Below are 56,605 nucleotides of genomic sequence, written 5' to 3'. Positions count from 1 at the left end.
CGCTGCTCTTCCCGTACGCGGGCGCCAAGGTGACCGTCTCGGAGCCGGGTGCTCCGGTCGCCCTCGCGCCGAAGGCCGCGCGGGAACTGGCCGCCGCGGTGGGCGCCGCCCTGGACAACGTCCACCGGCACGCGGGCCCGGACGCCGGGGCCTGGATCCTGGTCGAGGACGAGCCGGACGCCGTGATCGTGACGGTGCGGGACGACGGCCCCGGCATCCCCGACGGGCGGCTCGCGGAGGCGGAGGGCGAGGGGCGGCTCGGTGTCGCCCTGTCGATCCGGGGGCGGCTCCGGGACATCGGGGGCACGGCCGAGCTGATCTCGGTGCCGGGCCAGGGCACGGAAGTGGAACTGCGGGTGCCGCGGGTCGCGGCGGCCGCACAGAACGTACGCAGCACACGGGGGAAGGCAGGCAAGGAACGATGAGCGAGCAACAGCACCAGCAGCACCAGCAGGACGGGGCGGGCGGCGGGAAGCCGGTCAGGGTCATGGTCGTCGACGACCATCCGATGTGGCGGGACGCGGTCGCCCGCGACCTCGCCGAGGCCGGGTTCGACGTGGTCGCCACGGCGGGCGACGGCGAGCAGGCCGTGCGCCGCGCACAGGCCGTCGCGCCCGACGTCCTCGTGCTCGACCTGAACCTGCCCCTGAAGCCGGGCGTCCAGGTCTGCAAGGAACTCGTCGCCGCCAACCCGGCCCTGCGCGTCCTCGTGCTCTCCGCGAGCGGCGAGCACGCCGACGTCCTGGAGGCCGTCAAGTCCGGCGCCACCGGCTATCTCCTGAAGTCGGCGTCCACCGCCGAGCTGACCGACGCGGTGCGCCGGACGGCCGTCGGCGACACGGTCTTCACGCCGGGCCTCGCGGGCCTCGTCCTCGGCGAGTACCGCCGCCTGGCGTCCGACCCGGCGCCCGGCGCCCCGGACGATCCGAAGGCACCGCAGCTGACCGACCGCGAGACCGAGGTGCTGCGGCTCGTCGCCAAGGGACTGAGCTACAAGCAGATCGCCGAGCGCCTGGTCATCTCGCACCGCACCGTGCAGAACCACGTGCAGAACACCCTGGGCAAGCTCCAGCTGCACAACCGCGTGGAGCTCGTCCGCTACGCGATAGAGCGGGGTCTCGACGACGCGTGAACGGTCGGGCCATGTTCGGGCAACCCCTCATAAGAGTGAACCCGAGTGATCAACTGCCCTGTTCCGGACAGGAATTGACCATCCGGACCGTCCCTGAGTGACCTGGATCACCATTAGCGTGACTCGCATCAGGTCACTGACGGAAGGGACTTTTCCATGCGGGTCGGAGTACTGACCGGAGGCGGCGACTGCCCCGGGCTCAATGCCGTCATCCGGGGCGTCGTCCGCAAGGGCGTGCAGGAGTACGGCTATGACTTCGTCGGCTTCCGGGACGGCTGGCGCGGTCCACTGGAGGGCGACACCGTCCCCCTCGACATCCCGGCCGTGCGGGGCATCCTGCCCCGCGGCGGCACCATCCTCGGTTCCTCGCGCACCAACCCGCTCAAGGCGGAGAACGGCGTCCGCCGGATCAAGGAGAACCTCACCAAGTACGAGGTCGAGTCCCTCATCGCGATCGGCGGCGAGGACACCCTCGGCGTCGCCGCCCGGCTCACCGACGAGTACGGCATCAATGTCGTCGGCGTACCGAAGACCATCGACAACGACCTGTCCGCCACGGACTACACCTTCGGCTTCGACACCGCGGTGGGCATCGCCACCGAGGCGATCGACCGGCTGCACACGACCGCCGAGTCGCACATGCGGGTCCTCGTGGTCGAGGTCATGGGGCGGCACGCGGGCTGGATCGCGCTGCACTCCGGGCTGGCCGGGGGCGCGAACGTCATCCTCATCCCCGAGCAGCGCTTCGACGTCGACCAGGTGTGCTCCTGGGTGACCTCGCGGTTCAAGGCGTCGTACGCGCCGATCGTGGTCGTGGCCGAGGGCGCCATGCCCAAGGACGGCGAGATGGTCCTCAAGGACGGGACGCAGGACTCCTTCGGGCACGTGCGGCTGTCCGGCGTGGGCGAGTGGCTGGCCAAGGAGATCGAGGGGCGGACGGGCAAGGAAGCGCGGACGACCGTCCTCGGACATGTCCAGCGCGGCGGTACGCCCAGCGCCTTCGACCGCTGGCTGGCCACCCGCTTCGGGCTGCACGCGATCGATGCCGTGCGGGACGGCGACTTCGGGAAGATGGTCGCGCTGCAGGGCACGGACATCGTGCGGGTACCGATCGCCGACGCGACGGCGAAGCTGAAGACGGTGGACCCGAAGCTGTACGCCGAGGTCGGGGTCTTCTTCGGCTGACCTCCGGTGGGCGGGTGCCCCGTGCCGCCGCGTCGCGGCGGATCGCTGCCACCCGTCCACCACCCGTCTCCCGCAGTGCCGTCCCACCCGAAGAAACCTAGACTCGCCGCATGGAGATCCTCGCCTTCGGCGTGCAGGCCGACGAGAAGCCGCTCATCGAGAAGGCCTTCGAGGGGCACCACGACATCCGCTGCCTGGACGTCTTCCTCACCGAGGACACCGCCCCCATCGCCGCGGGCTACGAGATCATCTCCACCAGCGTCAACGCCGATCTCGGCAACCGCGTCCTGCAGACCCTCGCCGCCGGCGGCACGCAGATGATCGCCCAGCGCTCGACCGGGTTCAACAACATCGATCTCCAGGTCGCCGAGCGCCTCGGCTTCACCATCTCCCGCGTCTCGTACTACTCGCCGTACTCCGTCGCCGAGTTCGCCTGGACCCTGGCGATGGCCGTCAACCGCCGCATCGTGCGCGCCAGCAACCGCACCCGCGACTTCGACTTCCGCCTCGACGGCCTGATGGGCCGGGACCTGCGCGGCCGCACGGTCGGCGTGCTCGGCACCGGGAAGATCGGCGAGGCGTTCACCCGGATCGCGCACGGCTTCGGGATGAATCTGCTCGGCTGGGACGTCGCGGAGAACCCCGCGTGCGTCGAGCTCGGCATGAAGTACGTCGCGAAGGAGGAGCTCTTCGCCGACGCCGACCTGATCAGCCTGCACGTCCCGCTGCTCCCCGCCACGGAGCACATCATCGGCGCCGACTCGCTGCGGATGATGAAGGACGACGCGATCCTGGTGAACTCCAGCCGTGGCGGCCTGATCGACACCGACGCCCTGGTCCAGGAGCTGCGGCTGGGGCGTTTCGCGGGCGTCGGGCTCGACGTGTACGAGGCGGAGGCCGGACTCTTCTTCCTCGACAGGTCGCTCGAGGTCGTCGAGGACGACACGCTGGCCCGTCTGGTGACGTTCCCGAACGTCGTGGTCACCTCGCATCAGGCGTACTACACCGTGGACGCGGTCGGCCAGATCATCGACACCACGGTGCGGAACGTCCTGGACTACAAGGAGGGCCGCCGCAGCGAGAACGTGCTGGTCCCGGCGGCCCCCAAGCCCTAGCCCGGCCTACACCAGCACCCCGGACAGCAGCTCCCGCACGATCGCCGTCCCCCGCAGCGAGAGCACCGACTCCGGGTGGAACTGCACCCCCGCGAACCCGGGCCCCCGCAGCGCGTGCACCTCTCCGGTGGCCGCGTCCCTGCTGACCTCGATGCCGTGCGCGGCCAGCTCGAGGGACGTCTCCTCGTCGCAGTGGGCCACGAAGCTGTTGTAGAAGCCGACCGTTTCCGGCCGCCCGAACAGGTCGATCCGCGTCTGGGCGCCCTGGTAAGGGACCTCCTTGCGGACGATCTCCAGGCCGAGCTCGGCGGCCAGGAGCTCATGGCCGAGGCAGACGCCGAGCACGCCGTGGCGGTGATCGCGGAGCGCCTCCGCGGCCAGGGAGCGCAGGAACGTCATCTTCGGATCGGCGGGGTCCGAGGGATTGCCGGGGCCGGGGCCCAGGACCAGCGGGCCCTCGTGGGCGAGCGCCGCTTCCCGCAGGCCCGGTTCGTCGTAGCGGCGGACGGTCACCGTGAGGCCCGAGGAGCGCAGCAGGTGCGCCAGCATCGCCGTGAACGTGTCCTCGCCGTCGATCACCAGAGCATGCCCGGTCAGTTCCGACGTCGTCTCCTGCATCCGCAGCCAGAACGGCGCGAGCCCGGCCCGCCTGCTGTCGAGGGCCGCCCGCACCCGCGGGTCGTCGGCAAGAGCGGGGCGTACGCGCTCGTCGCGGGGCCGCCCGGGGCGCACCCCGAGGGCGGCGAGCACGCCGGCCGCCTTCGCGTGCGTCTCGGCCACCTCACCCGCCGGGTCCGAGCCCCGCACCAGCGTCGCGCCGACCGGGACCCGCAGCTTTCCGTCCGCGGAGATGTCGGCGGTGCGGATCAGGATGGGGGAGTCGAGGGTCTGCGCGCCGCCGGAGTCACGGCCGACAAGGGCGAGGGCGCCCGCGTAGTAGCCGCGCCCGCCCGCCTCGTGGCGCTCGATGACGCGGCAGGCGTTCTGCACCGGCGAGCCCGTGACGGTCGCCGCGAACATCGTCTCCTTGAGGACCTCGCGCGCGTCGAGCGACGACTTGCCCCGCAACTCGTACTCGGTGTGCGCGAGATGGGCCATCTCCTTGAGCCGCGGGCCGACGACGACACCGCCCATGTCGCCGACGGTGCACATCATCTTGAGCTCCTCGTCGACGACCATCGACAGCTCCTCGGTCTCCTTGCCGTCGGCGAGGAAGCCGAGGAGATCGTCCGCCGTGGGGCCCTCGGCGGGGTAGCGGTAGGTCCCGCTGATCGGGTTCATGACGACCGTCCCGCCGGACATCCGCACATGCACCTCGGGGCTCGCCCCGACCAGGGTGCGGTCCCCGGTGTGCACGACGTACGTCCAGTAGGCGCCGCGCTCGCCCACGAGCAGCCTGCGGAAGAGGGCCAGGGCGTCCGCCCTGGAGAAGCCGGGGATCTCCCCCTCGTACGTGCGCCGGATGACGAAGTTCGCGCCCTCGCCCCGCCCGATCTCCTCGCGGAGCACCCGCCCGACGATGTCTGCGTACGCGGCGTCGTCGACGTCGAAGGCCCCGCCCTCGACGCGCACGTCATGCGTGGGCAGCGCCGACAGGGCTTCGGCCAGCGGGAGTGCGTACGTCTCGTCCGGGGTCAGGACCGCGAGCGGCGTGCCGTCGTCGCGTACGTCGAACCCGCGCTCCCTGATCTGCCGGAAGGGAATCAGGGCGAGACCCTCGTCGGGGATGTCGGCGAGCCGGTCGTACGTGCCGACGGAGCCGACGATCACCTCGACCGTGTCGTGGTCGTGGCCGGGCGTGCGGCGGCGGAGCACGGCGAACGGACGGTCGTCGTCGAGGAGATCGAGCAGGTGCGTCTTGGAGGTCCGGGAATGCTCGGATTGCATGGGATCGGTTCCTTCTCACTCGGAGAGGAACGGCCCGGCCCGGAGATCATGGTCCGGAAAACACTGAAGGCCGCCCCTCGGGCGGCCTTCGCGAGTCTCGATACGCGCAGAGTCAGTGGGCCGCCGGATGAGCGGGCCACCACCAGTTACGAGTCGTCTGCGCGTGCATGTCCCGCACCCTAGCGCATCAGGCCGTGTCTGGTCCGTCTCACTTCGTGAGCGGGGGGGATGGACAGCTGACGCCACCCCGTAATGTGGTGCGGGTGACCGTGAACGCTAAGACCACCCCTACGGGTGGCAACACCTGGCGAGACCTTCCCGCGGCGCAGCAGCCTGAGTACCCCGATGCCGAGGCTCTGCGCGATGTGATCGCGGACCTCGAGTCGTATCCGCCGCTCGTCTTCGCGGGCGAGTGCGACCAGCTGCGCGCCCGACTGGCCTCCGTCGCCAAGGGAGAGGCGTTCCTGCTTCAGGGCGGCGACTGCGCCGAGGCCTTCGACGCCGTGTCGGCCGACCACATCCGCAACAAGCTGAAGACGCTGCTCCAGATGGGCGCCGTCCTGACGTACGCGGCCTCCGTGCCCGTCGTGAAGGTCGGCCGCATCGCCGGGCAGTACTCGAAGCCCCGCTCCAAGGGCACCGAGACCCGCGACGGCGTGACCCTGCCGACGTACCGCGGCGACTCGGTCAACGGCTTCGACTTCGACGAGAAGTCCCGCATCCCGGATCCCGAGCGCCTGAAGCGGATGTACAACGCCTCCGCGTCGACGCTCAACCTGGTGCGCGCCTTCACCACCGGCGGCTACGCCGACCTGCACCAGGTGCACGCCTGGAACCAGGACTTCGTGAAGTCGTCCCCCTCGGGCCAGCGCTACGAGCAGCTCGCCCGCGAGATCGACAACGCCCTCAACTTCATGAAGGCCTGCGGGACGGACCCGGAGGAGTTCAAGACCGTCGAGTTCTACGCCTCGCACGAGGCGCTGCTCCTCGACTACGAGTCGGCCCTCACCCGCGTGGACTCGCGCACCGGTCGGCTCTACGACACCTCGGGCCACATGGTCTGGATCGGTGAGCGCACCCGTCAACTGGACGGCGCGCACATCGAGTTCGCCTCCAAGGTGCGCAACCCGATCGGCATCAAGCTCGGCCCGACGACGACCGCGGAGGAGGCGCTGCAGTACATCGAGCGCCTCGACCCGGACCGTGAGCCCGGCCGGCTGACCTTCATCGTCCGCATGGGCGCCGACAAGGTGCGGGACAAGCTCCCCGAGCTGGTCGAGAAGGTCACCGCCTCCGGCGCGACCGTCGCCTGGGTCACCGACCCGATGCACGGCAACACCTTCGAGGCGGCCTCCGGCCACAAGACCCGCCGCTTCGACGACGTGCTCGACGAGGTCAAGGGCTTCTTCGAGGTCCACAAGGGCCTGGGCACGCACCCGGGCGGCATCCACGTCGAGCTCACCGGTGACGACGTCACCGAGTGCGTGGGCGGCGGCGACGAGATCTTCGTCGACGACCTGCACCAGCGCTACGAGACGGCCTGCGACCCGCGCCTGAACCGCAGCCAGTCCCTTGACCTGGCGTTCCTGGTGGCGGAGATGTACCGCGACCAGTAGGTATTCCCGCGAGACGCGACGGTGGGGCACGGATCCATGTGATCCGTGCCCCACCGTCGTATCGGGGCTTTTGTGGACCGGAGGTCCTGGGTAAGGTTAGGTTAGCCTCACCGATCAATCGGGACGGCGCCGCCGATGAATCCTGCCCGGGAGGTGAACCGCGTGTACGTCTGCAACTGCTTCGGCGTTACCGAGGCGCAGGTCAAGCAGCACGCGGCGGACGGTGCCTGCACACCCCGCCAGATAGCGTCCGCCAGCAAGGCGGGCACCGACTGCGGTTCGTGTGTGCGGAGCATCCAGGCGCTCCTGGGCCGGGGCACGTGCCCCCGCAGGGAGCTCGCCGACCAGGGGCAGCCCGTCCTCGCCGGCCTGGACGTAGGCTTGGAAACCACCCTGAACGAGGCCGCCTAGCCCACGGTCAGCTCTCCGGCTGCTCGATGAGCTGCGAGATGTAGAGCGGCTCGCCCAGCTTCTCGACCAGTTCGAGCTGAGTGTCGAGATAGTCGATGTGGTGCTCCTCGTCCTCGAGGATCGACTCGAAGATGTTCGCGGACGTGATGTCTCCCTTGCCGCGCATCACCTCGATCCCGCGCTTGAGGCGGTCGATCGCCTCCGCCTCGATCTGCCGGTCGGCCTGGAACATCTCCGTGACGGTCTGACCCACGCGTACGTGGAAGAGCCGCTGGTAATTGGGCAGGCCGTCGAGGAAGAGAATCCGGTCGGTGAGGATCTCCGCGTGCTTCATCTCGTCGATCGACTCGGACCGGGTGTATTTGGCGAGCTTGGGCCAGCCGAAGTTCTCCTGCATCTTGGCGTGGAGAAAGTACTGGTTGATCGCCGTGAGCTCGGCGGTCAGCTGCTCGTTGAGAAATTCGATGACCTCGGGGTCGCCCTGCATCGCAGAGGCTCCTTCCACGTGGTAACTGGGCAGGTTGCGCGCATCCTTGCATCGGTGTGAGAGGCCGTCCAGTAAGTGCACGCTTAGTAGGAGTTGCCCCAATCGGCGTCCGACCGGCCTCTGTCGGCAGCCTCCTGGTCACGTCCACCTACCCGGGTCTGTCAGGATGGAGACATGGGTCAGCCGGCGGATCGCGCATCTCGGGAAGCAGCGGAGCCGGAGCTCCCACCGGGGCAGCGACTGCAGCGGGGCTGGCCGGTCACGCACTACGGCCCGGTGCCGAAGTTTCGTCCGGAGCGCTGGGAGTTCAGGGTCTTCGGGGCCACCGCCGACGGGGACAAGCACTGCTGGACGCACGAGGAGTTCTCGGCTCTTCCGTACTCCACCGTGGTCGGCGATCTGCACTGCGTCACGAAGTTCAGCATGCTCGGCGCCGAATGGGGCGGTGTGTCCGCGCGGGCACTGCTCGAGATCGCCCCGCCCGCGCCCGAGGCCACCCATGTGATGGTCTGGGCCGAGTACGGCTTCAGCTCGAATCTGCGGATGGCCGACTTCATGGACGAGCGTACGATTTTCGCCACCCACAAAGGGGGCGAGCTGCTGACCGCGGAGCACGGCTTTCCGCTGCGGCTCGTGGTCCCTCATCTGTACGCCTGGAAGGGCCCCAAGTGGGTCCGCGGCGTCGAGTACATGAGCGCCGACCGCCGCGGCTTCTGGGAGGAGCGCGGCTATCACAACGTCGGCGACCCCTGGACCGAGCAGCGCTACTCGTACCAGGAAGAGCCCGGGGACGGCCCCGAGCTCTAGTCCTGGCTCCTGGCTCAGTGGTGGCACTGGTGCACCACGGCGTGGCCCTTGCCGGGCAACGGTTCCTGCCGCCCGGCCGGAACCCTATACCCCTAGGGGGTATTCCTCCAGAGATCTCTGGGGTCGCTAGCAGCTCCTGAGCTGCTTCAGCCGCGCCACGTCCGCCGCGTGCCCTTCCTTGCCGCCGGGCGTCTCGATGATCAGCGGCACGTTCTCGGTCGCGGCATGGGTCATCAGCTCGCGGAACGGCTCCTCGCCGATGTGGCCGGTGCCGATGTTCTCGTGGCGGTCCTTGTGGGCGCCCACCACGTCCTTGGAGTCGTTGGCGTGCACCAGCTTCAGGCGGCCCTCGCCGACGGTGTCGACCAGCAGGTCCAGCGTCTGCTTCATGCCGCCGGGCCCGGCCAGATCGTGGCCCGCCGCGAAGATGTGGCAGGTGTCCAGGCAGACGCCCAGCTTCGGGTGGGCGTCGAGCGCGTCGAAGTACGGGCCGAAGTCCCAGGTGCGGGAGCAGAGCGAGAAACCCTGGCCCGCCGTCGACTCCAGGAGGAGGAACGGGTCGTCGTCGTGCGTCAGCTCGTCGAGCAGCGGCAGCATCCGGTCGCGCACCTGCTTCAGCGCGACGGCGCGGGCCCGGCCGCCGGTCGCGGAGCCGGTGTGCACGACGACGCCGAGCGCGCCGATGTCGCGAGCGCGGCGCAGTGAGTGGCGCAGGGACTCCACGGACTTCTCCACGGTCGCCTCGGTGTGCGAGCCGAAGTTGATGAGGTAGGGCGCGTGGACGTACGCGGGGATCCCCTCGGCGGCGCAGGCCGCGCGGAACTGATCGTCCTGCTTCGGATCGCCGGGCGGGGTGGCCCAGCCGCGCGGGTTGGCCACGAAGACCTGGACGGCCTCGGCGCCCAGCTCACGGGCGTACGAAAGCCCGACTTTGGCGAGACCGCCGGCCACGGGGACATGGCCGCCGACGGGATTGCGGGACGAGGGGCCGCGGGACGGGGTGCTGGGGGACTTGTCGCTGCTCACGCGCTCAAGGGTGGCACGAGCGCGCGAGCGTCCCGTCAGCGGATCGGAGAACCAGCCGGACGGCCGGACCGGCGGCTCAGCGGATCTCGATGGTGATCGTGGAGCCCTTGGGAGCCTTGTCGCCGCCGTCCACGGACTGGCCCTTCACCGTGTCCCCGAAGATGCCCAGCAGGCCGCGGTCCTCGTCGACGTCGAAGCCGGCGTCCTCCAGCTCCTGCGTCGCGTCGTCGACGCTCATGCCCTCGACGTCCGGGACCTCGATCATCTCGGGGCCGATGGACACCGTCAGCGTGACCGTGTCGCCCGCGGCGAGCTGCTTCTGGCCCTCCCGGGGGGACTGCTCGACGACCGTGCCCTTGTCCTCGTCGGAGTGGGCCCGCGCCTTCTCGATCCTGACCTTGAGGCCCTCGTCCTCCAGCTCGGACTTCGCATCCGACTGGGAGTCGCCCGTCACGTCGGGGACGTCGATCGCGGCGCCCTTGCTGACGACGATCGCGACGGCGGAGCCGGCCTTGCGCTTGGTGCCCGCCTTCGGGTCCGTGCTGAGTACGGCACCCTTGCGGATGTCGTCGCTGAAGGCTTTGGTCGTCATCCCGGGAGCGAACCCGGCGTCCTTGAGCTTGTCCTTCGCGTCGGCCAGGCGGCTGCCCCCGACGTCCGGGACCTTCACGATCTCGGGGCCCCTGGAGATGGTCAGCGTCACCCGGTCGTTGTCGCGGATCCGCGCGCCCGCCTTCGGGTCGGTGGCCATGACCGTGCCGCGCTTGTCCGTGTCGCTGTACGCGTGCTTGACGTCGTTCACTTCGAGCCCGGCTTCGTCGAGGCGCTTCTTGGCCTCCGACTCGGTCTTCGCCAGGAGCGGCGGGACCTTCGTGAACTGGCCGGAGTTGATGTACCAGACACCGGCGCCGAGGCCCAGCGCGAGGAGCACGGCGGCGATCACCGTCATCATGCGGCGGCGCGGGTTGGGGCGCCCGCGGCCGGGGGCGGCCGGCGGGGCGGGCGGCGGCGTCGCCAGGATGCTCGTGCGGTTGAGCTGGTCCTGCCGGTTCTGCCGGTCCTCGTCCGCGGCCGTGGCGCCGTCCGTGGGGAGCGGCAGCTGTACGGGCCGCCCCGCGCGTGGGATCACGTTCGTACGGTCGTCGGAGTTGTCGTGGCCGTCGCTTCCGCTCGCCGTGAGCGCCTGCGGCGGCACCGCGTCCAGCTGCTCCACGGAGAGCGCGGCCCGCGCCGCCCTGGCCTGCCCGAGGAGCGCCACCGCGTCGTACGGGCGGACGTCGGGTGTGCGGGCGGTGGCGGAGGCGACCAGCTCGTCGAGCTCGACGGGGAGCCCCGGAACGACCGCCGACGGGGGCGGTACGTCTTCGTGGAGGTGCTGGTAGAGCACCTGGGCGGGGGACTCACCGGAGTGCGGCTTGGCGCCGGTCAGCATTTCGTAGAGCACGACCCCGCACGCGTACACGTCCACACGCGTGTCGGACGTGCCGTGTTCTATCTGCTCGGGAGCGAGATAGGAGACGGTGCCGAGGACCGTGCCGGTCGTGTTCGTGACGGTGTCCACCGCGCGCACGAGCCCGAAGTCGGCGACCTTGACCCGGCCATCATCCCCTATGAGGACGTTCTCCGGCTTCATGTCGCGGTGCACGAAGCCCGCGCGGTGCGCGGCGCCGAGCGCGGCGAGGACCGGCTCCAGGATGTCGAGGGCCGCGCGCGGCTGCAGGGCGCCGCGATCGCGGAGCACGTCACGCAGGGTGCATCCCGCGACGTACTCCATCGCGAGATAGACGTACGCACCGTCGGCGCCCTGGTCGTACACCCCCACCACGTTCGGGTGCGAGAGCCGGGCGATCGACTTCGCCTCGCGGATGAAGCGCTCGACGAATGAGACGTCGGCGGCCAGCGTCGGGTGCATCACCTTGAGCGCGAGCACGCGGTCGAGGCGGGTGTCCACGGCCCGGTAGACCGTGGCCATCCCGCCGACCGCGATCCGCCCGTCCACGCGGTAGCGGCCGTCGAGCACCTGCCCGACGAGCGGGTCCTGAAGGGTCGTGTCCACGCAGGGAGTCTACGAGCCACCGCTGACACCGTTGCCCGCCCGGTCGGACTCGGGCCCCGACTGCAGCCGAGCTGTAACAGGGGCGGGACGCTCAGAACGCGGGCCGCTCCGGGTCGAGCCGGGCCATTCCCTCCACGGGCGAGGACGCCTCGGCGAAGTGGCGCCGGGGAATGCGCCCCGCACGGTACGCGAGCCGTCCGGCCTCGACGCCGTGCCGCATGCCCTCGGCCATCAGGACCGGTTCCTGCGCCCGGGTAACAGCGGAGGCGAGCATCACACCCGCGCACCCCAGTTCCATCGCGAGCGCCGCGTCGGACGCCGTGCCCGCCCCCGCGTCCAGGATCACCGGCACGCCCGCGCGCTCGACGATCAGCTGGAAGTTGTGCGGGTTGCGGATGCCGAGCCCCGAGCCGATGGGGGAGCCCAGCGGCATGATCGCCGCGCAGCCCACGTCCTCCAGCTTCCGGGCAAGCACCGGGTCGTCGTTCGTGTACGGGAGGACCGTGAAGCCGTCGTCGACGAGGGTCTCGGCGGCGTCGATGAGCTCGATCGGGTCGGGAAGCAGCGTGCGCTCGTCCGCGATGACCTCCAGCTTGACCAGGTCGGTGCCGAGCGCCTCCCGCGCGAGCCGGGCGGTCAGGACGGCCTCGCCCGCGGTGAAGCAGCCCGCCGTGTTCGGCAGCACACGGATGCCGAGGCGGTCCAGGACGGAGAGCACGGAGCCCTGCACGCCGGGATCGAGGCGGCGCATCGCGACCGTCGTCAGCTCCGTCCCGGAGGCGACGAGGGAGCGTTCCAGGACGTCGAGGCTCGGCGCACCGCCCGTACCCATGATCAGTCGGGAGGAAAGGGTGAGCCCGCCGATGGCGAAGGGATCGTCTGCCATGTCGGTTCAGCCTCCTTGTACGGCTGTGAGGACCTCGACGCGGTCGCCGTCATTGAGCGGGGTGTCAGACCAGCGCGTGCGCGGGACGACGGTTTCGTTGAGGGCGGCGGCGACGCCGGACGGGGCCGTGGTCAGGGTGGCGACGAGGGCGTCGAGCGTGGTGCCCGCGGCAACGTCGCGTGCTTCTCCGTTGACGGAGACGGCTGTCACTGCTGGGAGGGTCATGCGGGCTGCTCCATGAAGCGCTGCGTGCGGGGGGTGCCGGCGAAGCGCAGAGGGGTGAACCCCCGCGCCTCGTCGGGCAGTTCGCCGGTGGTCAGGGCGTGCGCCATGACGTCACCGGTGACGGGCGTCAGAAGGACGCCGTTGCGGTAGTGCCCGGTGGCCAGCTGGAGGCCGGGGAGCGCGGTCGGGCCGAGCAGCGGCGCGTTGTCGGGGGAGCCGGGGCGCAGGCCCGCGCGGGTCTCCGTCAGCGGCAGTTCCGTGATGCCGGGTACGAGCTCGTGGGCGTCCCGCAGCAGCTCGTACACGCCGCCCGCCGTGACCGTCGTGTCCCAGCCGAGTTCCTCGCTGGTCGCGCCGACGACGAGCTCGCCGTTCTCGCGCGGCACCAGGTAGACGTGGCTGCCACGCACCACGGCGCGCACGGTGCGGCTCAGGAACGGCGCGTACCGCTGCGGCACCGTGAGCCGCAGCACCTGCCCCTTCACGGGGCGTACTGGCGGCAGGACACCCTCGGGGACGCCGGAGAGGCGTCCGCTGAGGCTGCCCGCGGCGAGCACGGTCTGACCGGCCTCCAGGGCGGTGCCGTCGGCGAGGACGACTCCGGTGGCCCGGTCCCGTACGACCGAGAGACGGTCCACCCACGCGTGGTGGAAGGCCACGCCCGCCCGCTCGCAGGCCACCAGGAGCGCCGCGGCGAGCCTGCGCGGGTCGATCTGGTGGTCGCCGTCGACGCGCAGTCCGCCCCGGACCCCCGGTGCGAGCATCGGTTCGAGGCGGCGGCACTCGCGCCCGCTCAGCCACTCCGAGGCGAGCCCCGACTGCTGCTGAAGGGCGTGCAGCTCCCGCAGATGGGCACGGTCGTCGGAGTCGAGCGCCACGGCGAGCGTGCCGCACGCGCGGTAGCCGAGATCGCGGCCGCTCGCCTCGGTCAGCTCGGCCGCGAACTCGGGATAGCGCTGCGCGGAGGCCAGATTCAGGCCGAGCAGCGTCTGCTCCCCGTAGTGCAGCTCGGTGACGGCGGCCAGCATGCCCGCGGCGACCTGCGCCGCGCCGCCGCCGGGCTCGGGGTCCACGACCGCGGCGGACAGGCCGCGCTGGGCCGCCCGCCAGGCCGTGACCAGGCCGATGATGCCGCCCCCGACGACAAGGACGTCGGTCGTCTCTCGGGGTGGTGTACGTGGATGCATGGGCGTCCAGCCCCTCCCTTCGCCGGCATGACCCGGATCAGGTTCGTACGGTCGGAGGCCGTCCAGCCTCCCTCTCAGCCCGGTGCGTCCGGGCTCCCGCGAGTGCTCTGCACGGCAACCTTAGCCTTTGGTGTCCCGGGGTAGGTAGGGCAGCTGTGCGGTCAGGAGCAGTGACGGTGTGTCAGAGATCTCCTCGCGGGGCCCTGAGACGCGCGTCGCCCGCCGCCCTAGAGTGATCGGGTGAGTGAGCAGCGGAGGCAGGAAGAGCGCCGGGTCGTCATCGTCGGTGCGGGGATGGCCGGGGTGCAGACCGCCGTGGCCCTGCGCGAGCAGGGGTTCGCCGGGGCGGTCACCCTGATCGGCGCGGAGCCCCATCAGCCGTACGACAGGCCGCCGTTGTCCAAGGCCGTGCTGCTCGGCAAGGCGGAGGGCTCCGCCTTCGACATCGACTTCGAGGCGCTCGGCATCGAGCTGAGCCTGGGCCACGAGGTCACGGGCGTCCGCCCCGCGGACCACGCACTGGACACCGCGTCGGGCCCGGTGCCCTACGACGCCCTCGTCATCGCCACCGGCGCCCGGCCCATCCTGCTGCCCGGCGTCTCCGGGGTCCCCGGCGTCCATCTGCTGCGCACCCTCGACGACGCCGAGCGGCTGCGGCCCGTGCTCGCCGAACAGCACCGCATCGTGGTCGTCGGCGCCGGCTGGATCGGCGCCGAGTTCGCGACCGCCGCACGCGAGGCGGGCTGCTCGGTCACTGTCGTCGAGGCCGCCGCGCGACCGCTGGCCGGGGCGCTGCCCGCGGAGGTCGCGGCGCCGATGACGTCCTGGTACGCCGACTCCGGAGCCGAGCTGCGCACCCACGCGCGCGTGGACCGCGTCGAGCCCGGCAGCGTCCTCCTGGACGACGGCACCCGGCTGCCCGCGGACGCGGTCGTCGTCGGTATCGGCGCACGCCCCGCCACGGACTGGCTCGCGGACTCCGGCATCACCCTGGGCGCCCACCGTGAGGTCCTCGCCGACGACCACCTGCGGACGTCGGAACCCGATGTGTACGCGGTCGGCGACTGCTCCTCCTTCCCTTCGGGAAGGTATGGCGAGCGCCTGCTCGTCCACCACTGGGACAACGCCCTCCAGGGCCCGCGCACGGTCGCGGCGAACATCATCGGCGAGACCCCTTCGGCGTACGACCCGGTCCCGTACTTCTGGTCCGAGCAGTTCGGCCGCTTCGTCCAGTACGCCGGTCATCACGCGTCCGCCGACGAGCTGGTGTGGCGCGGCGACCCCTCGGGGGCGGCCTGGAGCGTGTGCTGGCTCCGGCGGGGCGCCCTGGTCGCCCTCCTCGCGGTGGGCCGCCCCAGGGACCTGGCACAGGGCCGCAAGCTGATCGAGGCGGGCGCCCGCCTGTCCGCCGAGCTGGCGTCGGACCCCGCCGTACCGCTCAAGAAGGCAGTGCTGCCCTAAGCGCTGCCGGGACCGCTGCCGGGACCGCTGCCGGGACCGAGGGGGACCCGCTGCCCGGCCGCTGTCGGTGCCCGGAGCTAGGCTTGTCCCCGTGACCGAGATTGACGCAAAGACTGATGCTCTCGTCCCCGAGTGGCTCCACCTCCCCGACATCGCAGAAATGCTCGACGTCGAGGTGACGCGTGTGCGCCAGCTGGTCAAGGAGGGCCAGCTGATCGCCGTGCGCCGTGGTGAGAACCGCGCGCTCGCCGTGCCGGCGGCCTTCATCGACGGCGACAAGATCGTCAAGGGCCTCACCGGCACCCTGACGCTCCTGCGGGACGACGGCTTCTCCGACGAAGAGATGCTGGAGTGGCTCTTCACCCCCGACCCGACCCTGCCCGGCACCCCCGCGCAGGCACTCAGTGAGAATCGCGGCACGGAGGTGAAGCGCCGCGCCCAGGCGCTCGCCGTCTGACCGGGACGCGTCCGACCGAGGCGCGTCCGACCGAAACGGAAAACCGTTGCGTACGGGCCGTGTGTCCCCCGGGGACCCGCGGCCCGTAGGCCACCGACGACCCGGGGGGACCTCTTCATGGCCACCAAGCCTGCCCGCGAGCAGCTCGCCGACGCCCGCCTCTACCTGTGTGTGGACGCCCGCAAGCGCCAGGGAGACCTCCCCGAGTTCCTCGACGCCGTCCTGGGCGGCGGCGTCGACATCGTGCAGCTGCGGGACAAGGGCATGGAGGCGGCCGAGGAGCTCGACCACCTCCAGGTCTTCGCCGACGCCGCCCGCAGGCACGGCAAGCTCCTCGCGGTGAACGACCGCGCGGACGTCGCGCACGCCATCGGCGCCGACGTGCTGCACCTGGGCCAGGGCGACCTGCCCGTGCCCGCCGCCCGCGCGATCCTCGGCCAGGACGTGCTCGTGGGCCGCTCCACGCACGCCGACACCGAGGCAGCCGCCGCGGCCACGCAGGACGGCGTGGACTACTTCTGCACCGGCCCCTGCTGGCCCACCCCCACCAAGCCCGGCCGGTACGCCCCCGGACTCGACCTCGTCCGGTACACGGCCTCGCTCGGCACGGACCGCCCCTGGTTCGCCATCGGCGGCATCGACGCGGGCAACCTCGACGAGGTGCTCGAAGCGGGCGCCCGCCGCGTCGTCGTCGTACGGGCGATCACCGAGGCGGACGACCCGGCCGCCGCCGCGGCCGACTTCGCGAAGCGGCTGCGTACGGCCTGATCGGCGATCTTCGGCCATCATTCCGGTCGGTTGTCCGCAGGTTGGACGGGAATTGGCCGGTAGCGGTACCCCGTAGCTAACCTGCCCGTATGGCCCTAGGCACTGCTTCCACCAGATCTGATCGCGCACGCACCGTGCGTGACATGCTCGCGACCGGCAAGACGACGTACTCGTTCGAGTTCTCGGCGCCGAAAACCGCCAAGGGCGAGCGGAACCTGTGGAACGCCCTGCGCCGGGTCGAGGCGGTCGCTCCCAGCTTCGTCTCCGTGACGTACGGAGCGGGCGGTTCGACGCGGGCGGGCACGGTCAAGGAGACGCAGCAGATCGTCGCCGACTCGACGCTCACCCCGGTCGCCCACCTCACCGCGGTCGACCACTCCGTGGCCGAACTGCGCAACATCATCGGGCAGTACGCGGACGCCGGCATCAGGAACATGCTCGCGGTCCGCGGTGACCCGCCCGGCGACCCGCTGGCCGACTGGGTCAAGCACCCCGAGGGCCTCACGTACGCCGCCGAACTGGTCCGGCTCATCAAGGAGTCGGGCGACTTCTGTGTGGGTGTCGCGGCCTTCCCCGCGATGCACCCGCGCTCGGCGGACTGGGACACCGACGTCCGGAACTTCGTCGACAAGTGCCGGGCCGGAGCCGACTACGCGATCACACAGATGTTCTTCTATCCGGAGGAGTATCTGCGGCTTCGCGACCGGGTCGAGGCAGCGGGCTGTTCGACGCCGATCATCCCGGAGATCATGCCGGTGACGAACGTGCGCATGCTGGAGCGGCTGCCCCAGCTCAGCAACGCTTCCTTCCCTCCGGCGCTCAAAGAGCGCATCCTCACAGCCAAAGACGATCCGGCGGCTGTACGCTCCATTGGCATCGAGTTCGCGACGGAGTTCTGCGCGCGACTCCTTGACGAGGGTGTGCCGGGGCTGCACTTCATCACGCTGAACAACTCCACGGCGACGCTGGAGATCTACGAAAATCTGGGCCTGCATCACCCGCAGGCCTGACCGGCCGTACCCCTGGGGGCGGCGGCCGCGGGGAGAGGGGCGTACATGGGCTGGACGGTCCTCTACATCGCGTTCGGATGCGTCGCGCTGTGGCTGCTCGGCGAGGTGCTGCTGCAGTACAAGGCGCGGCTGCGCTGGCGGCTGCTCGCCTTCGGCGGCTTCCTCGGCGTGGTCATCGGCGTGCTGCTGCCGTCGGTGATCGTCATCGGGGCCGGCGCGATCGCCTTCGCCACGGGCCAGACGTACGTGACGCTGTCCTTCCGCCGCGGCTTCTCGACCGGCTGGGCGCTCGGCGGCCAGCCCGGCCTGAGCAAGCGCCGCAAGACGACGGGGCGGGGCGCCGAGGCCGCCCAGGAGCCGACGCTCCAGGTCTCCGACCTGGAGTACGAGGCGGCGGGCCCGGCAGGACCGCCGCCCGAGGCCGCTCCCGGCACCGGGGTCTACGCGCCGGAGCCGCTGCCCGACGACACCGGGCAGTACGGCGTCTACAGCGACACCGCGTACGCACAGCAGCAGTCGGCCGCCGCGGACAGCGGCTACGGCTACGCCACCGCGGGCTATGACCCCCAGCAGCCCTACGCGTACGGCGAGACGGGGGAGCAGCAGTACGCCGCGTACTCCGACCCGTACATCGGGACGCAGTCGTACGGCGGCCAGCAGAGCTACGACGCGTACGGCGACCAGCAGCAGTACGCGTCCTATCCCGCCGCCGATCCCTACGGCAGCGACGCCGGGACGTACAACGACACGCCGCCCGGCGGGGTCTGGGTGCCCCAGCAGCGCAATGTCGAGGACCCCTACGGCCAGTACGGCGGCGAACTCCCGCCGGAGCAGCCCTACCCCTACCAGGGCGAGCAGCCCCAGGGGAACGGCTACGACGCGGGGTACAACGAGCAGTACCGGTACTGATCCGGAGGCCCGCGGCGATGGCACCGCGGGCCGCTGTCGCTCACTGCGAGCCCCGGAAGTCCGGTCCCTCCACGATCAGCCCGGCGACCAGCGTGCCGGACATGCCCGCGTGCGGAAGACCGCCGCCGGGGTGTGACCAGCCGCCGGCCGCGAAGAGCCCGGGCAGGCGCGTGCTGTTGGCCGGGTGGAGCAGCCGGCCCTCTCCCGCCGCGAGGGACGGGGGCGGGACCGCGCCGCCGTCGGCGCCGGTGGCCTCCGCGACGTCGGCGGGAGTGCGGACCTCGTGCCACAGCAGGCGGTCCCGGAGCCCGGGCAGCACCGCCTCGGCACGGTCCAGGAGCCGCTCCACATCCGCCTCGGTGACCTCCGTGTGCGCGGGCACCGTGGCCGTCAGCGTGACCGCCTCGTGCCCGGCGTCGGGCGTCAGCGCCGCGTCGGCCGGGCGCAGCACCGTGAGGGTGGGGGCGGCGGGCAGCCCGGGGCGGTCCCCGAAGAGCCGGTCGAGCTCGTCCTGGCGGTCGGGGGTGTGCAGCACCGTGCGGTGGGGTGTGCCGTCCGGCCGGGGGCCGCGGAGCGCGAGCAGGACCGTGAGGCGGCTGGGGAGTCCCGTCCTGGGCTGCACCTCACCCTCCGCCCGTATGTTCACACCGGATCCGCCGGACATGCCGGATACACCGGACAGCAAGCCGTCCAGTGCGCCGGGCGCGACACCGGCGACCACGAAGTCCGCCTCCTGTGCCGTCCCGTCCGCGAGCTCGACGCCCGCCGCGCGGCCGTCCTTCTCGACGATCCGGGTGACGGGGGAGTCGAACGTGAACTCGACCCGCCGGGCGAGGCACCGCTCGTACACGGCCCGGGCGAGCGCGCGCATCCCGCCGCGCACGGACCAGGCGCCGAAGGTGTGCTCCAGATAGGGCAGGACGGCCGCGCTCGCCGGGGTCGTCCGGGGGTCCAGGCCCCACGCGAGGGCGTACTGCTCGAGGAGGGCCAGGAGGCGTGCGTCGCCGCCCAGTTCGAGCTCACCGGCCTCGGTGAGGGTGGTCGCACGGCGCTCGCGCCGCAGGAGGCGCTTGTGGGGCACCGAGGGATAGGGCTCGCGCTCGGCGAGGATCTGCCAGTTCGGCCAGAGGGGCTCTTCCAGGAGGGGGCGCCGGGTGCGGTCCCACGCCTCACGCGCGCGGTTCATGTACGCCGACCAGTGGGCGCCAGCGCCGCTGCCGAGCGCCGCGTCCAGGGCGTCGCCCACGCCCGCGCGCGAGGCGTTCGGCAGGTCGGCCGTCGTGCCGTCCGCGAAGACGTGCCGGACGGCGGGCTCCACCTGGGACAGCTCGACGCACTTCTCCAGCGGCTCCTTGCCCGTCTTGACGAACAGGTCGCGGTAGACGGCGGGCAGGTGCAGGAGGCCGGGGCCCGTGTCGAAGACGAAGCCGTCACGCTCGACGCTGCCGAGCGCGCCGCCGTACGTACCCGACCGCTCGTGGACCACCACCCGGTGGCCCGCGACGGCCAGCCGGGCGGCCGCCGCCATCGCGCCCATCCCGGCGCCGATCACCACAATCCGTGCCATGCCAGGGACTTTATCGGCCACCACTGACAGGGCCGCCGGGAGCCCTCAGTCCGGCGGCCGCCCCGCGTGCGCCGCGAGCTGCTTCTCCTCGCGCCGCTGGGCCCTGCGCCGCCGGAACCGCCGAATCCGCGAGATCAGGAAGTACAGCAGGATCAGGCCGAGCAACAGCAGCACGGCCGCGATGATGGCCGCCGCCTCCGGATAGAACATCGCGAAGCTGATGATCCCGCCGACCCCGAGGTCCTCCGCCGTGCTCACCACCATGTTGCTGAACGGCTCCGGCGAGGTGTTGATCGCCATCCGCGTCCCGGCCTTCACGAAGTGACTGGCCAGCGCCGTCGAACCGCCCACCGCGCCCGCCGCCAGATCGGGCAGCGAACCGCTCTGCCCGGCGAGCAGCGCACCCACCACCGCCCCGGACACCGGCCGGATCACGGTGTGCACCGTGTCCCACACCGAGTCGACGTAAGGGATCTTGTCGGCGACGGCCTCACAGACGAAGAGCACCCCGGCGACGATCAGCACATCAGGACGTTGCAGCGACTCGGGCACCTCGTCGGTGATCCCGGTCGCGCCGAAGACACCGAGCAGCAGGACCACCGCATACGCGTTGATCCCGCTGGCCCAGCCGCTGGTGAACACCAGGGGGAGTACGGACACGGACGCGATCGTAACCAGTTGGGAACTCCTCGGCCTGGGGATGAGCACCCAGGCCTGAGTATCCGTACCTAGTGGTGGAGATGAGTATCAGCGCGGATGGGTCCCGACCTGCGAAGACGGAAGAGTGAGGGGCACGGAGAAGGGCGCAGCGCCCGTACCGCCGACACGGGGCGGCGGAACGGCGCGGCGCACTTGGCCGCTCCTCCCACCCGTCGAAGGTGGGAGTGAGGCGCGGGGAGACGGGCGGTGCCTCGGGGGATGACCACCCCGAGGGGCCGAACGGGGGACCACGGGGGAACGCAAGAAGCGCCGGCCCGGTGCCACCTGGAGATCAGGTGGCACCGGGCCGGCGCCTTTGTGATGCACCGTTGGGGGACGACTCAGCGCCCGCCGCTCACCCGGCCCTGGAGCAGTCGCGACAGCGCCGAGTGCACGTCGTCGAGGGAGCGCTCCGGCTGGAAGGCCTGCCAGTCGAGGGCCGCCACCAGGACCATCCCGACGAGCGCGGCGGCTGTCAGAGGGATGTCGATCTCCTCGCTGAGCTCGCCGTTCTCGACGCCCGCGCGCAGGACGTCCTCGACGACGGCGACCGCCTGCTGCCTGACCACCATCAGGGTGGACTGCCAGGCGCGGTTGGTGCGCCACAGCTCGGCGACGTACAGCTGGGTGAAGGCCGGATAGCGGTCGATGAAGACCAGGCCCGCCCGGATCATCGCGTCCAGCGCGTCGACCTGGCTGCCGCCGCTCCCCGCCGTCTTCTCGGACGCCTCCTTCAAGGAGGCGGTGAGCAGGCCGACGCCGTGCCGCAGCAGCTCTTCGAAGAGGACCGACTTGCTCGCGAAGTTGTAGTAGACCGTGCCCTTCGCGACCCCGGCCCGCTCGGCGATCTCGTCGACCGTCGTGGCCGAGAAGCCCTGCTCCGCGATGAGGGTGACGGCCGCTTCGTAGAGCTTCTGCCGGGTGGCCTCACGCCGGGTGCTGGTTGCGCTGCTGTCCATGGGCCCGATTCTCACAGGTCTCGGCGCCCGTACAGGCGCGGTCGGGGGTCTCACAGGCTCAGTTCCGGGTGCAGACGGTCCAGGGTCCACACCTGCTTGCGGCGCGCGGAGAGCGCGGTGAGTGCCAGGGCGCCCGCCGTGAAGGCCGTGAGCACCACGCACGCCTGCCAGACGGGGCCGAGCCCGCCGCCCGTGATGAGCCTACGGAGGGCGTCGACGACGTAACTCATCGGCAAGAAGGGGTGGATCGCGCCGAAGAAGGACGGACTCGTCTGTACGGGGTACGTGCCGCCGGCCGAGGTCAGCTGGAGCATCAGGGCCGCGAGGACGAGGATCCGCCCGGCCGCTCCGAAGCGTGCGTTCAGCCACTGGACGATCGCCGCGAAGCAGCACGTCACCAGGCAGAGGAAGCCCACCGTCCCGGCGGCCCGCGCCATCTGCAGGCCCAGGCCCCAGTGCAGGACCGACATCAGGGCCGCCGTCTGGAGCACGCCGAGCGCTGCGACCGGCAGCCAGCCCGCGAACGCGATGCGCCAGGCGGAGGCGCCCGCGGCGAGCGCGCGCCGGTTGAGCGGCTGGATCAGCATGTACGCCACCATCGCGCCGACCCACAGGGACAGCGGGATGAAGTACGGGGCGAAACCGGTGCCGTAGTTGGGCGCCTTGTGCATCGACTGGGAGGCGAGCTGCACCGGGTCGGCCATGACGTCGGTGCGCTGGTCGCGGTCCTTCTTGCCGTAGTCGGGGATCTTCTTGACGCCGTCGTGCAGCCCGCCGGACAGCTTCCCGGAGCCGTCGGCCAGCTTGAACATGCCGCCCTTGAGGTCGGTCGCGCCCGTCTCGAGCTTGCCGATGCCCGTGTCGAGGTCGTCGGCGCCGGTCTTGGCGGTGCCGAGGCCCGTGTGCAGCTTCTTGGCGCCCTTGGCGACCTTCCCCGCGCCCGCGTTGAGGTCGTTGATCTGGGTGACGGCCGTGTTCAGGTCCTCGTTGAGGTGCGGTGCGCGTTCGGCGAGCGCCCTCGACTTCGTCTCCAGCGTGGTGAGGTTCTTCTTGAGCTTCTTGACGTCGCTGTTCTGGTCCTTGACGACGGTGTTCATGTCGTCCGCGATCGTCGACACGTTCTCGGCGGCCGTCTTGGCCTCCTTGAGCTTCGGGCAGAACGGGTCGGGCACCGGGAGGTCCACGCAGCGCTCCGTGTAGAGGCCGCCGATGGTCTCGGAGCCCTTCTTGGCGCCGTCGGCCGCCACGGGTGCGAGCTTGACCCAGGTGTCCAGGTTGTGGCGCAGCGCCTTGGAGGAGTCGGCGACGAGCGTGGCCGTGTCCCCGATGGTCTTGCCGTTGTCCTTCAGGAAGGGCCGCACCTGGTCCGCGGTGCCGTTGACCTTGTCGGCCAGCTTCTGGGTGCCGTCCGAGACCTTCTTCGAACCGTCCTGGAGGTCACCGGCGCCCTTGTCGAGCTTCTTGATGCCCCCGGCCAGGTCGCTGCTGCCCTTCTTGGCGTCCTGGAGACCGGTCGCGAGCTTCTTGGTGCCCTTCTTGGCCTCACCGATGCCGCTGTCGAGCTTGTCGGCCCCCTTGGCGGCCTTCTCGGTCGCCCCGTGGATGTCGGAGAACGAGATGAAGATCTTGTCGAGGAAGGAGCGCGAGGCCTTGGTGGAGGCCGCGGTGCGTACCTCGGAGAAGACCGTCCGGGAGATCTGCCCGACGATGTAGTTGTTGGCGTCGTTCGTGCGGACCTGCAGGGCGCTGGTCTCCGGGGAGTCGCCCGAACTCGACGCGACGCGCTTGCTGAAGTCGGACGGCATCGTCAGGGACAGGTAGTACGTCCCGTCCTCGACGCCCTTGTGCGCCTCGGCGGAACTCACCTCGTGCCAGTCGAAGGTCTTGCTGTCCTGGAGACCGTCGACGATGCCGTCGCCCACCGCGAGCTTCTTGCCCGCGGCCGTGGCCCCCTTGTCGTCATTGACGAGCGCCACGGGTATGCGGTCGAGACGGCCGTACGGGTCCCAGAACGAGCAGAGGTACAGCGCGCCGTACAGCAGGGGCAGCAGCAGGAGCGCGGCGAGTGCCGCGCGCGGCAGCTTCCCCCTGCCGAAGCGCCTGAGCTCAAGCGCGGCGAGCTTCGGCGAGCGCATCGGCCGTCTCCTTGTCGTCGTCGTTGCCGGTGTCGTTGCCGTCGTCACTGATGTTGCCGTCGCCGGAGTCGCGCTTGTCCGTGTACACGGCGATCGCGTCGAGCGACTCATCGGGTGCTTCGTCGCACACGGCGACGACAGTGGTGCCGCTCTCCGCGATGGACTTCAAGAGGGCCCAGGCCTCGCGCCGTTCGGCGTCCGACAGCTTGAGGTCGACGTCGTCGACGCCAAGGAGCCGGGGCCGCCCGATCAGGGCCAGGGCGATGGAGAGCCGCAGCACCTCGAGGCGCTCCAGATCGCGTACGGAGGTCCGCCGCCCCTTGGGCAGCGCCTCCATGTCGAGCCCCGCGGCGGCCAGCGCCGTGTCGATCCGCAGCCGTGCCTCGTTCGCCCGCTCGGCGCGCGGCCTCAGCAGAGTGCGCAGCGAGCCGCCGAACCGCCGCTCCAGAAGTGCCCGTTCGTGCAGATGCTCGGCGACGGTCAGCGCCGGATCGAGATCCGTCACGCCGGGCACGGGCCCGAGCGCGCTGATCCTGCGGACCGCCGCGAGCTGCTTGGGCAGCCGGAAGCGCCCCACCGAGGCCTCGCCCTCCGTGGGGCGCATCCGCCCGGTGAGCGCGAGCAGCAGACAGGTCCGTCCCGACCCCGAAGCCCCCTGGATCGCGATCAGCGACCCGGGTCCGGCCTCGACCCCGACCTCGCGGAACGCCCAGCCCCGCGGTCCCTTGAGCCCGAAACCCCGTGCTGTGACGGCGGCTCCCCGCGTGCCGTCGTTCGGCCCGTCCACAGTTCCCCCTCGCGTCTTCTTTTGAACTGACTGGTCAGTGCAAAAACTAACGCGAACCGGCGATCGGGGCAAAGCCGCAGGTCAGGGCCGATTGTCAGTGGCGTACTACACGATGTGCACATACGGCCACATAGCCGTTACGCGACGACAGGAGGTTCGTCATGGCCAGCACTTCCGCAGCAGCCGCACGTCGGCACCGCCCCGTCGGCCCCGCCCCCTCGACCACCGGCCCCGCAAGCGACGTCCACCCCGTCCTGCGCCGGGCCACGGCTCCGCCCGCCGCTCTCGAACTGCTCGCCCAGGCCCGCGCCGGCATCGACGAGGCCGCGCACCTGGAGACTCCGAACGAGCGCTATGCCACGGCCCACCTCGCCGCCCTGCGCACCGCCGCCGCGGTCCTCGCCGCCCGCGGCCGTCCCGAGGCGACCCCGCGACGCAGGCAGCGGATCCGGAGCGCCTGGGAAGTGCTCCCCGAGATAGCCCCCGAACTGACCGAGTGGAGCGCCCTGTTCGCCTCCGGCGCGGCGCGCAGGGCCCGCGCGGAGGCGGGCATACAGGGCGCGGCCACCGTCCGGGACGCGGACGACCTGCTGCGTGACGTGGGGATGTTCTTACGCCTCGTCGAGCGGATGCTGGTGCTGCAGCCCGTGCTGCCCCAGCCCAGGCAGGAGCCGCCGGACGCGAGCCGAGACGGGTGACGGGGCACCCGTCAGAAGGCAATAGGGTGGGAGCGCCCGCACCCTCCTGACTGCCGCAACAGCAGGCGGAGGGAACCCCCTAGCTCCGCCGCGGACGTGCGGTGGACGCGCCGAGGAGTCAACTGCCGTGTCGGACCCGATGCGCCCCCGCGCTTCTCTCCGTACCGCCGTGGTCTGGGAGGTCCTCAAGGACGCTCTCGACCGCCGGGTCAAGGCCACGGGCCGGGAGTCCCACTCCCTCGACGTGCTCGACACCGGAGGCGGCAGCGGAAACTTCGCCGTGCCCGTCGCCCGCCTCGGCCATCGCGTCACCGTCGTCGACCCCAGCCCGAACGCCCTCTTCGCGCTCGAGCGCCGGGCCGCCGAGGCGGGCGTCGCCGACCGGGTGCGCGGCGTCCAGGGCGACGTACACGGCCTCTTCGACGTCGTGGAGCGCGCCGGGTTCGACGCGGTCCTGTGCCACGGCGTCCTGGAGTACGTGGACGACCCCGCCGAGGGCGTGCGCAACGCGGTCGGCGCGCTGCGCCCCTCCGGCACCCTCAGCCTGCTCGCCGCGGGCCTCGGCGGAGCCGTGCTCGCCAGGGCGCTCGCCGGGCACTTCACCGAGGCCAGGCAGGCACTCGCGGACCCGGCCGGACGCTGGGGCGACGGCGACCCCGTGCCCCGGCGCTTCACCGCCGACCAGCTCACCGAGCTGGTCGAGGGCGCGGGCGTCAGGGTCGACGCCGTGCACGGCGTGCGGGTCTTCGCCGACCTGGTTCCGGGGGTCCTGGTGGACACCGAACCCGGCGCGATGGAGGCCCTCCTGAAGCTGGAGGCGGCCGCCGCCGAGCTCGCCGCCTTCCACTCCGTGGCCACCCAGCTGCATGTGCTCGGTGAGACCCGGGATGCCGACGAGGGCTGATCTCCGGCACGGCCGCCCCGCTGATCAGCGACGCAGCCGCACATGGAGTACGGCACACACCCCCCGAACGGGCTATGGGCGCCGTATGATCGAGGCAGACCGTCCGGCATGCCGGACCGGCCGCTGGGGAATGCACGCTTCAGCGAGCCGGAGCGGCAGGGTGGTCCGGTTTGGCGAAGTTGGCGCAGAGGGGCGGGTTTCACGGGGGCGATTCCCTGCCTATCCTGAAGGGGACCCCCGGTCGCCCCGGCGACTGCACGATGAGGAGGACTCCGTGCCGCTCTCGGAGCACGAGCAGCGCATGCTCGAGCAAATGGAGCGAGCGCTGTACGCCGAAGATCCCAAGTTCGCGACAGCGCTCGAGGGAAGCGGGCTGCGTACGTACACCCGGCGACGGGTCTACCAAGCGGTCGCGGGCTTCCTTGTGGGCATTGCCCTTCTCATGGCCGGAATGGTCGCCCAGCAGATTTGGGTGAGCGTGGTGGGATTCCTCGTCATGCTGGGATGTGCGGTGCTCGCCGTCACCGGATGGCGCAAAGCGCCCAAGCCAGGTGAACAGCCGGCCGCCGGCACGCCCACGGCACCGGGCGGCGCCCCGGCCCGTCGGCAGACCAGGCAGCGTCGGTCGATGATGGACCGGATCGAGCAGCGGTGGCAGCGCCGCCGCGACGAACAGGGCCAATAAGTTTTCTCAGCATGCTGTGCGTAGTGCGTAAGGGGTGACCGCCCAGGCGGTCACCCCTTACGCATGCTCAGCCCTCGTGCTGTGCTCAGCCCTCCTGCTGCGACGGCTGCGAAGGCTGTGACGGCCTCCGCAGTGCCGCCCACCGCCTGGCGATCCGCTCGGACCATCCGGCCTTGACCGCCGTCCAGCGGTCCGAGACCGCCCACACCACCCGTGCGGCCGAACGCGGGGCGAGTGTCGCCCGCAGCCGGGCCGGGCGGCTCGCCGTGGCCCCCAGACCGTCGGACACGCGGCGCACGTCGTCGGCCAGGCCCGCCGTCGGCTGCGGCCGTGGGGCGTAGAGCACCTGTTCGACCGCGGCGGCCAGGCGATGGACGGACTCCGCGGGTGCCGCGGTGAGCTGTCCGACGCGCACGATCCGGGCCGCGGCCTTGCGCGGCGTCTGCGACTCGTCCGGCGCGATCCCGTGGTCCCAGGCCGTATCGGTCACCTCCAGCCAGGCGGCGAGAGTCCGCGAGGCCGCGTCCGCCTCCGTGCGCCCCGTCGAGCCAAGCCGCACCGCACGGATCCGCTTGCGCCACAGCATCGGCAGCAGGGGCAGGCCGAGGACCACCAGCGCTCCCAGGGCCACGGCCACGATCATGCCGATCGGCGGTCCGTCGCCGCCCGAGCCGCCCGCGATCGCCGGGGCCGTGCTCGCGCAGCCGCCCTGCTTCTGCTGGTCGGTCGGGCAGCTCGCGGAGGCCGAGGGCTCGTCGGAGGGCGCCGCCGACGCGCTGGCCTCGGGCGCCGCCGGGTCGCTCGCGCCGTCGGACGGGGTGTCCGGGCGGGTGTAGTCCGGCACCGTGCCGCGGTTCGGGGTCGGCTCGAAGCGGGTCCAGCCCACGCCCTCGAAGTACAGCTCGGGCCAGGCGTGCGCGTCCCGCAGCCCGACCGACATCGAACCGTCCCCCTGCGCGGCACCGGGAGTGAAGCCGACCGCGACGCGCGCCGGGATGCCCAGCGTCCGCGCCATCGAGGCCATCGCGAAGGAGAAGTGGACGCAGAAGCCCTCCTTCTGCTCCAGGAAGCGGGCGATCGCCGCCGGGCCGCTGCCCGCGCGCACCTGCGTGTTGTACGTGAAGCCGCCCTCCGAGGCGAACCAGTCCTGGAGCTTGACCGCCTTCTCGTAGTCGTTCGCCGTGCCCTTGGTGATGCGGCGGGCCTCGGAGGCCACCACGGACGGCAAGGCGTCGGGCACCTTGGTGAACTCTTGCGCGATCTGCTTGGGCGGCTCGGCGGCGTTGGCCAGCTGCTCGGCCGTGGGCTCCACGATGAGGCTCTTGACCTCGTACTGCGCGCCGCTCGTCGTCTGACCGCGGTCACCCACCAGGGCGCGCCCCACCGGCTCGTACCGCCAGCGGCCGCTGATCTTCACCTCGCTGGCCGGGTAGGGCATCGGCAGCCAGTTCTGCGCGTACTTGTCGGCGGCCGAGATGTTCGTCTGGATCTCGCTCCTGCGGACGTCCGGGTAGAGCCCCGGCGGGTCCTCCAGGCGCGGCGGCACGTCCTCGATGCTGCGGACGGTGGTCTTCCACGTCGTGCCGTCGAACTGGTCGAGGGAGACGATCCGCAGATAGAGGTTGTCGGTCTGCTTGGCGTTCGTCTTGTACGAGATGACCTCGCGGTCGTCCGGTTCGTTCAGGCTGTCCTGGAGCGCGACCAGCGGATTCACCGCGGAGATCGTGCCGCCACCGCCGGAACCCGAGCCTCCGGCGCCACCGGAACCGTCCAGGAGCCCGCCGTCAAGGGCGGGCAGCGCGAGCGGCACCACCAGGGCGATGCCCAGGGCCACCGCGCCGATGCGCCGTCCCGTGCGGACCGGCGCGATCGCGCCGCTGTCGGTCTCCAGGCCGCCGGAGATCCGCCCCGGCGCGCGTGCCGCGCCCCCGAAGACGCGCCCCCACTGGGAGAGCCGGTCGCGGCCCTCCGCGAGGAGCAGCAGCAGATATCCGGCCGCCGCGAGCAGGAACCACAGCCATCCGGCCCCGTTCCCGGAGAGCCCGGCGGCGACCGAGTACAGCGCGAGCAGCGGCAGACCCGCGGGCGCCGCCGTACGGAACGTCACCGCGAGGGCGTCCACCGCGAGGCCGATCACCAGGACGCCGCCGACCAGCATCAGCCGGATGCCGTCACTGAGCGGCGCCGGAATCGCGTACTGCCCGACGTCGTTGCCGCCCGCCTGGAGGAGCAGCCCGAACTCCCGGAACACGTCCGGGCCCGGAAGCACCCCGCCGATCGCCTGCTCACGGGCGAACACCAGCGTCAGGAGCAGCAGCGTCACCAGGGCCTGCACCGCGACCGTGACCGGCCGGGCCAGCGGCACCCGCCGGGTGAGCGCGCCCACGCCGCTCTGCAGCGCGAGCAGGATCGCCGCCTGGACGAACCACGTCGCCGGATCGACGAGCGGCAGCAGCGCCCCGGATGCCATCAGCGTCGCCGCCGTGGCACAGAGCGCGAGTCGCGCGCGCCCACTCATGAACGTCCCCCTGTTGTCGTGCGTGTGGTCCTGCCGGACGGGCAGCCGCTCGCCCGCGGTCCCCGGTCCCGGTTCATCCCCAGCCGCCGGTGGTCGTCCCCGCGGTGGGGGCCGGGCCCGTGCTGGCCCGCAGATGGTCCGCCTGGCGCCACAGGTCCACCAGGGCGACCCCGGGAGGCACCGCCACGGCCGTCCAGCCCGCCTGGCGCAGCATCCGGACCCGCTCGTCCCCGGCGCCCGCGGGAGCGCCGCCCGCGCCCTGCGCCCAGGCCGTGCTGTCCAGGACGAAGGCGACCGCCGCGCCGCTGCGCTGCCGCATCTTGGCGGCCACCGTCGCCTGCTCCTCGTCGAGGTCGCCGAGGAAGGCGATCAGCAGGCCTTCGTTGCCCCCGCGCAGCACGTCGTACGCGAGGGAGAGCCCCGCGCCGTCCGAGTGGTCGATCACCGCGAGGGTGTCCATCATCAGCCCCGCCGCGTCCGCCGACTCCTGGCTCGCGCCCGCGAAGCCGTCCGAGCCCTCGCCGGGCACGGAGTTCCCGGTGTCGGTCAGCAGCCTTACCGAGAAGCCCCGTTCGAGCATGTGCACCAGGGCGGACGCCGTGCCCGACACCGCCCACTCGAAGGCCGATTCGGGCCCCGCGCCCCGGAAGGCGTGCGCCCGGGTGTCCAGGAGCACCGTGCAGCGGGCCCGCTGCGGCTGCTCCTCGCGGCGCACCATCAGCTCGCCGTAGCGGGCCGTGGAGCGCCAGTGGACGCGGCGCAGGTCGTCGCCGTGGCGGTAGCCCCTGGGGATCACGTCGTCCTCGCCCGCGAGGGCCAGCGAACGGTTGCGCCCGTCGCCGTACCCCTTGGCCTCACCGGTGAGGCGCACCGGCGGCAGCGCCTCCACCCGCGGGATGACCGTCAGGGTGTCGTACGTCGAGAAGGAGCGGGTCAGTTCGCACATCCCGAACGGGTCCGTCAGGCGCAGTTGCAGCGGGCCCAGCGGATAGCGCCCCCGCAGGTCCGAGCGGACGCGGTAGGAGACCTCACGGCGGCCCCCCGCCTCCACCCGGTCGAGCACGAACCGGGGCCGCGGCCCCAGGACGTAGGGCACCCGGTCCTGGAGCATCAGGAGGCCCGTGGGCAGTCGCGAGACGTTGTCCATCCGCAGGTGGACGCGGGCCTCCGAACTGGCGGGCACGCGCGCGGGGGAGAGCCTTCGGCTGCCCGCGACGCGGTAGCGGGTGCGGTAGAGCACCGTCGCGCACACCAGCGGAAGGACGGCGAGCAGCAGCCCGACCCGGAGCAGATCGCTCTGCCCCAGGACGTACGCGCAGATGGCGGCGGCGATGCCGGCCGCGAGGAACGAACGCCCGCGCGTGGTCAGACCCGCGAGCGCGGTCCGCGGTCCGCCCTTGCCCTCCTCGGCCTGCGCCGGCTGCGGCCCCCCGGCCGCCATCACAGCCTCCGTGCGCCGGGCGGCTGCTGGTTGAAGTAACCGCTGTTCGGCTGGGCGGCGGCAGGGACGGGCGTGCGCTGGAGGATCTCCAGGACGACCGATTCGGCCGTACGCCGGTTCAACTGGGCCTGGGCCGTGGGCAGCAGCCGGTGCGCGAGCACCGCCACGGCCAGCGCCTGGACGTCGTCCGGCAGGGCGAACTCCCGGCCGCTGAGGGCCGCGGAGGCCTTGGCCGCCCGCAGCAGGTGCAGCGTCGCGCGCGGCGACGCCCCGAGTCTCAGGTCCGGGTGGTTGCGGGTCGCCCCGACCAGGTCCACGGCGTACCGCCGTACGGAGTCGGCGACGTGGACCGTGCGGACCGCGTCGACGAGCTTCACGATGTCGTGCGCGTGCGCCACCGGCTGGAGGTCGTCCAGCGGCGAGGCGCCTCCGTGCACGTCCAGCATCTGCAGTTCGGCCTCCGGGTTCGGATAGCCGATCGAGACGCGCGCCATGAAACGGTCGCGCTGCGCCTCGGGCAGGGGATACGTCCCCTCCATCTCGACGGGGTTCTGCGTCGCCACCACCATGAAGGGGCTCGGCAGTTCGTACGTCTGCCCGTCGATGGTGACCTGGCGCTCCTCCATGGACTCCAGGAGCGCGGACTGCGTCTTCGGGGACGCGCGGTTGATCTCGTCGCCGATCACGATCTGCGCGAAGATCGCGCCGGGCTTGAACTCGAAGTCCCGGCGCTGCTGGTCGAAGATGGACACACCAGTGATGTCCGACGGCAGCAGGTCGGGCGTGAACTGGATGCGCCGCACGGAGCAGTCGATGGACCGCGCCAGCGCCTTGGCGAGCATGGTCTTGCCCACGCCCGGTACATCTTCGATCAGCAGGTGCCCCTCGGCGAGGAGCACGGTCAGCGAAAGCCGTACGACCTCTGGCTTGCCCTCGATCACACCCTCGACCGACCTGCGGACACGCTCCGCTGTGGCGGTCAGATCTGTGAGGCTCGCTCGATCGTCATAGGTCGTCACCCGGCCCTCCTCGGACACGTTCTCCCGGGCCGACGCATGTGTGTGCGGCCCGGCCCACCCCGAATCACGGACACCACGCACGAATCGTTCAGCGTGGTGCCCCACCCCGCATTCTTGTTGGGCATACCGGGTTGTGTCACTCGCCCGCGGATAACTGGCGGCGATATGTCGGGTCTTACGGCCTTTTGGTAGCCACGCCGGTCAGGAAAGGTCCGGTCCGGAGCCCGTCACGCAGGGTCGATCTCCCGCAAAAGACCCGTGGTCACGTCGAAGACGAATCCCCGCACGTCGTCGGTGTGCAGGAGGAACGGCGAGGTCCGCACCCGCTGCATCGACTGCCGCACGTCCTGATCGACGTCGCGGAAGGCCTCCACCGCCCAGGAGGGCCGCTGGCCGACCTCGAGCTCCAGCTCGTGCCGGAACTCCTCGGTGAGGCTCTCCAGGCCACAGCTGGTGTGGTGGATCAGTACGACACTGCGCGTGCCGAGGGCGCGCTGGCTGATGGTCAGGGAGCGGATGACGTCGTCGGTGACCACGCCGCCCGCGTTGCGGATCGTGTGGCAGTCGCCCAGTTCGAGGCCGAGCGCGTCGTGGAGGTCGATGCGGGCGTCCATGCACGCGACGACGGCCACGCCGAGGACGGGACGGGCGTCCATGCCAGGATCGGTGAAGCCGGAGGCGTACGTCTGGTTCGCCTCGACGAGACGGTCCGTGACGGTGCCGGCGGCTATGTCACCGCTCGGCTCTGCGGGAAAGCGGCCCGTAGGGGATGCGGAAGTCGACATGACTATGACGGTAGTCGGCGCTGATCGCTCGGGCCCGCTGTGAGAAGGGACAAAGAACGTCAATGAGTCTTGTTGTGAGCTAACCCACAGGGATGCGACGGCTACCCCCGAACGGGTGACGAGGCGCGTTTTGCGGCTCGTCCACGACCGGTCCGCGACGCGCAGGCCAGTTGATTGACCGGGCGACACGGTGGACTAAAGTGACGCGAAGTGGGAGGGCCGTGACCTGCTCCCCGCTGGACTGTTCACACCGGGGATTCCCTGAATCCCCCCGCGTGCGCGGCGCGTACGCACGGCTCGGCCTCCTCCCGCTCCCGGTCGGCTGACGCCACTTCCCCGGCGCCAGCAGGCCGTTCCCCTTCCCGAGCGGGCGGGGACCCGGCCGTGCGCACGTCTCGCCGCGCCGGATCTGAGAGGGCCCTTTGAGCCAGACCCGACACGTCCCGGTGATGCTCCAGCGATGCCTGGACCTGTTGGCCCCCGCGCTCGCCCAGCCGGGCGCGGTCGTCGTCGACTGCACCCTCGGACTCGGCGGCCACAGCGAGGCCCTGCTGTCCACCTTCCCGTCGGCCCGCCTCATCGGCCTCGACCGCGACAAGGAAGCGCTGCGGCTCTCCGGGGAGCGCCTCGCGCCTTTCGGTGACCGGGCCGAGCTTGTGCACGCGGTCTACGACGAACTGCCCGAGGTGCTCGACCGGCTGGGCATCGCGAAGGTCCAGGGCGTCCTGTTCGACCTCGGCGTCTCCTCGATGCAACTCGACGAGGCGGACCGGGGCTTCGCCTACGCACAGGACGCGCCCCTCGACATGCGCATGGACCAGACGACCGGCGTCAGCGCCGCCGAGGTCCTCAACACGTACGCACCGGGCGAACTGGTGCGGATCCTGCGCCAGTACGGCGAGGAGAAGCAGGCCAAGCGGATCGTGGGCGCCGTCGTGCGCGAGCGCGAGAAGGAGCCGTTCAGCAACAGCGCGCGGCTCGTCGAGCTGATCCGCGACTCCCTGCCGCAGGCCGCCAAGCGCACCGGCGGCAACCCCGCCAAGCGCACCTTCCAGGCCCTGCGCATCGAGGTCAACGGCGAGCTGAGCGTCCTGGAGGCGGCCATCCCGGCGGCCGTGAAGACGCTCGCCGTCGACGGCCGCATCGCCGTCCTGTCGTACCACTCGCTCGAGGACCGGCTGGTCAAGCAGGTGTTCGCGGCCGGCGCCGCCACGACCGCGCCCCCCGGCCTGCCCATCGTCCCCGAGCGCTACCAGCCCCGGCTCAAGCTGCTCACGCGCGGCGCCGAACTCCCCACCGAGGAAGAGATCGCCGAGAACCGCCGGGCGGCCCCGGCACGGCTGCGGGGTGCGCAGCGCATCCGCGAGGAGACCCCGTGAAGCGCGCCCGCCGGGAGGACCCGTGAACGGCGTCCCTGAGGAGGCCCCATGAGCAAGAAGCCCGAGCTGCGGGGGAGGGCAGCCCGCCTCGCGCGGCTGCTGCCGTCGGGGCCGAGCCAGGCCGCGCGCACGCCGTTCGTGCTGCTCGTCGTGCTGTTGCTCGGCGGTGGCCTGATCACGCTGCTCATCCTGAACTCCTCGCTCAACGAAGGCTCGTTCCAGCTGAGCGAGCTGAAGAAGGAGACGACGGAGCTCACGGACCAGGAGCAGGAGCTCCAGCGGGACGTGGACGCCTACGCCGCCCCCGACGCCCTCCAGCAACGCGCCCGTGAGCTCGGCATGGTGCCGGGCGGCGACCCGGCCTTCCTGAACCCGGACGGCACCGTGCGCGGCGTTCCCGGGGCCGCCGAGCAGTCCTCCGCGCTGCAGCCCGAGCCGCGCCCGCAGGAGGTGGCGTCCCCGGCACCCTCGGTCTCGATCCCGGTGGAGCCCTCGCCCTCACCGCCCCAGGCGCTCCCGGCGTCTCCGGCGCCCTCCGCCCCGGCCCCGGACGCCCCGCCCACGCCCGACCTCCCCGCGACGCCCGGCCCCACGACCTCCGGCAGGTGACGTAAGTGACGGACCGCCAACCCCCGCGACGCAGGGTCCCGGGTCCCGCGCGGCCCTCGCGCCCCGCCCGCCCCGGCGAACAGCGCCGCCCGGGCGGCGGGTCACGCCCCGCCGCCCGCCGCCCGCGCCCCGCCGCCCCCAAGCAGCAGGCCCGCACCATCCGGCTGGGCAGCCCGCGGCCCCGCCTTCGCATGGTGAGCCTCGGTCTGACCCTGGTGATGCTGGCCTTCGTCGTACGCCTCCTGCAGGTGCAGGCGGTCGACGCGAGCGTGTACACCACCAAGGCCGAGAAGAACCGCTACTTCAGCCATGTCCTGACCGCCGAGCGCGGCGGCATCACGGACCGCAGCGGTGTCGAACTCGCCGCCAGCGTGGACGCGTACGACATCACGGCCGACCCCACGATGTTCACCGCGAAGGAGATGGGTATCAAGGACGGAGCCGAGCAGGCCGCCGCGCTCCTCGCACCGATCCTCGACAAGGACGTCGACCGGCTCACCGAGCAGCTCAAGACCCCCAAGACCCGCTACGTCCTGCTCGCCCGCCGGCAGACCCCGCAGGTCTGGAAGCAGATCAAGGACCTGCGCGGCGCGCTCGCCGACAAGGCGCGCACCGACAAGAAGAGCGCCAACGTCCTGGCGGGCGTCTTCCAGGACCCCAGCAGCAAGCGCGTGTACCCGAACGACGACCTGGGCGCCGGGATACTGGGCTGGGTCAACGCCGAGGGCAAGGGCGCGGGCGGCCTGGAGCAGCAGCTCAACAAGGAGCTCGCGGGCAAGGACGGCAAGATCAGGTACGCCCAGTCCGGCGGCCACCAGGTGCCCACCGCGGGCAGCACGGAGACGCCCGCCGTGCCCGGCTCCGACGTCGAGCTCACCATCGACCGCGACATCCAGTGGGCCGCGCAGAACGCCATCACCGAGCAGGTGGAGAAGTCCAGGGCGGACCGCGGCTACGTGATAGTGCAGGACAACAAGACCGGCGAGATCCTCGCGATGGCCAACGCCCCCGGCTTCGACCCGAACGACCTCTCGCAGGCCGACGGGACGGCGCTGGGCAACGCCTCGCTCCAGGACGCCTTCGAGCCCGGCTCGACCGCCAAGGTCATGTCGATGGCCGCCGTCCTGGAGGAGAACGCGGCCACGCCCGCCACCCACGTGACGGTGCCCAACCGGCTGCACCGCGGCGACCGGCTCTTCAAGGACGACATCGACCACCCGACCTGGCACCTCACGCTCAGCGGCGTGCTCGCCAAGTCGAGCAACATCGGCACGATCCTGGCCACCGGCGAGCTGGGCAAGACCCAGCGGGAGGCCAACCGGTCGCTCTACTCGTACCTGCGGAAGTTCGGCATCGGCAAGGAGACCGGGCTCGGCTTCCCCGGCGAGACGTCCGGCCTCTTCGCGCCCGCCGACAAGTGGTCGACTTCGCAGCAGTACACGATCCCATTCGGCCAGGGCTTCTCGATCAACGCCATGCAGGCGGCCTCCGTCTACTCGACCATCGCCAACGACGGCGTACGCATCGAGCCCACGCTGGTGCGCGGCACGAAGGGCCCCGACGGCCGCTTCACGCCCGCGCCCAAGCCCAAGAAGACCCGCGTGGTGAGCGCGAAGACCGCCAAGACGGTGTCGCAGATGCTGGAGTCGGTCGTCGACGACGAAGAGGGCACGGGCACCAAGGCCCGCATCCGCGGCTACCGCGTCGCCGGCAAGACCGGTACGGCCAACCGGGTCGACCCGGAGACCGGCAGGTACAAGGGCTACACCTCGTCGTTCGCCGGGTTCGCGCCCGCCGACAAGCCGCGCGTCACCGTCTACTGCGCGATCCAGAACGCCACCAAGGGCAGCTACTTCGGCGGCCAGATCTGCGGTCCCATCTACAAGGAAGTCATGCAGTTCGCCCTCAAGACGCTCCAGGTCCCGCCCACCGGCAAGGGCCCGGCCCGGCTGCCCGTCTCCTTCGAACCCTGAGCCCCACCAGACTGAGCCCTACCAGGACGTACTCGTGACAACGATCACTCCGGGGCCGGGGAACCAGCCCCCGCCACACCGCCCGCTTCGCCCTGAGCAGGGTGCGCCCGGTACGCTCACCGCCGTGCCACACGCTGATCAGTCCCAAACCACCCAGAAGGGCGTTCCCGTGACATATCCGGGACCGCCGCGGCCGGTCCAGGTCTCCGCGACCCCGCTCGCCAGGATCGCCGATCAGCTGGGCGTCGCCGCCCCGGGCGCGGGGGAGGTCAGCGGCATCACGCACGACTCCCGCGCGGTCCGGCCCGGTGACATCTACGCCGCCCTGCCCGGCGCCCGGCTGCACGGCGCGGACTTCGTCGCTCAGGCGGCCGACCTCGGCGCCGCCGCGATCCTCACCGACCCGACGGGCGCCGAACGCGCCGCCGTCACGGGCCTGCCGGTCCTGGTCGTCGACGATCCGCGCGGCTCCATGGGCGAGCTCGCCGCCACCGTGTACGGCCATCCGGGCCGCGATCTGCTGCAGATCGGCATCACGGGCACGTCCGGCAAGACCACCACGGCGTACCTCGTCGAGGGCGGTCTCAAGGGCGTCCGGTCGACCGGCCTCATCGGCACGGTCGAGATGCGCATCGGTGACGAGCGGATCAAGTCCGAACGTACGACCCCCGAGGCGACCGACCTCCAGGCGCTGTTCGCGGTGATGCGCGAACGCGGCGTCGAGGCCGTCGCCATGGAGGTCTCCAGTCACGCCCTCGTGCTCGGCCGGGTGGACGGCTGCGTCTTCGACGTCGCCGTCTTCAACAACCTCAGCCCGGAGCACATGGAGTTCCACTCCGGCATGGAGGACTACTTCCAGGCCAAGGCGCAGCTGTTCACCAAGCAGCGCTCCAAGGTCGGAGTGGTCAACTTCGACGACGAGTACGGGCGCCGGCTCATCACCGAGTCGGAGGTCCCCGTCACGACCTTCTCCGCCGAGGGCCACCCCGACGCCGACTGGCGCGCGGAAGGCGTCGAGGTCACGCCGTTCGACTCCACGTTCGTCGCGGTCGGCCCGCAGGGGGAGCGGATCACCGCGAAGTCCCCGCTGGCCGGGCCGTTCAACGTCGCCAACACGCTCTCCGCGATCGTCTCGCTGGCCGTCGCGGGAATCGACCCGCAGCAGGCCGCCGACGGCATCGGCGCCGTGGCCGGTGTGCCGGGCCGCCTGGAGCGCATCGACGCGGGCCAGCCCTACCTCGCGGTCGTCGACTACGCCCACAAGACGGACGCCGTCGAATCGGTCCTGCGCGCCCTGCGCAAGGTCACCGAGAACAAGCTGCACATCGTCCTCGGCTGCGGCGGCGACCGGGACAAGACCAAGCGGATGCCGATGGGCGCCGCGGCGGCCAGGCTCGCCGACACCGCCGTACTGACCTCCGACAACCCGCGCGGCGAGGACCCCCTCGCGATCCTCGCCACGATGCTCGCGGGCGCCGCCGACGTGCCGTCCCACGAGCGCGGCGACGTCGCCGTGTTCGAGGACCGTGCCGCCGCCATCCGCGCCGCCGTCGCCCGGGCCCAGCCGGGCGACACGGTGCTCGTCGCGGGCAAGGGCCACGAGCAGGGACAGGACATCGCCGGGGTGGTGCGTCCCTTCGACGACCGCCAGGTACTTCGCGAAGCAATCCAGCAAACCCAGGGATGAATCTGTGATCGCCCTCTCCCTCGCCGAGATCGCCACTGTCGTCGGCGGGCAGACGTACGACATACCGGATCCGTCCGTCCAGGTCACCGGACCGGTCGTCAGGGACTCCCGTGAAGTGGAGCCCGGCAGCCTCTTCGTCGCCTTCGCCGGCGAGCGCGCCGACGGCCACGACTACGCGGCCGCGGTGGTGGAAGCGGGCGCCGCCGCCGTCCTGGCCTCGCGCCCCGTCGGCGTACCCGCCATCGTCGTCGACGACGTGCAGGCGGCGCTCGGCGCCCTCGCGCGGCACGTCGTGGAGCGGCTCGGCGCGACGCTCGTGGCGCTCACCGGCTCCGTCGGCAAGACCAGCTCCAAGGACCTGCTCGCCCAGGTCCTGCGGAGCAAGGCGCCCACCGTCTTCACGCCGGGCTCGCTCAACAACGAGATCGGCCTGCCGCTCACCGCCCTCAGCGCCACCGACGAGACGCAGTTCCTCGTCCTGGAGATGGGCGCCCGCGGCATCGGCCACATCCGCTACCTCACCGGCCTCACCCCGCCGAAGATCGGCCTCGTGCTCAACGTCGGAACCGCCCACATCGGCGAGTTCGGCGGACGCGAGCAGATCGCAGTGGCGAAGGGTGAACTCGTCGAGAGCCTGCCCGCCGACGGCACCGCCGTCCTCAACGCCGACGACCCGCTCGTCCGCGCCATGGCTTCGCGCACGAAGGCGCGCGTGCTCCTCTTCGGGGAGTCCGCCGACGCCGACGTGCGTGCCGAGAATGTCCGGCTCACGGAGATCGGACAGCCTGCCTTTACGCTGCACACACCCTCCGGGTGCGGCGACGTGACCTTGCGGCTGTACGGTGAGCACCACGTGTCGAACGCGCTTGCCGCGGCCGCCGTCGCCCATGAGCTGGGCATGTCCGCAGACGAGATCGCCCGCGCGCTCTCCGAGGCGGGCACGCTGTCCCGCTGGCGGATGGAGGTCACCGAGCGCCCGGACGGCGTGACGGTCGTCAACGACGCCTACAACGCGAACCCCGAGTCCATGCGAGCCGCCCTGCGCGCGCTCGCGGCCATGGCCAAGGGACGTCGTACGTGGGCGGTGCTCGGTCACATGGCCGAGCTCGGTGACGAGGGGCTCGCCGAACACGACGCGGTCGGACGGCTCGCTGTCCGGCTGAACGTGAGCAAGCTCGTGGCAGTCGGGGGCAGGGAAGCGTCCTGGCTCCAACTGGGCGCATACAACGAGGGTTCGTGGGGTGAGGAGTCGGTGCACGTGTCCGACGCACAGGCGGCGATCGACCTGCTGCGCAGCGAGCTGCGCCCGGGAGACGTCGTGCTGGTGAAGGCTTCCAGATCGGTCGGTCTCGAGCGGGTCGCCACGGCGCTGCTCGATGACGCCGCGTCGTCCGAGGGGCAGGTCGCCGGCCGATGAGGCAGATCCTCTTCGCGGGTGTGATCGGGCTCTTCCTGACCCTGGTCGGAACCCCGCTCCTTATCAAGTTCCTGGCTCGCAAGGGCTATGGGCAGTTCATCCGGGACGACGGCCCGCGCGAGCACCACAGCAAGCGCGGTACGCCGACCATGGGTGGTATCGCCTTCATCCTCGCGACGCTCATCGCGTACTTCCTCACGAAGATCATCACGGGCACGGAGACCACGCTCTCCGGGCTTCTCGTGCTCTTCCTGATGGCGGGCATGGGCCTCGTCGGGTTCCTCGACGACTACATCAAGATCGTCAAGCAGCGCTCGCTCGGCCTGCGCGCCAAGGCGAAGATGGCAGGACAGCTGATCGTCGGCATCGGCTTCGCCGTGCTCGCGCTGAACTGGCCGGACAGCCGCAACCAGACCCCCGCCTCCACCAAGCTGTCGTTCGTCACGGACTTCGGCTGGTCGATCGGCCCGGTCCTGTTCGTGGTCTGGGCGCTGTTCATGATCCTCGCGATGTCGAACGGCGTGAACCTCACCGACGGCCTCGACGGTCTCGCCACCGGCGCCTCCGTGATGGTCTTCGGCGCGTACACCTTCATCGGTGTCTGGCAGTACCAGGAGTCCTGCGCCAACGCCGTCACGCTGACCAACCCACAGGCGTGTTTCGAGGTCAGAGACCCACTCGACCTGGCCGTGGTGGCCTCCGCGCTGATGGGTGCCTGCTTCGGCTTCCTGTGGTGGAACACCTCGCCCGCCAAGATCTTCATGGGTGACACCGGCTCGCTCGCCCTCGGCGGCGCGCTCGCGGGTCTCGCGATCTGCTCCCGCACGGAGCTGCTCATCGCGCTCCTCGGCGGCCTCTTCGTCCTGATCACCATGTCCGTCGTGATCCAGGTCGGCTCCTTCAAGATGACCGGCAAGCGGGTCTTCAAGATGGCGCCACTGCAGCACCACTTCGAACTCAAGGGGTGGTCCGAAGTCCTTGTGGTGGTCCGCTTCTGGATCATCCAGGGCATGTGCGTGATCGTCGGACTCGGCCTCTTCTACGCAGGATGGGCAGCCAAGAAGTGACCAGCTGGCAGGGGAAAAACGTCACCGTCGCCGGGCTCGGCGTCTCCGGGATCCCGGCGGCCCGCGTGCTGCACGGCCTGGGCGCTCTCGTCACGGTCGTCAACGACGGCGACGATGAGCGCTCCCGTACGCAGGCCGAGGAGCTGACGGCGGAGGGCATCACCGTCCGCCTCGGCGACGGGGCCACCCTGCCCGAAGGCACCGAACTCGTCGTCACCACGCCCGGCTGGCAGCCGGACAAGCCGCTCTTCGCGGCCGCCGCGGCCGCCGGCGTCGAGGTGTGGGGCGACGTCGAGCTCGCCTGGCGCCTGCGCGGTCGGGACGGCAGAGAAGCAGCGCCGTGGCTCGCGGTCACCGGCACGAACGGCAAGACCACGACCGTGCGCATGCTGGCCTCGATCCTGGAGGCGGCGGGCCTGCGGACCGCGGCCGTCGGCAACATCGGGGTCTCGCTCCTCGACGTCGTCACCGGCGACGAGCCGTACGACGTGCTCGCCGTCGAGCTCTCCAGCTACCAGCTGCACTGGGCGCCCTCGCTGCGCGCCCACTCCGCGGCCGTCCTGAACCTCGCGCCGGACCACCTGGACTGGCACGGCTCCATGGAGGCGTACGCCGCCGACAAGGGCCGCGTGTACGAGGGCAATCAGATCGCCTGCGTCTACAACCTCGCCGACAAGGCGACCGAGGACCTCGTGCGCGAGGCCGACGTCGAAGAGGGCTGCCGCGCCATCGGTTTCACGCTGAATGCGCCCGCGCCCTCGCAACTGGGCGTCGTGGACGGCATTCTGGTCGACCGTGCGTTCGTGCCGGACCGTCAGAAGCAGGCGCAGGAGCTCGCCGAGATCTCCGACGTGCAGCCGCCCGCGCCGCACAACATCGCCAACGCCCTGGCCGCAGCGGCTCTCGCGCGCGCCTACGGCGTGCCCGCGACGGCCGTACGCGACGGTCTGCGCGCCTTCCGTCCCGACGCCCACCGCATCGAACACGTCGCCGACGTGGCCGAAGTGGCGTACGTGGACGACTCCAAGGCCACCAACACCCACGCCGCGGAAGCCTCGTTGGCCGCGTACGAGTCGATCGTCTGGATCGCGGGCGGGCTCGCCAAGGGCGCCACCTTCGACGAGCTGGTCACCAAGTCGGCCAAGCGGCTCCGGGGCGTCGTCCTGATCGGCGCCGACCGCGCGCTGATCCGCGAAGCCCTGGCGCGACACGCGCCCGAGGTCCCGGTCGTCGACCTCGACCGGACCGACACTGGTGCGATGTCCGAGGCGGTACGACAGGCGGCACGGCTCGCCGAGCCGGGGGACACCGTACTGATGGCTCCGGCCTGTGCGTCGATGGACATGTTCACCAACTACAACAAGCGTGGTGACGCGTTCGCGGACGCGGTCCGCGAACTCGGCGCGAGCGCCTGACGCGGGCCCCAGTGGTCCGGGGCGCCCGGCACCCTTAGGAGGGCACGTGGCAGCGTCGTGGTGGCTGGGCGGGGGTCCTGATGGCCGGCAGTAGCGGGCGCGCGCCCACGCGCCTTGCCAGGCGGCCCGCGCCGGTCCGCTCCCCGCGGGCTCCGCGCCCGCCGAGCGAGAACGCGGTGCGGCGATTCGTCACCCGGGTCAAGCGCGCCTGGGACCGGCCGCTGACCGCGTACTACCTCATCTTCGGCAGCAGCCTGCTGATCACCGTGCTCGGCCTGGTGATGGTCTACTCGGCGTCGATGATCCAGGCGCTGCAGCTCGACCTGCCCGCCGCGTACTTCTTCCGCAAGCAGTTCGTCGCGGCCGTACTGGGCTCGATCCTGCTGCTCGTGGCCATGCGGATGCCCGTCAAGCTGCACCGGGCGCTGGCCTACCCCATCCTCGCGGTGACCGTCTTCCTGATGGTGCTCGTGCAGGTCCCCGGCATAGGGCGCAGCGTCAACGGAAACCAGAACTGGATCTACCTGGGCGGCCCGTTCCAGCTCCAGCCCAGTGAGTTCGCCAAGCTCGCCCTCGTCCTGTGGGGCGCGGACCTGCTCGCCCGTAAACACGACAAGCGGCTCCTGACCCAGTGGAAACACATGCTGGTGCCGCTCGTCCCGGTCGCCTTCATGCTGCTCGGCCTGATCATGCTGGGCGGCGACATGGGCACGGCGATCATCCTCACGGCGATCCTTTTCGGCCTGCTCTGGCTCGCGGGGGCGCCCACGCGGCTCTTCGCCGGGGTGCTCTCGATCGCGGCCCTGCTCGGCGTGATCCTCATCAAGACCAGCCCCAACCGCATGGCGAGGCTCGCCTGCATCGGCGCCACGGATCCCGGCCCCGGCGACCAGTGCTGGCAGGCCGTGCACGGGATCTACGCCCTCGCCTCCGGCGGATTCTTCGGTTCCGGCCTCGGTGCGAGTGTGGAAAAATGGGGTCAACTGCCGGAACCGCACACCGACTTCATCTTCGCCATCACGGGGGAGGAACTCGGCCTTGCGGGGACGCTGTCGGTGCTCGCCCTGTTCGCGGCTCTAGGCTATGCGGGTATCCGCGTGGCCGGACGCACGGAGGACCCCTTCGTACGGTATGCCGCGGGAGGCGTGACCACCTGGATCACGGCGCAGGCCGTGATCAACGTCGGTGCGGTGCTCGGTCTGCTGCCGATCGCCGGTGTCCCGCTCCCGCTGTTCTCCTACGGGGGTTCGGCCTTGCTGCCGACCATGTTCGCCATCGGACTCCTCATCGCCTTCGCGCGGGAGGACCCGGCGGCAAAGGCGGCCCTGGCCATGCGGCAACCTCGGGTGAGATGGAACACGATGAGACGGCGCGTCAAGGCGCGTTCGTCCGGAGAGCGGTGAATTTCGGTGCATGTCGTACTCGCCGGTGGGGGGACCGCCGGCCACATCGAGCCCGCGCTCGCCCTCGCGGACGCCCTGCGGAGGCAGGACCCGACCGTGGGCATCACGGCCCTGGGCACGGAGCGTGGACTCGAGACCCGGCTCGTACCCGAGCGGGGCTACGAACTCGCGCTGATCCCGGCCGTTCCGCTGCCGCGCAAGCCCACCCCTGAGCTGATCACCGTTCCGGGACGGCTGCGCGGCACGATCAAGGCGGCCGAACAGATCCTGGAGCGGACGAAGGCGGACTGCGTGGTCGGCTTCGGCGGCTACGTCGCGCTGCCGGGGTACCTCGCGGCCAAGCGGACCGGCACGCCGATCGTCGTGCACGAGGCCAACGCGCGTCCGGGCCTCGCCAACAAGATCGGTTCGCGGTACGCCGCCGGGGTGGCCGTCGCCACGCCGGACAGCAAGCTGCGCAACTCCCGCTACATCGGCATCCCGCTGCGCCACACCATCGCCACGCTCGACCGGGCCCGGGTCCGCCCGGAGGCGCGCGCCGCCTTCGGCCTCGACCCGAACCTGCCGACGCTGCTCGTCTCCGGCGGCTCGCAGGGCGCCCGGCGGCTCAACGAGGTCGTCCAGCAGGTCGCTCCGGTCCTGCAGCGCGCCGGGATCCAGATCCTGCACGCGGTCGGCCCGAAGAACGAAATGCCGTACGTCGAGAACATGCCCGGTATGCCGCCCTACATCCCGGTACCGTACGTGGACCGGATGGACCTCGCGTACGCCGCGGCGGACATGATGCTCTGCCGTGCGGGCGCGATGACCGTCGCCGAACTCTCCGCCGTCGGGCTTCCGGCCGCCTACGTACCGCTGCCCATCGGCAACGGCGAACAGCGGCTGAACGCCCAGCCGGTGGTCAAGGCGGGCGGTGGACTCCTCGTGGACGACGCCGAACTGACGCCCGAGTGGGTGCAGGGCAACGTGCTCCCGGTGCTCGCCGATCCGCACCGGCTGTACGAGATGTCCCGCGCCGCATCGGAGTTCGGCCGCAGGGATGCCGACGACCTCCTCGTCGGCATGGTGTACGAGGCGATCGCGTCACGCCGCAACGGGTGAGGCGGCACTAGAGACGCAGAAGGCAGGGGACCGTGGCCGGACCGACCACCGCCGAACGGCAGAAGTCTGCTTCTGGTGGGTCCCGCCCGCCCCGCCTTCTACGGTCCCGCGTCCGCATGCCGCGCCCGCGCACCCTGATCCTCTCGCTCATCGCGCTCGTGCTGCTCGGCGCGGGAGGAGTCTGGCTGCTCTACGGCTCGCAGTGGCTGCGCGTGGAGCGCGTGACGACGTCCGGGACACGGATCCTGACACCCGGTGAGGTGCGCGAGGCGGCCGCGGCCCCCGTCGGGGCCCCGCTGATTTCGGTCGACACCGACGCTCTTGAGGACCGGCTGCGGAAGAGACTTCCGCGTATCGACTCGGTCGACGTCGGCCGTTCCTGGCCGCACGGAATCAGTCTGAAAGTGACCGAACGCAAGCCGGTTCTGCTTATCGAAAAGGGCGGAAAGTTCGTCGAAGTGGACGCCAAGGGCGTGCGATTCGCCACGGTCGGACATGCGCCGAAGGGTGTTCCGCTGCTCGAATTGAGGCCGGACCGGGAGAACGCGGAGGCGAGTCTGCGCCGTTTCGACTCGCACCGCTTGCGGCGTGAAGCGGTGGCGGTCGCGGGCGCACTGCCGGCGTCGGTGGCCCGCGATACAGAGGCCGTCAAGGTCCGCTCGTACGACTCGATCTCGCTGGAGTTGAGCCGCGGACGCACCGTGGCGTGGGGCAGCAGCGAGAAGGGCCGGACGAAGGCAAGCACACTCACCGCCCTGATGAAAGCCGCCCCCAAGGCACGGCACTTCGATGTGAGTGTCCCCACCGCCCCTGCGTCATCGGCGAGTTGACGCATATCGTCGCAGGCCAGCACCCTGGTTCGGCAGCGCTACGGCTGATCACATAGGGTGAAAAGAAAAACGGGAGGTTCGGCGTGTTCGTTGAACGTGCGCCACTTGTCGACTTAGTGTCCTGTTCGGAAGAGTCCAAGGAACAGACACACTGGTAACCCTAAACTTCAGCGTTAGGGTTCGGGTCGGCGTTCGGACCGTCCCATTCGGCATCAGTCGTCGCGGCGCTTGACCGCGAGGCGGCGACACGTAACTCGAGGCGAGAGGCCTTCGACGTGGCAGCACCGCAGAACTACCTCGCAGTCATCAAAGTCATCGGTGTCGGCGGCGGTGGTGTCAATGCCATCAACCGGATGATCGAGGTCGGTCTCAAGGGCGTCGAGTTCATCGCCATCAACACCGACGCGCAAGCCCTGTTGATGAGCGACGCCGACGTCAAGCTCGACGTCGGCCGTGAACTCACCCGTGGCCTCGGCGCCGGCGCCAACCCGGCAGTCGGCCGCAAGGCGGCAGAGGACCACCGCGAGGAGATCGAGGAGGTCCTCAAGGGGGCCGACATGGTCTTCGTCACCGCCGGCGAAGGCGGTGGCACCGGCACCGGCGGCGCACCTGTCGTCGCCAACATCGCCCGCTCCCTGGGCGCCCTGACCATCGGCGTCGTGACCCGGCCGTTCACCTTCGAGGGCCGTCGTCGCGCCAATCAGGCCGAGGACGGGATCGCGGAGCTGCGCGAAGAGGTCGACACCCTCATCGTCATCCCCAACGACCGGCTCCTGTCCATCTCGGACCGCCAGGTCAGCGTTCTGGACGCCTTCAAGTCGGCGGACCAGGTCCTGCTCTCCGGTGTCCAGGGCATCACCGACCTCATCACGACCCCGGGTCTGATCAACCTCGACTTCGCCGACGTCAAGTCGGTCATGTCCGAGGCCGGTTCGGCCCTGATGGGCATCGGTTCGGCGCGCGGCGACGACCGCGCGGTGGCCGCCGCCGAGATGGCGATCTCCTCGCCACTCCTGGAGGCGTCCATCGACGGAGCGCGGGGAGTCCTGCTCTCCATCTCCGGCGGCTCCGACCTCGGCCTCTTCGAGATCAACGAAGCGGCCCAGCTGGTCAGTGAGGCGGCCCACCCCGAGGCCAACATCATCTTCGGCGCCGTCATCGACGACGCCCTGGGCGACGAGGTCCGGGTCACCGTCATCGCGGCGGGCTTCGACGGCGGCCAGCCGCCGTCCAAGCGGGACACCGTCCTCGGTTCGGCGTCCAAGCAGCGTGACGAGCAGCCGTCGGCCACGAGCCGTCCGGCCGAGTCCCGTTCGCCCTACGGCGGCCTCGGCAGCGTCACGTCGCACGAGGAGCCCTCGGCTCCGGAGCCCGCTGAGGTGACTCCGGTCAACGAGGCCCCCTCCGCGCCCGTGTCCCCGCCGCAGGTCCCCCCGGCCCGTCCGTACTCGGACAGCCAGGCCGAAGAGCTGGACGTGCCGGACTTCCTGAAGTGATAAGCAAGCACAGCACCGTGAGCGGCGCGCACTTCGCCTTCACCGACAGGTGGGGCGGGGTGAGCGCCGTTCCGTACGAAGAGCTCAATCTCGGCGGCGCGGTCGGCGACGACCCCGAGGCAGTGCGGACGAACCGTGCGCTGGCCGCCACGTCAATGGGCATCGACCCGGCGCGGGTCGTCTGGATGAACCAGGTGCACGGCCCCGACGTCGTCGTGGTCGACGGACCCTGGGGTTCTGATGCCGAGATCCCGGCGGTCGACGCCGTGGTGACCGCCCGCCGGGGCCTGGCCCTGGCGGTCCTCACCGCGGACTGCACCCCCGTCCTGCTCGCCGACCCGGTCGCCAAGGTCGCGGCGGCGGCGCACGCGGGGCGGCCGGGCATGCTGGCGGGGGTCGTCCCCGCCGCGGTCGAGGCCATGATGAAGCTGGGCGCCGACCCGGCCCGCATCATCGCCCGCACGGGCCCCGCCGTCTGCGGCCGCTGCTACGAAGTGCCGCAGGAGATGCGCGCCGATGCCGCGGCGATCGAGCCGGCGGCGTACGCCGAGACGAGTTGGGGCACTCCGGCGGTCGACGTGACCGCGGGGGTGCACGCCCAGCTGGAGCGGTTCGGGGTGCGCGACCGGGAGCAGTCGCCGGTGTGCACCCTGGAATCCGGTGACCACTTCTCGTACCGCCGCGACCGGACCACCGGTCGTCTCGCGGGCTATGTCTGGCTGGACTGATAGGGCATGACGGACCGTAAGTCTCAACTCGCCGCAAATCTGGCGGAGGTCGAAGAGCGCATCGCCTCGGCGTGCGCGGCGGCCGGGCGCAAGCGGGAGGAGGTGACCCTGATCGTGGTCACCAAGACCTATCCCGCGAGCGATGTGCGGATCCTCTCGGAGCTCGGTGTGCGCCATGTCGCCGAGAGCCGCGACCAGGACGCAGCCCCCAAGGCCGCCGACTGCTCGGATCTCCCCCTCTCCTGGCACTTCGTCGGTCAATTGCAGACCAACAAGGTCCGTTCCGTGGTCAGTTATGCCGATGTGGTGCAGTCCGTGGACCGCCCCAAGCTCGTCACGGCCCTGTCGGCCGGTGCCGTGCGCGCGGAGCGGGAGCTCGGCTGTCTGATCCAGGTCGCGCTCGACGCGGAGGAGAACGGGCGGGGCGAGCGCGGGGGCGTGGGCCCCGGCGGAATCGAAGAGTTGGCCGGGCTCGTGGCGCAGGCCCCGGGGCTGCGGCTCGACGGTCTGATGACCGTGGCGCCGCTCACCGGTCCGTACGCGGGGCGGCAACAGGCGGCGTTCGAGCGGCTGATGGAATTCTCAACCCTCATGCGCGCGACTCATCCGGCTGCGAACATGGTGTCGGCAGGGATGAGTGCGGACCTCGAACAGGCCGTGGCGGCCGGAGCGACACATGTGCGCGTCGGTACGGCGGTACTCGGAGTCCGACCCGGGCTCGGGTAACGTCGCCAAGAAGTCGGACCACAGCAGAAAATATGGTCATTCTCGCTGTTGGGCGGGGAGGCCTCGTGGATCGCGGGCAGTTGGTGACGACAGCCGATCCACCACAGAGCGGAGGACTCAGAGCATGGCCGGCGCGATGCGCAAGATGGCGGTCTACCTCGGCCTCGTGGAGGACGATGGGTACGACGGTCCGGGGTTCGACCCCGATGACGAGTTCGAACCCGAGCCGGAGCCCGAGCGGGACCGCAGGCGGCATGAACCGCCCCACCAGTCGCACCAGTCCCGTCAGGCACACGTGTCAGATCGGGACGAATCGGTACGAGTGGTACAGCCCCCCGCACAGCGTGAGCCGGTCGCCCATTCCGCTTCGCTAGGCGCGGAATCCGGACGTCCGGCGCGAATCGCCCCCGTGGCATCCATCACACCTGAACGTCAGAGTCTGGAGAAGAACGCACCGGTGATCATGCCCAAGGTCGTGTCCGAGCGGGAGCCCTACCGCATCACCACGCTGCACCCGCGGACGTACAACGAGGCCCGTACCATCGGGGAACACTTCCGCGAAGGCACGCCGGTGATCATGAATCTGACCGAGATGGACGACACGGATGCGAAGCGACTTGTCGACTTTGCCGCCGGTCTGGTGTTCGGCCTCCATGGCAGCATTGAGCGAGTGACGCAGAAGGTGTTCCTGTTGTCGCCTGCTAACGTCGATGTAACGGCGGAGGACAAGGCTCGCATCGCAGAGGGCGGGTTCTTCAACCAGAGCTGAGACGTAAGTGACGCAGTAACGCAGAACCGGCTGACGCAACACGAGTAACAGGGGAGAGGGAACCGCGAACATGAGCGTGGTCTTGCAGGTGCTTTACATCGCGCTGATGTGCTTCCTCATCGTGCTGATCTTCCGGTTGGTCATGGACTACGTCTTCCAGTTCGCCCGCTCATGGCAACCCGGCAAGCCGATGGTGGTCGTTCTTGAGGCCACTTACACTGTCACTGATCCACCGCTCAAGCTTCTGCGGCGGTTCATTCCGCCGCTGCGTCTCGGGGGCGTGGCGCTCGACCTGTCCTTCTTCGTACTGATGATCATCGTCTACATCCTGATCACCGTCGTGAGCGGCTTGTGAACGATACGGTCTTGCCGAATGCCGACGACTACGTTGAGGTGAAGAGATGCCGTTGACCCCCGAGGACGTGCGGAACAAGCAGTTCACGACCGTCCGCCTCCGAGAAGGCTATGACGAGGACGAGGTCGATGCCTTCCTCGATGAGGTCGAAGCCGAACTGACTCGCTTGCTCCGCGAGAACGAAGACCTGCGCGCCAAACTGGCCGCAGCGACCCGCGCCGCTGCGCAGAACCAGCAGCAGGGCGGGATGCGAAAGCCTCCGGAACCCCAGGACCAACGTGGTCCAGGAGCCCCGGTGCCCGCCGCAATATCGGGCCCGCAGCCGGTGCCGCCGCAGCAGCAGCACCCGCAGCAGCACCAGCAGATGGGCGGCCCGCCGCAGCTTCCCGGTGGTGCGCCGCAGCTCCCCGCAGGCCCCAGTGGGCACGGCCCGCAGGGCGGTCCGCAGGGTCCCGGCCCCATGGGTCAGGGTCCGATGGGCGGCCCCATGGGTGGTCCCATGGGCGGCCACGGTCCGCAGATGCCGCAGCCCGGTCAGGGCCCCGGCGGCGACAGCGCCGCGCGCGTGCTCTCCCTGGCGCAGCAGACCGCTGACCAGGCGATCGCGGAGGCCCGTTCCGAGGCCAACAAGATCGTCGGCGAGGCGCGTTCGCGTGCCGAGGGCCTCGAGCGTGACGCCCGTGCCAAGGCGGACGCCCTGGAGCGGGACGCGCAGGAGAAGCACCGTGTCGCGATGGGCTCCCTGGAGTCCGCCCGCGCCACGCTGGAGCGCAAGGTCGAGGACCTGCGCGGCTTCGAGCGTGAGTACCGCACGCGTCTGAAGTCCTACCTGGAGTCGCAGCTCCGTCAGCTGGAGACCCAGGCCGACGACTCGCTGGCCCCGCCGCGGACCCCGGCGACGGCTTCCCTTCCGCCGTCCCCGGCGCCTTCCATGGCACCGGCCGGCGCGGGCGCCCCGTCGTACGGCGGCAACCAGTCGATGGGCGGCAACCAGCAGGCAGCCGGTCCGTCCTACGGCGGCCAGCAGCAGATGTCGCCGGCGATGACCCAGCCGATGGCGCCGGTGCGGCCGCAGGCCCCGCAGCCCATGCAGCAGGCTCCGTCGCCGATGCGTGGCTTCCTCATCGACGAGGACGACAACTGACGGCCGTTTCCACGCCTTAGGCGTCGGCAGCGTTCAGGGCGAGGCCCCCAGTTCTCCTGGGGGCCTCGCCCTTTTCCGTGCCCAGGGCCCGGCAGGTGCGGACCGGGAGGTGCAGAAACGTTCATCTGTGCGTGAGCACGCAACGCCGAAGGCCCGGCCCCGCCAAGATCTTTGGCGGGACCGGGCCTTCGCTGGTTCCTGTGCGGCTACGCCTTGCGGAGACGGAACGTGAGCGACAGTGACTCGTCCGTGAACGTCTCGCCGTACGCGTCGTCGGCCTCGCCCTGCGCGAAGTCCGTGGCGAGCACCTCGTCCGCGATGAGCTCGTCGTGGTCGGACAGGGCCGTGATCACCGCGGGGTCCGTGGAGGTCCAGCGCAGGGCGATGCGGTCCGCGACGTCCAGGCCGCTGTTCTTGCGGGCCTCCTGGATCAGGCGGATCGCGTCACGGGCAAGGCCCGCCCGGCGCAGCTCCTCCGTGATCTCCAGGTCGAGGGCGACCGTGGCGCCGGAATCGGACGCCACCGACCAGCCTTCGCGCGGCGTCTCCGTGATGATGACCTCATCCGGGGCCAGCGTCACCGTCTCGCCGTCCACCTCGACCGACGCCGTGCCCTCGCGCAGGGCCAGGGACAGCGCTGCCGCGTCGGCGTCGGCGACGGCCTTGGCTACCGCCTGGACGCCCTTGCCGAAGCGCTTGCCCAGGGCACGGAAGTTCGCCTTCGCGGTCGTGTCGACCAGTGAGCCGCCGACCTCGGAGAGCGACGCGAGCGAGGAGACGTTGAGCTCCTCGGTGATCTGGGCGTGCAGCTCCGGGTTGAGCGACTCGAAGCCCGTGGCCGCGATCAGGGCGCGGGACAGCGGCTGGCGGGTCTTGACCCCCGACTCCGCGCGCGTGGCGCGGCCCAGCTCGACGAGACGGCGTACGAGCACCATCTGCTTCGAGAGGTCCGGGTCGATCGCCGACAGGTCGGCCTCGGGCCAGGACGTCAGGTGGACCGACTCCGGGGCGTCCGGGGTGACCGGCACCACCAGGTCCTGCCAGACGCGCTCGGCGATGAACGGCGTCAGCGGGGCCAGGAGGCGCGTGACCGTCTCCAGGACCTCGTGCAGGGTGCGCAGGGCCGCCTTGTCGCCCTGCCAGAAGCGGCGGCGGGAACGGCGTACGTACCAGTTGGAGAGGTTGTCGACGAACGTGGACAGGAGCTTGCCCGCGCGCTGCGTGTCGTAGCTCTCCAGGGCCTGGGTGACCTGGTCGGTGAGCGCGTGCAGCTCACTGAGCAGCCAGCGGTCCAGGAGCGGGCGCTCCGCGGGCGCCGGGTCGGCGTCGCTGGGGGCCCACTTCGACGTACGGGCGTACAGCGCCTGGAAGGCGACCGTGTTCCAGTACGTGAGGAGCGTCTTGCGGACGACCTCCTGGATGGTGCCGTGGCCCACACGGCGGGCCGCCCACGGGGAGCCGCCGGCCGCCATGAACCAGCGCACGGCGTCCGCGCCGTGCCGGTCCATCAGCGGGATCGGGTCCAGGGTGTTGCCCAGGTGCTTGGACATCTTGCGGCCGTCCTCGGCGAGGATGTGGCCGAGGCAGACCACGTTCTCGTAGGACGACTTGTCGAAGACGAGCGTGCCCACCGCCATCAGCGTGTAGAACCAGCCGCGCGTCTGGTCGATGGCCTCCGAGATGAACTGCGCCGGGTACCGGCTCTCGAAGAGTTCCTTGTTCTTGTACGGGTATCCCCACTGCGCGAACGGCATCGAACCGGAGTCGTACCAGGCGTCGATGACCTCGGGGACGCGCGTCGCGGTCTCCTGGCAGGTCGGGCAGGGGAACGTCACCGCGTCGATGTACGGGCGGTGCGGGTCGAGCTCCGACTGGTCGGTGCCCGTCAGGTCGGAGAGCTCGGCGCGCGAACCGACGCACGTCAAGTGGCCTTCCTCGCAGCGCCAGATGGGCAGCGGGGTGCCCCAGTAGCGGTTGCGGGACAGCGCCCAGTCGACGTTGTTGGTCAGCCAGTCGCCGAAGCGGCCGTGCTTGACCGAGTCGGGGAACCAGTTGGTCTTCTCGTTCTCCTGGAGGAGGCGGTCCTTGATGGCCGTCGTGCGGATGTACCAGGACGGCTGCGCGTAGTAGAGGAGCGCCGTGTGGCAGCGCCAGCAGTGCGGATAGCTGTGCTCGTACGGGATGTGCTTGAAGAGCAGACCGCGGTCCTGGAGGTCCTCGGTGAGCTTTTCGTCGGCCTTCTTGAAGAAGACACCGCCCACGAGCGGGACGTCCTCCTCGAAGGTGCCGTCGGGACGCACCGGGTTCACGACCGGCAGGCCGTACGCGCGGCAGACCTTGAGGTCGTCCGCACCGAAGGCGGGGGACTGGTGGACCAGACCCGTGCCGTCCTCGGTGGTCACGTAGTCGGCGTTGACCACGAAGTGCGCGGGGGCGGGGAACCCGACGAGCTCGAAGGGGCGCTGGTAGTTCCAGCGCTCCATCTCGGCGCCGGTGAACGTCTGGCCGGTGACCTCCCAGCCCTCGCCGAGCGCCTTCTCGAGGAGCGGCTCGGCGACGACGAGCTTCTCGGGATTTTCTGAGCCCTTCGTCGCCACGACGTACGTGACGTCGGGGTGCGCGGCGACAGCCGTGTTGGAGACCAGGGTCCAGGGGGTCGTCGTCCACACCAGGAGCGCCGCCTCGCCCGCGAGGGGGCCGGAGGTCAGCGGGAAGCGGACGAAGACGGACGGGTCGACGACCGTCTCGTACCCCTGCGCCAGCTCGTGGTCGGAGAGGCCGGTGCCGCAGCGTGGACACCAGGGGGCGACGCGGTGGTCCTGGACCAGGAGGTCCTTGTTGAAGATCTCCTTCAGGGACCACCAGACGGAGTCGACGTACTCGGGGTTCATCGTCCGGTACGCGTCGTCGAGGTCGACCCAGTAGCCCATGCGGGTCGTGAGGTCGGCGAAGGCGTCGGTGTGCCGGGTCACGGACTCGCGGCACTTGGCGTTGAACTCGGCGATGCCGTACGCCTCGATGTCCTTCTTGCCGGTGAACCCGAGCTCCTTCTCGACCGCGAGCTCGACCGGGAGGCCGTGGCAGTCCCAGCCGGCCTTGCGGGCGACGTGGTAGCCCCGCATGGTGCGGAAGCGCGGGAAGACGTCCTTGAAGACGCGGGCCTCGATGTGGTGGGCGCCCGGCATGCCGTTGGCGGTGGGCGGGCCTTCGTAGAACACCCACTCGGGGCGGCCCTCGGACTGCTCCAGGCTCTTGGCGAAGATCTTCTGCTCGCGCCAGAAGTCGAGCACGGCGTGCTCAAGGGCGGGCAGGTCGACCTGGGCGGGCACCTGGCGGTACTGCGGCTGCGTGTTCAACGCGCTTCCTCCGGCGGACGATTCCGTTCCGTCGGAGGGACGAGAGCCGCTTGTCGCGCTCCCGCGGTACCACCCTCCTTGGCCTTCCTGATGCGCGGGTGGCGCACGGGAAAGCCCCCTCATTGGGGTCGCGATGCCAGGTCTACTGGTCCGCGCCGGGCCCGGGGGCCCGCTGCGGGGGTTCTTCCGGCGGCTCCGGGGTGATCTTCACGTCGCGCCTGCCCCCGGGCTCACACCGTCCCCGGGTCGCTCATGGCCGCTTACGCCGCTACTCGTCCCCATCCACGCTTCTCGCTGCGCCCAGTGTACGGGGCCGGGGCGGACGGGGCCGACCGGTTATCCGGGGGGTCGGGCCGGGGTCGGTCAGGCGTGCTGGGGGACCTCGTCCCTGAGGGATTCACGGACCATCTTCCGCAGCTCGGGGCTGTCGGTGTGGCCGTGTACGGACACGGCGTGCTCACTGGCGGCGCGGACCACTTCCTCCTCCTCGCCGGAGATGGCGAGGGTGCAGTTGGTCTCGCTCGGGAATTCTCGGCAGTCGGCTGTTTTTCGCATGGCGCACCTTCTTGGTCGTGTCTTATTTTATGCCCCGATTCCGCTCATCGGGCGGTTGTGCGTCCGAGGCCCGCCGGACGCCGCCACTGACCCGAATGGCGACATGGCAGCCGTCCGGATCCTGGGCCGGTGCACGGGGCGGATTACCCGGCGGGGAGTTGGGCACAACGCATGCATGCTCGCCGCACGGCACCCGTGGGGCGAGCGAATCTGGCGGCGTGCCCCGTTGCCGCGGGCTCTGAGTCGATTTATCGTCCCAGCACGATTCGCGTGCAAGATCACAAAATGTGAAGGGGCCGCGGCCATGGTGGCGAAGAAGACCGCCGTACATCATTCGGCGTCGGGCAGATCCACGGGCGAGGCCACGAAGAAGACCGCCGCCAAGAAGACAGCCGCGAAGAAGGCGGTGGTGAAGAAAACGGCGGCCAAGAAGGCCGTCGCCAAGAAGGCGGTCGCCAAGGTCGCCGACATCGGCAAGAAGACAGCTGCCGGGGCGGGCGAGGGCGCGGCCGGGGAGGCCGCCGCGGCAAAGGCGGCTCCCCCGGCGAAGAAGGCCCCCGCGGCCAAGAAGAGCACGGCCAAGAAGGGCACGGCCAAGAAGACGGCTGCGACAGCGGCCGAGGGTGCGGCTCAGGCCGCGGAGACGACAGGAGCCACGACAGTGGTGACGAAGAAGACTCCGGGCACGGCGACGGCAGCGAAGAAGCCGACGGCGGTGCCCAAGGCGCGTGCGGCCGCCGCGGAGCCCGGAGAGCTGGCGGTCCGGCCCGGCGAGGACCCCTGGACGCCGGAGGAGGTCGGGGAGGCCCGCGCGGAGCTCCAGAGCGAGGCGCTGCGGCTCGGCAGCGAGATCGCGGCCTCCGAGGACGCCCTGGCCGGCCTGATGCGTGACTCCGGGGACGGCGCGGGCGACGACGACGCGGACACCGGCACGAAGAACATCACGCGGGAACATGAGATGTCGCTGGCCGCCAACGCGCGCGAAATGCTCGAACAGACCGAGCGCGCCCTGGAACGGCTGGACGCCGGGACGTACGGCGTCTGCGAGAACTGCGGCAATCCCATCGGCAAGGCGCGGATGCAGGCCTTCCCGCGCGCGACCCTGTGCATGGACTGCAAGCAGAAGCAGGAACGGCGCTACTGAACCCCGTGAACCCGGGCTGACCACCTGGTGCCGTACGTGTGTGCCGTACCCTCGTCCCCAGTCAGGTACCTAGGTTGAGGGACTCACGTGGCAGAGGCGGAGCGCATCATCGGTACGCCGGATATCCCTGAGGCCGACGGGGCCGAGCCGGAGCAGTCCGCCTCGGGCTCCGCCGAGCCCGCGGATCAGGACGAGCAGGGCGCGGCCTCGAAGGGCGAGCAGGCCTCGCCGGACGAGCAGCGGCCCCAGGGCAAGCGCAAGCTCCTGGCCCTGTTCGCGGTGGCCGTGCTGGCGTACGCCCTGGACCTCGTCAGCAAGATGATCGTCGTCGCGAAGCTCGAACATCACGAGCCGATCGCGGTCATCGGGGACCTGCTCCAGTTCAACGCCATCCGGAACGCGGGCGCTGCCTTCGGGATGGGCGAGGCGTTCACCGTGATCTTCACCTTCATCGCGGCCGCGGTGATCGTGGTGATCGCACGCCTGGCCCGCAAGCTGTACAGCCTGCCGTGGGCGATCGCGCTCGGCATGCTGCTCGGCGGCGCCCTGGGCAACCTCACCGACCGGATCTTCCGTGCTCCCGGTGTGTTCGAGGGAGCGGTGGTCGACTTCATCGCGCCGAAGGGCTT

The 56,605-nt window shown here is 70.8% G+C and carries 52 protein-coding genes and 1 riboswitch (2 of these 53 cut by a window edge); of the genes, 33 read left to right on the top strand and 19 right to left on the bottom strand.

What is annotated here, in order from left to right; genetic code table 11:
* The 4 genes from AB0E78_RS02035 to AB0E78_RS02020 form a co-directional block, all read left to right on the top strand.
* Positions 1-425, top strand: partial view of a DUF5931 domain-containing protein gene (locus tag AB0E78_RS02035; RefSeq protein WP_361826975.1) — the 3' portion only. Its footprint begins 838 nt before the window's first position; the window shows 425 of its 1,263 coding nt (coding positions 839-1,263); its start codon lies off the left edge, out of view; its stop codon occupies positions 423-425.
* Entirely contained in the window at positions 422-1,132 is a 711-nt protein-coding gene (locus AB0E78_RS02030; protein ID WP_361826972.1) for a response regulator transcription factor, read from the top strand. The genes AB0E78_RS02035 and AB0E78_RS02030 overlap by 4 nt, the downstream gene beginning before the upstream one ends.
* Positions 1,133-1,288: 156 nt before the next feature.
* Positions 1,289-2,317: a 6-phosphofructokinase gene (locus AB0E78_RS02025; RefSeq protein WP_361826970.1), complete on the top strand. Its 1,029-nt coding sequence runs from the start codon at positions 1,289-1,291 to the stop codon at positions 2,315-2,317.
* 110 nt (positions 2,318-2,427) lie between these two features.
* On the top strand, positions 2,428-3,432 hold the full coding sequence (locus tag AB0E78_RS02020; RefSeq protein WP_361826967.1) for a 2-hydroxyacid dehydrogenase: 1,005 nt from the start codon (positions 2,428-2,430) through the stop codon (positions 3,430-3,432).
* Between the two features lie 6 nt (positions 3,433-3,438).
* On the opposite strand, the gene AB0E78_RS02015 is transcribed toward AB0E78_RS02020, so the two are convergent.
* Together AB0E78_RS02015 and AB0E78_RS02010 are read right to left on the bottom strand one after the other, a co-directional pair.
* Positions 3,439-5,319 carry an anthranilate synthase family protein gene (locus AB0E78_RS02015; protein WP_361826964.1) on the bottom strand — a complete coding sequence of 627 codons (1,881 nt, stop codon included), beginning with the start codon at positions 5,317-5,319 and terminating at the stop codon, positions 3,439-3,441.
* 112 nt (positions 5,320-5,431) lie between these two features.
* Positions 5,432-5,488 (bottom strand): trp operon leader peptide, encoded by a 57-nt coding sequence (locus AB0E78_RS02010; protein WP_351162541.1) that lies wholly within the window; start codon positions 5,486-5,488, stop codon positions 5,432-5,434.
* Between the two features lie 94 nt (positions 5,489-5,582).
* On the opposite strand from AB0E78_RS02010, the gene AB0E78_RS02005 reads away from it, so the two are divergent.
* Complete coding sequence (locus AB0E78_RS02005; RefSeq protein WP_361826961.1) at positions 5,583-6,935, top strand: class II 3-deoxy-7-phosphoheptulonate synthase; 1,353 nt, start codon at positions 5,583-5,585, stop codon at positions 6,933-6,935.
* 153 nt (positions 6,936-7,088) lie between these two features.
* Complete coding sequence (locus tag AB0E78_RS02000) at positions 7,089-7,346, top strand: (2Fe-2S)-binding protein (protein WP_361828464.1); 258 nt, start codon at positions 7,089-7,091, stop codon at positions 7,344-7,346.
* Between the two features lie 7 nt (positions 7,347-7,353).
* On the opposite strand, the gene bfr is transcribed toward AB0E78_RS02000, so the two are convergent.
* Positions 7,354-7,833, bottom strand: a complete 480-nt coding sequence (bfr, locus tag AB0E78_RS01995; RefSeq protein ID WP_160504564.1) for a bacterioferritin — start codon at positions 7,831-7,833, stop codon at positions 7,354-7,356.
* Positions 7,834-8,007: 174 nt separating this feature from the next.
* On the opposite strand from bfr, the gene AB0E78_RS01990 reads away from it, so the two are divergent.
* Positions 8,008-8,640: a sulfite oxidase-like oxidoreductase gene (locus tag AB0E78_RS01990; RefSeq protein WP_361826958.1), complete on the top strand. Its 633-nt coding sequence runs from the start codon at positions 8,008-8,010 to the stop codon at positions 8,638-8,640.
* Positions 8,641-8,766: 126 nt separating this feature from the next.
* Here AB0E78_RS01990 and AB0E78_RS01985 read toward each other — a convergent pair whose 3' ends face one another.
* The 5 genes from AB0E78_RS01985 to thiO all read right to left on the bottom strand — a co-directional run bounded on the left by AB0E78_RS01985 (position 8,767) and on the right by thiO (position 14,020).
* Positions 8,767-9,666, bottom strand: a complete 900-nt coding sequence (locus AB0E78_RS01985; protein WP_361826956.1) for a deoxyribonuclease IV — start codon at positions 9,664-9,666, stop codon at positions 8,767-8,769.
* 76 nt (positions 9,667-9,742) lie between these two features.
* The gene (gene pknB / locus AB0E78_RS01980; RefSeq protein WP_361826953.1) at positions 9,743-11,722 is read right to left on the bottom strand and encodes a Stk1 family PASTA domain-containing Ser/Thr kinase; all 1,980 of its coding nucleotides are present in this window, start codon (positions 11,720-11,722) and stop codon (positions 9,743-9,745) included.
* Positions 11,723-11,813: 91 nt separating this feature from the next.
* A complete protein-coding gene (locus AB0E78_RS01975; protein WP_361826950.1) occupies positions 11,814-12,608 on the bottom strand; it encodes a thiazole synthase in 795 nt (264 codons plus the stop codon).
* Between the two features lie 6 nt (positions 12,609-12,614).
* Entirely contained in the window at positions 12,615-12,833 is a 219-nt protein-coding gene (thiS, locus tag AB0E78_RS01970; protein ID WP_361826948.1) for a sulfur carrier protein ThiS, read from the bottom strand.
* Entirely contained in the window at positions 12,830-14,020 is a 1,191-nt protein-coding gene (thiO, locus tag AB0E78_RS01965; protein WP_361826945.1) for a glycine oxidase ThiO, read from the bottom strand. Before thiO ends, thiS begins: the two co-directional genes overlap by 4 nt.
* A riboswitch (TPP riboswitch) is annotated at positions 14,018-14,130 on the bottom strand. (Overlaps the previous gene by 3 nt.)
* Positions 14,131-14,314: 184 nt before the next feature.
* Between thiO and AB0E78_RS01960 the strand changes: the two genes are divergently transcribed.
* From AB0E78_RS01960 to AB0E78_RS01940, 5 genes are all read left to right on the top strand, one after another.
* Entirely contained in the window at positions 14,315-15,481 is a 1,167-nt protein-coding gene (locus tag AB0E78_RS01960) for an FAD-dependent oxidoreductase (RefSeq protein ID WP_361828462.1), read from the top strand.
* A gap of 91 nt (positions 15,482-15,572) precedes the next feature.
* Entirely contained in the window at positions 15,573-15,938 is a 366-nt protein-coding gene (locus tag AB0E78_RS01955; RefSeq protein ID WP_249590410.1) for an Rv2175c family DNA-binding protein, read from the top strand.
* A gap of 117 nt (positions 15,939-16,055) precedes the next feature.
* Positions 16,056-16,706 (top strand): thiamine phosphate synthase, encoded by a 651-nt coding sequence (thiE, locus tag AB0E78_RS01950; protein WP_361826942.1) that lies wholly within the window; start codon positions 16,056-16,058, stop codon positions 16,704-16,706.
* An 89-nt stretch (positions 16,707-16,795) separates the two neighbouring features.
* The gene (gene metF / locus AB0E78_RS01945; protein ID WP_361826940.1) at positions 16,796-17,716 is read left to right on the top strand and encodes a methylenetetrahydrofolate reductase [NAD(P)H]; all 921 of its coding nucleotides are present in this window, start codon (positions 16,796-16,798) and stop codon (positions 17,714-17,716) included.
* Positions 17,717-17,761: 45 nt separating this feature from the next.
* Complete coding sequence (locus tag AB0E78_RS01940) at positions 17,762-18,625, top strand: hypothetical protein (protein WP_361826937.1); 864 nt, start codon at positions 17,762-17,764, stop codon at positions 18,623-18,625.
* Between the two features lie 40 nt (positions 18,626-18,665).
* On the opposite strand, the gene AB0E78_RS01935 is transcribed toward AB0E78_RS01940, so the two are convergent.
* The 5 genes from AB0E78_RS01935 to AB0E78_RS01915 all read right to left on the bottom strand — a co-directional run bounded on the left by AB0E78_RS01935 (position 18,666) and on the right by AB0E78_RS01915 (position 24,772).
* Positions 18,666-20,192, bottom strand: coding sequence for an NAD(P)/FAD-dependent oxidoreductase (locus AB0E78_RS01935; RefSeq protein ID WP_361826934.1), 1,527 nt, complete (start codon positions 20,190-20,192; stop codon positions 18,666-18,668).
* A gap of 45 nt (positions 20,193-20,237) precedes the next feature.
* Positions 20,238-20,852 carry a DUF4126 domain-containing protein gene (locus AB0E78_RS01930; RefSeq protein ID WP_361826931.1) on the bottom strand — a complete coding sequence of 205 codons (615 nt, stop codon included), beginning with the start codon at positions 20,850-20,852 and terminating at the stop codon, positions 20,238-20,240.
* A 380-nt stretch (positions 20,853-21,232) separates the two neighbouring features.
* Entirely contained in the window at positions 21,233-21,850 is a 618-nt protein-coding gene (locus AB0E78_RS01925) for a TetR/AcrR family transcriptional regulator (protein WP_361826928.1), read from the bottom strand.
* Positions 21,851-21,900: 50 nt separating this feature from the next.
* A complete protein-coding gene (locus AB0E78_RS01920; RefSeq protein WP_361826925.1) occupies positions 21,901-23,985 on the bottom strand; it encodes a YhgE/Pip domain-containing protein in 2,085 nt (694 codons plus the stop codon).
* Positions 23,957-24,772 (bottom strand): ATP-binding cassette domain-containing protein, encoded by an 816-nt coding sequence (locus AB0E78_RS01915; protein ID WP_361826922.1) that lies wholly within the window; start codon positions 24,770-24,772, stop codon positions 23,957-23,959. The genes AB0E78_RS01920 and AB0E78_RS01915 overlap by 29 nt, the downstream gene beginning before the upstream one ends.
* A 161-nt stretch (positions 24,773-24,933) precedes the next feature.
* Here AB0E78_RS01915 and AB0E78_RS01910 point away from each other — a divergent pair, with 161 nt between their 5' ends.
* The 3 genes from AB0E78_RS01910 to AB0E78_RS01900 all read left to right on the top strand — a co-directional run bounded on the left by AB0E78_RS01910 (position 24,934) and on the right by AB0E78_RS01900 (position 27,059).
* Positions 24,934-25,470, top strand: a complete 537-nt coding sequence (locus AB0E78_RS01910) for an SAV_6107 family HEPN domain-containing protein (protein WP_361826919.1) — start codon at positions 24,934-24,936, stop codon at positions 25,468-25,470.
* 127 nt (positions 25,471-25,597) lie between these two features.
* A complete protein-coding gene (locus AB0E78_RS01905; protein ID WP_361826916.1) occupies positions 25,598-26,374 on the top strand; it encodes a methyltransferase in 777 nt (258 codons plus the stop codon).
* A gap of 274 nt (positions 26,375-26,648) precedes the next feature.
* Positions 26,649-27,059, top strand: coding sequence for a DUF3040 domain-containing protein (locus AB0E78_RS01900; protein ID WP_361826913.1), 411 nt, complete (start codon positions 26,649-26,651; stop codon positions 27,057-27,059).
* Positions 27,060-27,144: 85 nt separating this feature from the next.
* On the opposite strand, the gene AB0E78_RS01895 is transcribed toward AB0E78_RS01900, so the two are convergent.
* The 4 genes from AB0E78_RS01895 to AB0E78_RS01880 form a co-directional block, all read right to left on the bottom strand.
* Positions 27,145-29,577: a DUF3488 and transglutaminase-like domain-containing protein gene (locus AB0E78_RS01895; RefSeq protein ID WP_361826910.1), complete on the bottom strand. Its 2,433-nt coding sequence runs from the start codon at positions 29,575-29,577 to the stop codon at positions 27,145-27,147.
* 73 nt (positions 29,578-29,650) lie between these two features.
* Positions 29,651-31,018, bottom strand: coding sequence for a DUF58 domain-containing protein (locus AB0E78_RS01890; protein ID WP_361826907.1), 1,368 nt, complete (start codon positions 31,016-31,018; stop codon positions 29,651-29,653).
* A complete protein-coding gene (locus tag AB0E78_RS01885) occupies positions 31,018-32,037 on the bottom strand; it encodes a MoxR family ATPase (RefSeq protein WP_361826904.1) in 1,020 nt (339 codons plus the stop codon). Before AB0E78_RS01885 ends, AB0E78_RS01890 begins: the two co-directional genes overlap by 1 nt.
* Before the next feature lie 227 nt (positions 32,038-32,264).
* A complete protein-coding gene (locus AB0E78_RS01880) occupies positions 32,265-32,822 on the bottom strand; it encodes a carbonic anhydrase (RefSeq protein ID WP_361826901.1) in 558 nt (185 codons plus the stop codon).
* Positions 32,823-33,244: 422 nt separating this feature from the next.
* Between AB0E78_RS01880 and rsmH the strand changes: the two genes are divergently transcribed.
* The 16 genes from rsmH to AB0E78_RS01800 all read left to right on the top strand — a co-directional run bounded on the left by rsmH (position 33,245) and on the right by AB0E78_RS01800 (position 50,921).
* Positions 33,245-34,201, top strand: a complete 957-nt coding sequence (gene rsmH, locus AB0E78_RS01875) for a 16S rRNA (cytosine(1402)-N(4))-methyltransferase RsmH (protein WP_361826900.1) — start codon at positions 33,245-33,247, stop codon at positions 34,199-34,201.
* Between the two features lie 48 nt (positions 34,202-34,249).
* Positions 34,250-34,810, top strand: a complete 561-nt coding sequence (locus AB0E78_RS01870; RefSeq protein ID WP_361826898.1) for a hypothetical protein — start codon at positions 34,250-34,252, stop codon at positions 34,808-34,810.
* A 5-nt stretch (positions 34,811-34,815) separates the two neighbouring features.
* Positions 34,816-36,783, top strand: coding sequence for a penicillin-binding protein 2 (locus tag AB0E78_RS01865; RefSeq protein WP_361826895.1), 1,968 nt, complete (start codon positions 34,816-34,818; stop codon positions 36,781-36,783).
* A gap of 34 nt (positions 36,784-36,817) precedes the next feature.
* Complete coding sequence (locus tag AB0E78_RS01860; RefSeq protein WP_361826893.1) at positions 36,818-38,470, top strand: UDP-N-acetylmuramoyl-L-alanyl-D-glutamate--2,6-diaminopimelate ligase; 1,653 nt, start codon at positions 36,818-36,820, stop codon at positions 38,468-38,470.
* 4 nt (positions 38,471-38,474) lie between these two features.
* The gene (murF, locus tag AB0E78_RS01855) at positions 38,475-39,887 is read left to right on the top strand and encodes a UDP-N-acetylmuramoyl-tripeptide--D-alanyl-D-alanine ligase (RefSeq protein WP_361826890.1); all 1,413 of its coding nucleotides are present in this window, start codon (positions 38,475-38,477) and stop codon (positions 39,885-39,887) included.
* The gene (gene mraY / locus AB0E78_RS01850; RefSeq protein WP_249590431.1) at positions 39,884-40,954 is read left to right on the top strand and encodes a phospho-N-acetylmuramoyl-pentapeptide-transferase; all 1,071 of its coding nucleotides are present in this window, start codon (positions 39,884-39,886) and stop codon (positions 40,952-40,954) included. Before murF ends, mraY begins: the two co-directional genes overlap by 4 nt.
* Positions 40,936-42,369: a UDP-N-acetylmuramoyl-L-alanine--D-glutamate ligase gene (gene murD / locus AB0E78_RS01845; protein ID WP_361826886.1), complete on the top strand. Its 1,434-nt coding sequence runs from the start codon at positions 40,936-40,938 to the stop codon at positions 42,367-42,369. The genes mraY and murD overlap by 19 nt, the downstream gene beginning before the upstream one ends.
* Before the next feature lie 80 nt (positions 42,370-42,449).
* Complete coding sequence (gene ftsW / locus AB0E78_RS01840) at positions 42,450-43,772, top strand: putative lipid II flippase FtsW (RefSeq protein ID WP_361826884.1); 1,323 nt, start codon at positions 42,450-42,452, stop codon at positions 43,770-43,772.
* Between the two features lie 6 nt (positions 43,773-43,778).
* Positions 43,779-44,873, top strand: coding sequence for an undecaprenyldiphospho-muramoylpentapeptide beta-N-acetylglucosaminyltransferase (gene murG, locus AB0E78_RS01835; protein WP_361188817.1), 1,095 nt, complete (start codon positions 43,779-43,781; stop codon positions 44,871-44,873).
* A 32-nt stretch (positions 44,874-44,905) separates the two neighbouring features.
* Positions 44,906-45,703 carry an FtsQ-type POTRA domain-containing protein gene (locus AB0E78_RS01830; protein ID WP_361826882.1) on the top strand — a complete coding sequence of 266 codons (798 nt, stop codon included), beginning with the start codon at positions 44,906-44,908 and terminating at the stop codon, positions 45,701-45,703.
* Between the two features lie 275 nt (positions 45,704-45,978).
* Positions 45,979-47,199 carry a cell division protein FtsZ gene (gene ftsZ / locus AB0E78_RS01825; protein ID WP_361826880.1) on the top strand — a complete coding sequence of 407 codons (1,221 nt, stop codon included), beginning with the start codon at positions 45,979-45,981 and terminating at the stop codon, positions 47,197-47,199.
* On the top strand, positions 47,196-47,927 hold the full coding sequence (gene pgeF, locus AB0E78_RS01820) for a peptidoglycan editing factor PgeF (protein WP_361826877.1): 732 nt from the start codon (positions 47,196-47,198) through the stop codon (positions 47,925-47,927). Before ftsZ ends, pgeF begins: the two co-directional genes overlap by 4 nt.
* Before the next feature lie 6 nt (positions 47,928-47,933).
* The gene (locus AB0E78_RS01815; RefSeq protein WP_361826875.1) at positions 47,934-48,653 is read left to right on the top strand and encodes a YggS family pyridoxal phosphate-dependent enzyme; all 720 of its coding nucleotides are present in this window, start codon (positions 47,934-47,936) and stop codon (positions 48,651-48,653) included.
* A 124-nt stretch (positions 48,654-48,777) separates the two neighbouring features.
* The gene (gene sepF, locus AB0E78_RS01810) at positions 48,778-49,422 is read left to right on the top strand and encodes a cell division protein SepF (protein WP_361826872.1); all 645 of its coding nucleotides are present in this window, start codon (positions 48,778-48,780) and stop codon (positions 49,420-49,422) included.
* A gap of 70 nt (positions 49,423-49,492) precedes the next feature.
* Positions 49,493-49,777, top strand: a complete 285-nt coding sequence (locus AB0E78_RS01805) for a YggT family protein (RefSeq protein ID WP_361826870.1) — start codon at positions 49,493-49,495, stop codon at positions 49,775-49,777.
* A gap of 46 nt (positions 49,778-49,823) precedes the next feature.
* The gene (locus AB0E78_RS01800; RefSeq protein WP_361826867.1) at positions 49,824-50,921 is read left to right on the top strand and encodes a DivIVA domain-containing protein; all 1,098 of its coding nucleotides are present in this window, start codon (positions 49,824-49,826) and stop codon (positions 50,919-50,921) included.
* 206 nt (positions 50,922-51,127) lie between these two features.
* Here AB0E78_RS01800 and ileS read toward each other — a convergent pair whose 3' ends face one another.
* Both ileS and AB0E78_RS01790 read right to left on the bottom strand, forming a co-directional pair.
* A complete protein-coding gene (ileS, locus tag AB0E78_RS01795) occupies positions 51,128-54,277 on the bottom strand; it encodes an isoleucine--tRNA ligase (RefSeq protein ID WP_361826865.1) in 3,150 nt (1,049 codons plus the stop codon).
* 363 nt (positions 54,278-54,640) lie between these two features.
* Positions 54,641-54,832, bottom strand: a complete 192-nt coding sequence (locus AB0E78_RS01790) for a DUF1059 domain-containing protein (protein WP_361826862.1) — start codon at positions 54,830-54,832, stop codon at positions 54,641-54,643.
* 304 nt (positions 54,833-55,136) lie between these two features.
* Between AB0E78_RS01790 and AB0E78_RS01785 the strand changes: the two genes are divergently transcribed.
* Both AB0E78_RS01785 and lspA read left to right on the top strand, forming a co-directional pair.
* A complete protein-coding gene (locus tag AB0E78_RS01785) occupies positions 55,137-55,976 on the top strand; it encodes a TraR/DksA C4-type zinc finger protein (RefSeq protein ID WP_361826859.1) in 840 nt (279 codons plus the stop codon).
* Between the two features lie 87 nt (positions 55,977-56,063).
* Positions 56,064-56,605: the 5' portion of a signal peptidase II gene (gene lspA, locus AB0E78_RS01780; protein WP_361826856.1), read on the top strand. The gene runs 106 nt beyond the window's last position; 542 of the gene's 648 nt are visible here — the first part of the coding sequence; it begins with the start codon at positions 56,064-56,066; its stop codon lies off the right edge, out of view.

This window comes from Streptomyces sp. NPDC032198 (assembly GCF_040636975.1).
Taxonomy (GTDB): domain Bacteria; phylum Actinomycetota; class Actinomycetes; order Streptomycetales; family Streptomycetaceae; genus Streptomyces.
The sequence above is the reverse complement of the archived record's forward strand: the minus strand, read 5'-3'. Positions and strand labels throughout refer to the sequence as shown.

Coding starts and splice junctions, on each gene's coding strand:
- AB0E78_RS02030 (WP_361826972.1), top strand. CDS start 422: ATGAGCGAGCAACAGCACCAGCAGCACCAGCAGGACGGGGCGGGCGGC.
- AB0E78_RS02025 (WP_361826970.1), top strand. CDS start 1,289: ATGCGGGTCGGAGTACTGACCGGAGGCGGCGACTGCCCCGGGCTCAAT.
- AB0E78_RS02020 (WP_361826967.1), top strand. CDS start 2,428: ATGGAGATCCTCGCCTTCGGCGTGCAGGCCGACGAGAAGCCGCTCATC.
- AB0E78_RS02015 (WP_361826964.1), bottom strand. CDS start 5,319: ATGCAATCCGAGCATTCCCGGACCTCCAAGACGCACCTGCTCGATCTC.
- bfr (WP_160504564.1), bottom strand. CDS start 7,833: ATGCAGGGCGACCCCGAGGTCATCGAATTTCTCAACGAGCAGCTGACC.
- AB0E78_RS01990 (WP_361826958.1), top strand. CDS start 8,008: ATGGGTCAGCCGGCGGATCGCGCATCTCGGGAAGCAGCGGAGCCGGAG.
- AB0E78_RS01975 (WP_361826950.1), bottom strand. CDS start 12,608: ATGGCAGACGATCCCTTCGCCATCGGCGGGCTCACCCTTTCCTCCCGA.
- thiS (WP_361826948.1), bottom strand. CDS start 12,833: ATGACCCTCCCAGCAGTGACAGCCGTCTCCGTCAACGGAGAAGCACGC.
- thiO (WP_361826945.1), bottom strand. CDS start 14,020: ATGCATCCACGTACACCACCCCGAGAGACGACCGACGTCCTTGTCGTC.
- AB0E78_RS01960 (WP_361828462.1), top strand. CDS start 14,315: ATGGCCGGGGTGCAGACCGCCGTGGCCCTGCGCGAGCAGGGGTTCGCC.
- thiE (WP_361826942.1), top strand. CDS start 16,056: ATGGCCACCAAGCCTGCCCGCGAGCAGCTCGCCGACGCCCGCCTCTAC.
- metF (WP_361826940.1), top strand. CDS start 16,796: ATGGCCCTAGGCACTGCTTCCACCAGATCTGATCGCGCACGCACCGTG.
- AB0E78_RS01940 (WP_361826937.1), top strand. CDS start 17,762: ATGGGCTGGACGGTCCTCTACATCGCGTTCGGATGCGTCGCGCTGTGG.
- AB0E78_RS01935 (WP_361826934.1), bottom strand. CDS start 20,192: ATGGCACGGATTGTGGTGATCGGCGCCGGGATGGGCGCGATGGCGGCG.
- AB0E78_RS01925 (WP_361826928.1), bottom strand. CDS start 21,850: ATGGACAGCAGCGCAACCAGCACCCGGCGTGAGGCCACCCGGCAGAAG.
- AB0E78_RS01920 (WP_361826925.1), bottom strand. CDS start 23,985: ATGCGCTCGCCGAAGCTCGCCGCGCTTGAGCTCAGGCGCTTCGGCAGG.
- AB0E78_RS01910 (WP_361826919.1), top strand. CDS start 24,934: ATGGCCAGCACTTCCGCAGCAGCCGCACGTCGGCACCGCCCCGTCGGC.
- AB0E78_RS01895 (WP_361826910.1), bottom strand. CDS start 29,577: ATGAGTGGGCGCGCGCGACTCGCGCTCTGTGCCACGGCGGCGACGCTG.
- AB0E78_RS01890 (WP_361826907.1), bottom strand. CDS start 31,018: ATGGCGGCCGGGGGGCCGCAGCCGGCGCAGGCCGAGGAGGGCAAGGGC.
- AB0E78_RS01880 (WP_361826901.1), bottom strand. CDS start 32,822: ATGTCGACTTCCGCATCCCCTACGGGCCGCTTTCCCGCAGAGCCGAGC.
- AB0E78_RS01870 (WP_361826898.1), top strand. CDS start 34,250: ATGAGCAAGAAGCCCGAGCTGCGGGGGAGGGCAGCCCGCCTCGCGCGG.
- mraY (WP_249590431.1), top strand. CDS start 39,884: ATGAGGCAGATCCTCTTCGCGGGTGTGATCGGGCTCTTCCTGACCCTG.
- murD (WP_361826886.1), top strand. CDS start 40,936: ATGGGCAGCCAAGAAGTGACCAGCTGGCAGGGGAAAAACGTCACCGTC.
- ftsW (WP_361826884.1), top strand. CDS start 42,450: ATGGCCGGCAGTAGCGGGCGCGCGCCCACGCGCCTTGCCAGGCGGCCC.
- AB0E78_RS01815 (WP_361826875.1), top strand. CDS start 47,934: ATGACGGACCGTAAGTCTCAACTCGCCGCAAATCTGGCGGAGGTCGAA.
- sepF (WP_361826872.1), top strand. CDS start 48,778: ATGGCCGGCGCGATGCGCAAGATGGCGGTCTACCTCGGCCTCGTGGAG.
- AB0E78_RS01805 (WP_361826870.1), top strand. CDS start 49,493: ATGAGCGTGGTCTTGCAGGTGCTTTACATCGCGCTGATGTGCTTCCTC.
- AB0E78_RS01800 (WP_361826867.1), top strand. CDS start 49,824: ATGCCGTTGACCCCCGAGGACGTGCGGAACAAGCAGTTCACGACCGTC.
- AB0E78_RS01790 (WP_361826862.1), bottom strand. CDS start 54,832: ATGCGAAAAACAGCCGACTGCCGAGAATTCCCGAGCGAGACCAACTGC.
- AB0E78_RS01785 (WP_361826859.1), top strand. CDS start 55,137: ATGGTGGCGAAGAAGACCGCCGTACATCATTCGGCGTCGGGCAGATCC.